This is a genomic window from Acinetobacter sp. NIPH1876 (assembly GCF_022808535.1).
GTDB lineage: Bacteria > Pseudomonadota > Gammaproteobacteria > Pseudomonadales > Moraxellaceae > Acinetobacter > Acinetobacter higginsii.
The window spans coordinates 115,344-173,014 of record NZ_JALGBR010000006.1; the positions used below are offsets into that span (position 1 = coordinate 115,344).

At 40.5% G+C, this 57,671-nt stretch carries 61 protein-coding genes and 1 other RNA gene (2 of these 62 cut by a window edge); 25 read left to right on the forward strand and 37 right to left on the reverse strand.

What is annotated here, in order from left to right; genetic code table 11:
- The 7 genes from MN869_RS07810 to MN869_RS07840 all read right to left on the reverse strand — a co-directional run.
- Nucleotides 1-507: the 5' portion of a CvpA family protein gene (locus MN869_RS07810; RefSeq protein WP_004807899.1), read on the reverse strand. Its footprint begins 87 nt before the window's first position; only the first 507 of its 594 coding nucleotides appear in the window; it begins with the start codon at nucleotides 505-507; the stop codon falls past the left edge of the window.
- Between the two features lies 1 nt (nucleotide 508).
- A complete protein-coding gene (locus MN869_RS07815; protein ID WP_033134102.1) occupies nucleotides 509-1,516 on the reverse strand; it encodes a quinone-dependent dihydroorotate dehydrogenase in 1,008 nt (335 codons plus the stop codon).
- Between the two features lie 88 nt (nucleotides 1,517-1,604).
- On the reverse strand, nucleotides 1,605-2,084 hold the full coding sequence (gspM, locus tag MN869_RS07820; RefSeq protein WP_005189530.1) for a type II secretion system protein GspM: 480 nt from the start codon (nucleotides 2,082-2,084) through the stop codon (nucleotides 1,605-1,607).
- Nucleotides 2,084-3,223, reverse strand: coding sequence for a type II secretion system protein GspL (gene gspL / locus MN869_RS07825; protein ID WP_033134079.1), 1,140 nt, complete (start codon nucleotides 3,221-3,223; stop codon nucleotides 2,084-2,086). The genes gspM and gspL overlap by 1 nt, the downstream gene beginning before the upstream one ends.
- A 40-nt stretch (nucleotides 3,224-3,263) precedes the next feature.
- On the reverse strand, nucleotides 3,264-3,719 hold the full coding sequence (locus MN869_RS07830) for a phosphoglycerate mutase family protein (RefSeq protein WP_005189535.1): 456 nt from the start codon (nucleotides 3,717-3,719) through the stop codon (nucleotides 3,264-3,266).
- A 101-nt stretch (nucleotides 3,720-3,820) separates the two neighbouring features.
- Nucleotides 3,821-4,894: an NAD(P)H-dependent glycerol-3-phosphate dehydrogenase gene (locus tag MN869_RS07835; RefSeq protein WP_004807911.1), complete on the reverse strand. Its 1,074-nt coding sequence runs from the start codon at nucleotides 4,892-4,894 to the stop codon at nucleotides 3,821-3,823.
- 47 nt (nucleotides 4,895-4,941) lie between these two features.
- Nucleotides 4,942-5,520 carry a nitroreductase gene (locus MN869_RS07840; RefSeq protein ID WP_005202906.1) on the reverse strand — a complete coding sequence of 193 codons (579 nt, stop codon included), beginning with the start codon at nucleotides 5,518-5,520 and terminating at the stop codon, nucleotides 4,942-4,944.
- 255 nt (nucleotides 5,521-5,775) lie between these two features.
- On the opposite strand from MN869_RS07840, the gene MN869_RS07845 reads away from it, so the two are divergent.
- Nucleotides 5,776-6,159, forward strand: a complete 384-nt coding sequence (locus MN869_RS07845; RefSeq protein ID WP_004807915.1) for a hypothetical protein — start codon at nucleotides 5,776-5,778, stop codon at nucleotides 6,157-6,159.
- Between the two features lie 48 nt (nucleotides 6,160-6,207).
- Here the strand turns inward: MN869_RS07845 and MN869_RS07850 are convergent, their stop codons facing one another.
- The gene (locus MN869_RS07850) at nucleotides 6,208-6,453 is read right to left on the reverse strand and encodes a hypothetical protein (RefSeq protein ID WP_004807917.1); all 246 of its coding nucleotides are present in this window, start codon (nucleotides 6,451-6,453) and stop codon (nucleotides 6,208-6,210) included.
- Nucleotides 6,454-6,607: 154 nt separating this feature from the next.
- Entirely contained in the window at nucleotides 6,608-7,795 is a 1,188-nt protein-coding gene (locus MN869_RS07855; protein ID WP_005202901.1) for a phosphoglycerate kinase, read from the reverse strand.
- A 139-nt stretch (nucleotides 7,796-7,934) separates the two neighbouring features.
- Here MN869_RS07855 and MN869_RS07860 point away from each other — a divergent pair, with 139 nt between their 5' ends.
- The gene (locus MN869_RS07860) at nucleotides 7,935-8,318 is read left to right on the forward strand and encodes a DUF2237 domain-containing protein (RefSeq protein ID WP_004653014.1); all 384 of its coding nucleotides are present in this window, start codon (nucleotides 7,935-7,937) and stop codon (nucleotides 8,316-8,318) included.
- On the forward strand, nucleotides 8,318-8,911 hold the full coding sequence (locus tag MN869_RS07865) for a Maf family protein (protein WP_033134080.1): 594 nt from the start codon (nucleotides 8,318-8,320) through the stop codon (nucleotides 8,909-8,911). Before MN869_RS07860 ends, MN869_RS07865 begins: the two co-directional genes overlap by 1 nt.
- A gap of 42 nt (nucleotides 8,912-8,953) precedes the next feature.
- On the opposite strand, the gene MN869_RS07870 is transcribed toward MN869_RS07865, so the two are convergent.
- Nucleotides 8,954-10,444, reverse strand: coding sequence for an MFS transporter (locus MN869_RS07870; protein WP_033134081.1), 1,491 nt, complete (start codon nucleotides 10,442-10,444; stop codon nucleotides 8,954-8,956).
- A gap of 126 nt (nucleotides 10,445-10,570) precedes the next feature.
- Here MN869_RS07870 and MN869_RS07875 point away from each other — a divergent pair, with 126 nt between their 5' ends.
- On the forward strand, nucleotides 10,571-11,161 hold the full coding sequence (locus MN869_RS07875; protein WP_033134082.1) for a TetR family transcriptional regulator: 591 nt from the start codon (nucleotides 10,571-10,573) through the stop codon (nucleotides 11,159-11,161).
- A 7-nt stretch (nucleotides 11,162-11,168) separates the two neighbouring features.
- A complete protein-coding gene (locus tag MN869_RS07880; RefSeq protein WP_033134083.1) occupies nucleotides 11,169-11,687 on the forward strand; it encodes a GNAT family N-acetyltransferase in 519 nt (172 codons plus the stop codon).
- Here MN869_RS07880 and MN869_RS07885 read toward each other — a convergent pair.
- The 3 genes from MN869_RS07885 to MN869_RS07895 form a co-directional block, all read right to left on the reverse strand.
- Nucleotides 11,684-12,937 (reverse strand): serine hydrolase domain-containing protein, encoded by a 1,254-nt coding sequence (locus MN869_RS07885; RefSeq protein WP_033134084.1) that lies wholly within the window; start codon nucleotides 12,935-12,937, stop codon nucleotides 11,684-11,686. The two genes, MN869_RS07880 and MN869_RS07885, sit on opposite strands and share 4 nt — an antisense overlap.
- Before the next feature lie 82 nt (nucleotides 12,938-13,019).
- On the reverse strand, nucleotides 13,020-13,874 hold the full coding sequence (locus tag MN869_RS07890; protein ID WP_033134085.1) for a MaoC/PaaZ C-terminal domain-containing protein: 855 nt from the start codon (nucleotides 13,872-13,874) through the stop codon (nucleotides 13,020-13,022).
- 65 nt (nucleotides 13,875-13,939) lie between these two features.
- Nucleotides 13,940-15,331 (reverse strand): 3-oxoacyl-ACP reductase, encoded by a 1,392-nt coding sequence (locus MN869_RS07895; protein WP_005189566.1) that lies wholly within the window; start codon nucleotides 15,329-15,331, stop codon nucleotides 13,940-13,942.
- A 223-nt stretch (nucleotides 15,332-15,554) separates the two neighbouring features.
- Here MN869_RS07895 and MN869_RS07900 point away from each other — a divergent pair, with 223 nt between their 5' ends.
- Complete coding sequence (locus MN869_RS07900) at nucleotides 15,555-17,093, forward strand: acetyl-CoA C-acetyltransferase (protein ID WP_033134086.1); 1,539 nt, start codon at nucleotides 15,555-15,557, stop codon at nucleotides 17,091-17,093.
- Nucleotides 17,094-17,195: 102 nt separating this feature from the next.
- Here MN869_RS07900 and MN869_RS07905 read toward each other — a convergent pair whose 3' ends face one another.
- From MN869_RS07905 to MN869_RS07920, 4 genes are all read right to left on the reverse strand, one after another.
- Complete coding sequence (locus tag MN869_RS07905; protein ID WP_005316333.1) at nucleotides 17,196-17,549, reverse strand: hypothetical protein; 354 nt, start codon at nucleotides 17,547-17,549, stop codon at nucleotides 17,196-17,198.
- A gap of 120 nt (nucleotides 17,550-17,669) precedes the next feature.
- Nucleotides 17,670-18,458 carry a glutathione S-transferase N-terminal domain-containing protein gene (locus MN869_RS07910; RefSeq protein WP_005316336.1) on the reverse strand — a complete coding sequence of 263 codons (789 nt, stop codon included), beginning with the start codon at nucleotides 18,456-18,458 and terminating at the stop codon, nucleotides 17,670-17,672.
- A 12-nt stretch (nucleotides 18,459-18,470) separates the two neighbouring features.
- Nucleotides 18,471-18,983 carry a ribonuclease E activity regulator RraA gene (gene rraA / locus MN869_RS07915; RefSeq protein WP_005189586.1) on the reverse strand — a complete coding sequence of 171 codons (513 nt, stop codon included), beginning with the start codon at nucleotides 18,981-18,983 and terminating at the stop codon, nucleotides 18,471-18,473.
- A 12-nt stretch (nucleotides 18,984-18,995) separates the two neighbouring features.
- Nucleotides 18,996-19,661 carry an NAD(P)H-binding protein gene (locus tag MN869_RS07920; protein WP_033134087.1) on the reverse strand — a complete coding sequence of 222 codons (666 nt, stop codon included), beginning with the start codon at nucleotides 19,659-19,661 and terminating at the stop codon, nucleotides 18,996-18,998.
- Nucleotides 19,662-19,874: 213 nt separating this feature from the next.
- Between MN869_RS07920 and rpsT the strand changes: the two genes are divergently transcribed.
- Nucleotides 19,875-20,141, forward strand: a complete 267-nt coding sequence (gene rpsT / locus MN869_RS07925) for a 30S ribosomal protein S20 (RefSeq protein WP_004807943.1) — start codon at nucleotides 19,875-19,877, stop codon at nucleotides 20,139-20,141.
- A gap of 48 nt (nucleotides 20,142-20,189) precedes the next feature.
- Here the strand turns inward: rpsT and MN869_RS07930 are convergent, their stop codons facing one another.
- Complete coding sequence (locus tag MN869_RS07930; RefSeq protein ID WP_033134088.1) at nucleotides 20,190-21,452, reverse strand: hypothetical protein; 1,263 nt, start codon at nucleotides 21,450-21,452, stop codon at nucleotides 20,190-20,192.
- A 188-nt stretch (nucleotides 21,453-21,640) separates the two neighbouring features.
- The gene (locus MN869_RS07935) at nucleotides 21,641-24,751 is read right to left on the reverse strand and encodes a M66 family metalloprotease (RefSeq protein ID WP_033134089.1); all 3,111 of its coding nucleotides are present in this window, start codon (nucleotides 24,749-24,751) and stop codon (nucleotides 21,641-21,643) included.
- Nucleotides 24,752-25,068: 317 nt separating this feature from the next.
- Between MN869_RS07935 and MN869_RS07940 the strand changes: the two genes are divergently transcribed.
- A complete protein-coding gene (locus MN869_RS07940) occupies nucleotides 25,069-25,485 on the forward strand; it encodes a hypothetical protein (RefSeq protein ID WP_241345345.1) in 417 nt (138 codons plus the stop codon).
- A gap of 146 nt (nucleotides 25,486-25,631) precedes the next feature.
- On the opposite strand, the gene MN869_RS07945 is transcribed toward MN869_RS07940, so the two are convergent.
- Nucleotides 25,632-26,363: a phosphoglycerate mutase family protein gene (locus MN869_RS07945; protein WP_005202872.1), complete on the reverse strand. Its 732-nt coding sequence runs from the start codon at nucleotides 26,361-26,363 to the stop codon at nucleotides 25,632-25,634.
- Nucleotides 26,364-26,414: 51 nt separating this feature from the next.
- Entirely contained in the window at nucleotides 26,415-27,272 is an 858-nt protein-coding gene (locus MN869_RS07950) for a 3'(2'),5'-bisphosphate nucleotidase CysQ (RefSeq protein ID WP_033134091.1), read from the reverse strand.
- Between the two features lie 11 nt (nucleotides 27,273-27,283).
- On the opposite strand from MN869_RS07950, the gene MN869_RS07955 reads away from it, so the two are divergent.
- The 4 genes from MN869_RS07955 (at nucleotide 27,284) to MN869_RS07970 (ending at nucleotide 30,138) form a co-directional block, all read left to right on the forward strand.
- Entirely contained in the window at nucleotides 27,284-27,988 is a 705-nt protein-coding gene (locus tag MN869_RS07955) for an HAD-IA family hydrolase (protein ID WP_033134092.1), read from the forward strand.
- A complete protein-coding gene (locus MN869_RS07960; RefSeq protein ID WP_004807958.1) occupies nucleotides 27,972-28,400 on the forward strand; it encodes a S4 domain-containing protein in 429 nt (142 codons plus the stop codon). The genes MN869_RS07955 and MN869_RS07960 overlap by 17 nt, the downstream gene beginning before the upstream one ends.
- Before the next feature lie 169 nt (nucleotides 28,401-28,569).
- A complete protein-coding gene (gene recA, locus MN869_RS07965; RefSeq protein WP_004807961.1) occupies nucleotides 28,570-29,616 on the forward strand; it encodes a recombinase RecA in 1,047 nt (348 codons plus the stop codon).
- A gap of 39 nt (nucleotides 29,617-29,655) precedes the next feature.
- Nucleotides 29,656-30,138, forward strand: a complete 483-nt coding sequence (locus MN869_RS07970) for a regulatory protein RecX (protein WP_005202859.1) — start codon at nucleotides 29,656-29,658, stop codon at nucleotides 30,136-30,138.
- Nucleotides 30,139-30,148: 10 nt separating this feature from the next.
- Here MN869_RS07970 and ffs read toward each other — a convergent pair.
- Nucleotides 30,149-30,245, reverse strand: an RNA gene (ffs, locus tag MN869_RS07975) — signal recognition particle sRNA small type.
- Nucleotides 30,246-30,569: 324 nt separating this feature from the next.
- Here ffs and MN869_RS07980 point away from each other — a divergent pair.
- Complete coding sequence (locus MN869_RS07980; RefSeq protein WP_004807964.1) at nucleotides 30,570-31,427, forward strand: YbgF trimerization domain-containing protein; 858 nt, start codon at nucleotides 30,570-30,572, stop codon at nucleotides 31,425-31,427.
- 62 nt (nucleotides 31,428-31,489) lie between these two features.
- Here MN869_RS07980 and MN869_RS07985 read toward each other — a convergent pair whose 3' ends face one another.
- The 3 genes from MN869_RS07985 to MN869_RS07995 all read right to left on the reverse strand — a co-directional run bounded on the left by MN869_RS07985 (nucleotide 31,490) and on the right by MN869_RS07995 (nucleotide 34,397).
- Nucleotides 31,490-33,361 (reverse strand): SurA N-terminal domain-containing protein, encoded by a 1,872-nt coding sequence (locus tag MN869_RS07985; protein ID WP_033134093.1) that lies wholly within the window; start codon nucleotides 33,359-33,361, stop codon nucleotides 31,490-31,492.
- A gap of 139 nt (nucleotides 33,362-33,500) precedes the next feature.
- On the reverse strand, nucleotides 33,501-33,773 hold the full coding sequence (locus tag MN869_RS07990; RefSeq protein WP_004639426.1) for an HU family DNA-binding protein: 273 nt from the start codon (nucleotides 33,771-33,773) through the stop codon (nucleotides 33,501-33,503).
- A gap of 168 nt (nucleotides 33,774-33,941) precedes the next feature.
- Nucleotides 33,942-34,397 (reverse strand): phasin family protein, encoded by a 456-nt coding sequence (locus MN869_RS07995; RefSeq protein WP_004807968.1) that lies wholly within the window; start codon nucleotides 34,395-34,397, stop codon nucleotides 33,942-33,944.
- A 208-nt stretch (nucleotides 34,398-34,605) separates the two neighbouring features.
- On the opposite strand from MN869_RS07995, the gene MN869_RS08000 reads away from it, so the two are divergent.
- The 8 genes from MN869_RS08000 (at nucleotide 34,606) to fdx (ending at nucleotide 40,726) form a co-directional block, all read left to right on the forward strand.
- Nucleotides 34,606-35,253: a hypothetical protein gene (locus MN869_RS08000; RefSeq protein ID WP_004807970.1), complete on the forward strand. Its 648-nt coding sequence runs from the start codon at nucleotides 34,606-34,608 to the stop codon at nucleotides 35,251-35,253.
- Between the two features lie 107 nt (nucleotides 35,254-35,360).
- On the forward strand, nucleotides 35,361-35,834 hold the full coding sequence (locus MN869_RS08005) for an Rrf2 family transcriptional regulator (protein WP_004807972.1): 474 nt from the start codon (nucleotides 35,361-35,363) through the stop codon (nucleotides 35,832-35,834).
- A gap of 1 nt (nucleotide 35,835) precedes the next feature.
- A complete protein-coding gene (locus tag MN869_RS08010) occupies nucleotides 35,836-37,053 on the forward strand; it encodes an IscS subfamily cysteine desulfurase (protein WP_004807975.1) in 1,218 nt (405 codons plus the stop codon).
- 79 nt (nucleotides 37,054-37,132) lie between these two features.
- Complete coding sequence (gene iscU / locus MN869_RS08015; protein ID WP_004652980.1) at nucleotides 37,133-37,519, forward strand: Fe-S cluster assembly scaffold IscU; 387 nt, start codon at nucleotides 37,133-37,135, stop codon at nucleotides 37,517-37,519.
- A 29-nt stretch (nucleotides 37,520-37,548) separates the two neighbouring features.
- Nucleotides 37,549-37,869 carry an iron-sulfur cluster assembly protein IscA gene (gene iscA, locus MN869_RS08020; RefSeq protein ID WP_004807977.1) on the forward strand — a complete coding sequence of 107 codons (321 nt, stop codon included), beginning with the start codon at nucleotides 37,549-37,551 and terminating at the stop codon, nucleotides 37,867-37,869.
- An 84-nt stretch (nucleotides 37,870-37,953) separates the two neighbouring features.
- Complete coding sequence (gene hscB, locus MN869_RS08025; RefSeq protein WP_005189614.1) at nucleotides 37,954-38,472, forward strand: Fe-S protein assembly co-chaperone HscB; 519 nt, start codon at nucleotides 37,954-37,956, stop codon at nucleotides 38,470-38,472.
- A 38-nt stretch (nucleotides 38,473-38,510) separates the two neighbouring features.
- Nucleotides 38,511-40,370, forward strand: a complete 1,860-nt coding sequence (hscA, locus tag MN869_RS08030; RefSeq protein WP_033134094.1) for a Fe-S protein assembly chaperone HscA — start codon at nucleotides 38,511-38,513, stop codon at nucleotides 40,368-40,370.
- Nucleotides 40,371-40,387: 17 nt separating this feature from the next.
- Complete coding sequence (gene fdx / locus MN869_RS08035) at nucleotides 40,388-40,726, forward strand: ISC system 2Fe-2S type ferredoxin (RefSeq protein ID WP_004652975.1); 339 nt, start codon at nucleotides 40,388-40,390, stop codon at nucleotides 40,724-40,726.
- Between the two features lie 62 nt (nucleotides 40,727-40,788).
- Here fdx and MN869_RS08040 read toward each other — a convergent pair whose 3' ends face one another.
- The 7 genes from MN869_RS08040 to aceI form a co-directional block, all read right to left on the reverse strand.
- A complete protein-coding gene (locus MN869_RS08040) occupies nucleotides 40,789-41,628 on the reverse strand; it encodes a hypothetical protein (RefSeq protein WP_033134095.1) in 840 nt (279 codons plus the stop codon).
- 125 nt (nucleotides 41,629-41,753) lie between these two features.
- The gene (locus tag MN869_RS08045) at nucleotides 41,754-43,190 is read right to left on the reverse strand and encodes an adenylate/guanylate cyclase domain-containing protein (protein ID WP_004807987.1); all 1,437 of its coding nucleotides are present in this window, start codon (nucleotides 43,188-43,190) and stop codon (nucleotides 41,754-41,756) included.
- 51 nt (nucleotides 43,191-43,241) lie between these two features.
- Nucleotides 43,242-43,676 carry an HIT family protein gene (locus MN869_RS08050; RefSeq protein ID WP_004807988.1) on the reverse strand — a complete coding sequence of 145 codons (435 nt, stop codon included), beginning with the start codon at nucleotides 43,674-43,676 and terminating at the stop codon, nucleotides 43,242-43,244.
- Between the two features lie 198 nt (nucleotides 43,677-43,874).
- On the reverse strand, nucleotides 43,875-47,333 hold the full coding sequence (mfd, locus tag MN869_RS08055; protein ID WP_033134096.1) for a transcription-repair coupling factor: 3,459 nt from the start codon (nucleotides 47,331-47,333) through the stop codon (nucleotides 43,875-43,877).
- A gap of 106 nt (nucleotides 47,334-47,439) precedes the next feature.
- A complete protein-coding gene (locus MN869_RS08060; RefSeq protein WP_023270024.1) occupies nucleotides 47,440-47,814 on the reverse strand; it encodes a hypothetical protein in 375 nt (124 codons plus the stop codon).
- A 95-nt stretch (nucleotides 47,815-47,909) separates the two neighbouring features.
- Nucleotides 47,910-48,305, reverse strand: a complete 396-nt coding sequence (locus MN869_RS08065) for a tautomerase family protein (protein ID WP_004652967.1) — start codon at nucleotides 48,303-48,305, stop codon at nucleotides 47,910-47,912.
- A 191-nt stretch (nucleotides 48,306-48,496) separates the two neighbouring features.
- Complete coding sequence (gene aceI, locus MN869_RS08070; protein ID WP_005316384.1) at nucleotides 48,497-48,928, reverse strand: chlorhexidine efflux PACE transporter AceI; 432 nt, start codon at nucleotides 48,926-48,928, stop codon at nucleotides 48,497-48,499.
- 87 nt (nucleotides 48,929-49,015) lie between these two features.
- Between aceI and MN869_RS08075 the strand changes: the two genes are divergently transcribed.
- From MN869_RS08075 to MN869_RS08090, 4 genes are all read left to right on the forward strand, one after another.
- Entirely contained in the window at nucleotides 49,016-49,909 is an 894-nt protein-coding gene (locus tag MN869_RS08075) for a LysR family transcriptional regulator (RefSeq protein ID WP_033134097.1), read from the forward strand.
- 110 nt (nucleotides 49,910-50,019) lie between these two features.
- Nucleotides 50,020-51,009, forward strand: a complete 990-nt coding sequence (tal, locus tag MN869_RS08080; protein WP_033134098.1) for a transaldolase — start codon at nucleotides 50,020-50,022, stop codon at nucleotides 51,007-51,009.
- 72 nt (nucleotides 51,010-51,081) lie between these two features.
- Nucleotides 51,082-51,732, forward strand: coding sequence for a leucine efflux protein LeuE (leuE, locus tag MN869_RS08085; protein WP_004807998.1), 651 nt, complete (start codon nucleotides 51,082-51,084; stop codon nucleotides 51,730-51,732).
- Between the two features lie 108 nt (nucleotides 51,733-51,840).
- Nucleotides 51,841-53,019 carry a benzoate/H(+) symporter BenE family transporter gene (locus MN869_RS08090; protein WP_005202837.1) on the forward strand — a complete coding sequence of 393 codons (1,179 nt, stop codon included), beginning with the start codon at nucleotides 51,841-51,843 and terminating at the stop codon, nucleotides 53,017-53,019.
- 44 nt (nucleotides 53,020-53,063) lie between these two features.
- Here MN869_RS08090 and MN869_RS08095 read toward each other — a convergent pair whose 3' ends face one another.
- The 5 genes from MN869_RS08095 to MN869_RS08115 all read right to left on the reverse strand — a co-directional run.
- Nucleotides 53,064-54,896: a monovalent cation:proton antiporter-2 (CPA2) family protein gene (locus MN869_RS08095; RefSeq protein WP_005202836.1), complete on the reverse strand. Its 1,833-nt coding sequence runs from the start codon at nucleotides 54,894-54,896 to the stop codon at nucleotides 53,064-53,066.
- A 115-nt stretch (nucleotides 54,897-55,011) separates the two neighbouring features.
- Nucleotides 55,012-55,731 carry an MgtC/SapB family protein gene (locus tag MN869_RS08100; RefSeq protein WP_004808004.1) on the reverse strand — a complete coding sequence of 240 codons (720 nt, stop codon included), beginning with the start codon at nucleotides 55,729-55,731 and terminating at the stop codon, nucleotides 55,012-55,014.
- A 56-nt stretch (nucleotides 55,732-55,787) separates the two neighbouring features.
- Nucleotides 55,788-56,480, reverse strand: coding sequence for a hypothetical protein (locus MN869_RS08105; protein ID WP_033134099.1), 693 nt, complete (start codon nucleotides 56,478-56,480; stop codon nucleotides 55,788-55,790).
- Between the two features lie 310 nt (nucleotides 56,481-56,790).
- Complete coding sequence (locus MN869_RS08110) at nucleotides 56,791-57,228, reverse strand: RDD family protein (protein WP_004808009.1); 438 nt, start codon at nucleotides 57,226-57,228, stop codon at nucleotides 56,791-56,793.
- 67 nt (nucleotides 57,229-57,295) lie between these two features.
- On the reverse strand, nucleotides 57,296-57,671 hold the 3' portion of the coding sequence (locus tag MN869_RS08115; protein ID WP_005316403.1) for a dienelactone hydrolase family protein. It continues 311 nt past the right edge of the window; 376 of the gene's 687 nt are visible here — the last part of the coding sequence; its start codon lies beyond the right edge, outside the window — the gene reads right to left on this strand; the stop codon is at nucleotides 57,296-57,298.

Here is a 57,671-nt window from a genome sequence, read left to right on the forward strand (position 1 = left end):
TAACAACGCGCCTTCCGATGTCATTTGATTTAAAGCTTGATTTGCTGCATCTTTGGACAATTCAGTTGCCAAAGGTGCATAAGGTAATAGAATTTGTACAAATTTAGACTGTTTCCAGTGCGGTGAACTCTCAACCCAAGGTCCTAAACCCTGCATTGCGATCAATACAATCAGTAATCCTTTGAGAGAACCAAATGCTCCACCTGCTAAACGATTTAATGGGCCCAATTTCAGACTTTTCAAGAGCCCATTCAGTAATGCGGACACAATCCATGTACACACCACAATGATCAACACAATAAAGGCAAATGCTGCGATTTTTTGCACAACAGGGTCTTGGCTTAGACTGCTCATTGCAGGTGCCAAAACCACAGCGTATTTTGCCCCAATGATCAATGCGAATATCCATCCGATCAAGTTCGCAAAGGCTTTGATAAATCCTTGACGCAAACCGTTCAGCCCTCCAATGAGCAAAATGACCAGAATGATGATATCAAGTGTGTTCATTTCACACAGTCATCGCATTAATACAATCTTTCACAAGTGTTGGGCCGGTATAAATCAACCCGCTATAAACCTGTACCAAGCTCGCTCCAGCTTGCTGTTTGGCAACCGCTTGTTCACCAGACAAAATACCACCGACACCAATCAATGGAATTTGACCCGCCAATACTTTGGCAAATTGAGCTAAACATTCGGTACTCTTTTCAAATACGGGTGCACCTGACAAACCACCTGCCTCGTTTCCATTTGGCAAGTTTTCAACACCTTCACGCCCTAGCGTGGTATTGGTTACGATTAGTCCATCAATTTTAAATTGCAATAATTGTGCTGCAATGAATTGAATATCTTCTGAAGTTAAATCTGGTGCCACTTTAAGAACGAGAGGAACATAATGATTATATTGATTTGCCAGTTCGAGTTGGCGATCTTTTAAAGTTTGTAACAACTCAGTGAGCGCATCACCACTTTGCAAACTACGTAAATTTTTTGTATTTGGCGATGAAATATTAACCGTAATATAAGAAGCGTAATTATAAACTTTTTCTAGGCAAATCAAATAGTCAGATACTGCATCTTCAACAGGTGTGTCCGCATTTTTACCGATATTGATCCCTAAAACACCTTTAAATTTTGACGCTTTTACATTTTCAATCAGTTTATCCACGCCATCATTATTAAAACCCATGCGGTTAATAATGGCTTTTGCTTGAGGGATACGAAATAAACGTGGTTGAGGATTACCTGCTTGTGGACGTGGAGTAATGGTTCCAATCTCGATAAAACCAAAACCTAATGCAGCTAAAGCATCAATATGCGCACCATTTTTATCTAAACCGGCCGCAAGACCAACAGGATTTGGAAATTCAATTCCCATACAGGTCACAGGTTTTGCCGCAACTTTCTGATGCATAAAGCCAATTTTATGGGCTTTATCGAGCATAGAGAGAGTCAGTTCATGTGCACGCTCTGGTGCTAAAGTAAACAACAAAGGGCGAGCCAATGAATATAACATACCAATCACAGTCTACTGATTTTCAAGTAGGCACATTATAGGCATAGGCGTATCAAAACGCCATGCCTGACATAGGGTTTTTAATTGCTTACTGTACTGTTGCAGTTAATTTAATCTGATTATTGTTAGAGACCATATCCATTTTTTGGATACTGATACCCATTTGAGACAACTGCATCAAAAAGTTAGCCAACACAGCATAATTCTGGTGTTCTGCAACAAGCTGAATCTGCTCACCATTTTGCTGTGAAGAAACAGCCAAACCTTGTTGTTGGGCCGTTCGTTGTATTTTATCTGCTGCAGTCAATCCCACATCATTTGCAGGCTTCATTGTCGCCGCATTACTCTGCATCCACACGGTTAGATCTTTTAATTCATTTAACCGTTTTTGTTGTTGGTCTGCCAATGCATGCGTTTTCCACAAAGCAAAACCAATCACGGTCACAATGACAAAAATGGTGGTAAAAATCACCATTACCCGTTCACGAACAGATAAGCCTTGTAGATATTCATTTAATGCTTCAATTTTCTGATCAAAGCTATTTTGTAATCGTGTTAATGCTTTCATTATTTTACTTTTACCACCCCAATTGCGCCAACCGTATCCGCCTGAACATTGCCTAATTCAGCTTGGAAACCTTGTTGGTTTAATTGTTGAGTTAATCCTTGTAAATCATCCGCAGATTTTGCTTTGAGTGACATAGCCAATACTGAAGCATCATAACTGACTTGCTGAGCAACAATCTGTTTTTGCATCAAGATTGGTCCAACACGGCTTAACAGCGAAAGTGCTTGCGTATCGCCAAGTTGGCTCATACGTAATTGGCTTTCAAACTGGCTTTTAATATTTTGTTCTGTGACACGACTATTTTCACCAAACCAAGATTTATACTGCTCAATCGCTTGGCTTGCGGTTTGATCCGCAACTTTTTTCAGTTTTGACCAACGTAAAGCATCATAACCCAATTGCACCACAATCACAGCCAAGAGGACTGCGGCTGCAGCTTTCCAATAACCAGACCAATGCACTTCTGCATTTTTTGATTTAGGTAGAACATTAAATGGATGCTGTTTAGGCCTTAACAATTGTTCAAATTGATAACTGAATTCGGTCCGCTGATCTTTACTCGATGCAGTCGCGAGGCTATCAAGTTGACTGGTATTCAGGTTGGCAAATTTATACTGTGTTTCTGCAGCCTGAAACTCTAGGAACAAACCTAAATCATCAACAGAGTTACCTGTCCATGCATTTTCTCTCACCAATAAGTGATCGTACAGGTTGAGCAACACCACTTGATTCGGTTCTGGTTCTGGTAAAATCAAAAAGTCTGGTAAAAATGCTGCTATCTGGATCGGCAAAAGACTCAGTGCATGTTGCCACGTTTCAATCGTAGATTGTGCAACACCCAAGATATTGAGTTGATCATTATGAAAATGATGTACAACCTTCATATGGTCAATCGGTAAGGTGACAAACTCTTCCAAGAGATATTTGATGCCCTCTTGCCCCAATTGTTTGTAATGCGCCTTGGTCATTGATTGTTGTAATAATTGCGCATTTCGGCTTGGAAAATAAACCACAGCCTCTTTTCCATGATGCTCTTGCAAGTCCTGAATCAACTGTTCAAGACTTTGTGCCTGCAACCAATTTTCCCCTGCCGACCAATACCATGTTCCATTGGTTTCGGGCATCCATATATACAGCATCGGTGTTCAGTACCCTTATCCTATTGCGGATATATAAAAATTATAATGTTGGTGTAAAACGATTCTTTTGTGTCGACAAACCATTCGCGATCACAGCTTGATCATAAATACGTGCTTCGGCCAATGCAAATGGATTAAAGCCTTCGTGTGTCAATTGTTCTTCAATATGTGCCACAACATTCATATGACACACCACTGCAATCGACTCATACGGTAATTTGGATAACCATTCAATCGCATCCTTGGCATCATCATCTGGCTTAATCTTATCGCAAATTAACACAGGAATGCCGTGAAAATGTGCCTTGATATGCGCCAAAGTTTCTTGAGCACGTAACAGTGGACTCACCACAAAAATCTCAGGTTGAATCACATCTTTTAAGAAATGTCCTGTTTGCTCAGCTTGTTGATGTCCACGTGGTGTAAGTGGACGCTGTATATCATTTCCATTGATGGCTGGAGATGCTTCACCGTGACGAACTAAAGTTAACTGCATAAAACGACCTTATTTTTTATAGCTGCATCATAACGCGAATAGATGACAGTTTTAATTAGGTCTGTTGATATTTCAAGCATGCATGAAATATCAACAGACCCCTAGACTTCATGATGAGGTAAAACAAATTCCACATCACTGCGATGACCATTTTTCATCAAAGACAACGCAATGGTCATTGGTGGCGCACCTTCAAAAATCACATCATACAGCGCATTGGTAATTGGCATATATACATCCAGCTCTTCCGCTTTAGTTCGCACTTGGACGATTGTATTAATCCCTTCCGCAGTTTGACCGAGCTCCTTAGTCGCTTGATCCAGTGTTTTCCCAGAACCTAATGCAAAACCAATTTGATAGTTACGACTTAATGGACTGTTACAGGTGGCAAATAAATCTCCAACACCAGACAATCCCAAAAAGGTTAATGGATTTGCACCCTGTTTCACTGCAAAACGGCTCATCTCTGCCAACGCACGAGTGAGGATCATACTTTTGGTATTTTCACCAATTTTATAAGCCCCACCCATACCCATGGCAACTGCATAAATATTTTTTAACGCACCACCCAATTCAACACCATGCACATCGTCGCTACCAAACACGCGGAATAAAGCACTATGTAAAGCATGTTGCACCGCATAACGAACTAGTTCTGACTCACTGGCGATAACCGTTCCTGAAGGCATACCCGCCATGATTTCTTTGGCAAGATTTGGACCAGATAAAACACCGTACGGCACTTCTGGCAGTTCTGTGCGAATAATATCGCTCATAAAACTAAAGGTTTTTGCTTCAATGCCTTTGGTCAATGAAACCACAGCCTGAGAAGTAATAAACGGCGCAATCTGTTTGAGTACATCACGGAATGAATGGCTTGGAATGGCAACCAAAATAATGTCACGATCACGTACAGCAAGCTCTAGGTCAGCCACTGCACGCAAAGCAGGTTCCAATGGATAATCAGGTAAATAGCGTTTATTGATATGTGTTTGATTAATTTCTTCCGCAACAGCGGCATCACGAATCCAAATCATGGTATCGCAACCATTTCTGGTCGCTAAATTTGCCATCGCTGTACCAAAACTACCACCGCCCAAGACCGTAATTCTTAATGCTGTTTTCTGATCTACGGCAACTGGCTCAACTAAATCACTAAAATTTAACTCTGTCATTTTTTATCCTGAAACGAATTTCTTTCTTTAATCATGCAAAACAAAGCTTAGGTTACTTGCCATACTTTTACAAAATCTTGACTATCTATTTCTGCTCTTGGCGCAATCGCTTTCGCTGCTGTTCCAATATAAATAATTCCAGAAATAAGATCCTGTTGTTTTAATCCCAATTGCTGTTTCAACCAATTCGATTCAACCACAGCCCCAGAACGCCACATGGTTGCAAAGCCTTGTGCTTGTAATGACAACAAGAAGTTTTGAATCGCAGCACCTGTACTTAAAATCTGTTCAAAGTGTGGAACTTTAGGATGATCTTGAATCGTGGTTAAGGCTAAAACCAACAGAGGCGCACGAAACGGATGCTGTTTCACTCGATCAAGTTGTGCAGGATCTGTCTCACCTAAATCTGCTAAAGCACTCGCTAATTGCTCACCAAAAGCCGCACGTAGTTCAGGAGTCACAATCACAAAACGAGTTGGTTTTAAACGATGATGATCAGGTGCAGTCAATGCAGCTTGCACTGCTTTTTCGAGTTGTTCTGTATTTGGTGCAGGCTCAATCAGTTGCCCAATAGATTGACGTTGATGAATATTTTGATGAATTGTCTCTATATTTGAGTCCGTCATTGAAATGAATCTAACTAACACAAGGATGGCGCTAGATTAGCATAATCTGAATGATTTCCACTATGCTTAATTCTTGCTTGTCACAGATGTCTATAATTGAATTTCGTTGGTAAATAACAAATATCATCATCGCTAAACTCATCATTCATTTGAGAAAATTTACAGAGTGTCTGCACAAACTGTACATAACCTGCAAAAGCACTCAGAAATTCTATGTTCCAATAATACAATTATGTAACGACTTGAGAACAAGTAATGAAAAAAACCTTAATCATGAGTTTAGTTGGTGGCTTGGCACTCGGATTGACAGCATGTGCATCTACACCAACCAACACGTTGGCAATTCAAAAAGAAAATAATCAGTACGAAGTCACAGGTATTGGTAAAACCAACCTGATTGCAAAAAACAATGCAGTAACTGCCGCTCAAAAAACCTGTACCCGTAACACAGCCCCAGTTGTTGTTGACGAAAAAACCGCGTACCAAGGCGTACTAAAAGGTGTGGTCGATGAACAAACAGGTAAAATGGTTGAAGCTGCAGCTGGTGTACTCGGCACACTTACGGGCAAGAATGCCTCTTTAGCTCGAGATGATGATTATCAAACCACGCTTACCTTCTACTGCAAAGCTAATTCATAAATACAAAAAAGCCGATGTAAAAACATCGGCTTTTATTTTCTAAATCACTTAGTGCGCTTCGCTCGCAGCGACTTCAGATGCTGCACCTTGTTCAGCAACATCAGTATTCTTTTCATCTAAATTCGGTTTATCAATCGCATCAATTGCAGCTTGTTGCTCTGGGGATGTCTGTGTTGATACAGCAGCAGCTGTTTGGTCTTGCTGTTCAGCATTTTTCGCTTCTTCTTTCTTTGCACATGCAGTCAGCATGATTGGAGCAATAATTAGAGCGGCAAGGGTTAATTTAAATTTCATCACGGCTTTCCACAGTTACTTGGTTAAGTTATGACAAGCATATTTCAGATATGTGACATTTTGATGACGACAACGTTGTGCAAAAGTAAAAAGAGCCGATTTAAATCGACTCTTTTAAAACTATCTCTTGATTAATCAATAAATTAAAAATTGATTAAGCACGCTCAAGTAAAACTGCAACAGCAGGTAAAGTTTTGCCTTCTACGAACTCTAAGAATGCACCGCCACCTGTTGAGATATAACCAATTTGATCAGCAACTTGATATTTATCAATCGCAGCAAGCGTATCACCACCACCTGCAATCGAGAAACCAGCAGATTCAGCAATCGCCAATGAAAGTGTTTTAGTTCCTTCACCGAATTGATCGACTTCGAAAACACCCACTGGGCCATTCCAAAGAATTGTTTTAGAAGATTTTAAGATGTCTGCAAATGCTTTAGCCGTTTCAGGACCCACATCCAAAATCATATCGGTATCAGTGACATCAGCCACGTTTTTCACAACAGCTTGTGCACTTGCCAATGAACCAAGGAAATCTTCAAAGTTGATTTGGCTTGCATCTGCAACCACAACATCTGTAGGTAATGGAACACTCACTTTTGCTGCAATTTGTTTTGCAGTTTCAACCAAATCCGCTTCGTAAAGTGATTTACCAACATTAAAACCAGCTGCAGCCAAGAAGGTATTGGCAATACCACCACCCACGATCAATTGATCACAGATGGTAGACAATGAAGTCAACACATCAAGTTTAGTTGATACTTTAGAGCCTGCAACAATCGCAACCATTGGTTTTTCTGGTGTTTGCATTGCACGGCCAAGCGCATCTAACTCAGCTGCCAATAAAGGACCCGCAGCTGCGATTGGCGCAAAACGTGCTGCACCTTCAGTTGATGCTTCTGCACGGTGCGCCGTACCGAATGCATCCATGACGAATACGTCGCATAATGCAGCGTATTTCTTCGCAAGTTCTTGGTTATTTTTCTTTTCGCCGTGGTTGAAACGAACGTTTTCAAGTAACACAACTTGACCCGCAGCCACTTCAACGCCATCTAAATAATCTGTGAATAATTTAACATCTTGACCCAACGCTTTGCTTAAGTAAGCAGCAACTGGTGCAAGTGATTGTTCTGGTTTTGGCTCACCTTCTACAGGACGACCAAGATGAGAAAATACCATCACTGCCGCGCCTTTTTCTAAAGCCGCTTTAATAGTTGGCAATGCAGCACGTAAACGTGCATCACTGGTAATTTCCCCATTTTTTACAGGAACGTTTAAGTCTTCACGAATAAGAACTCGTTTACCTGCTAAATCAAGATCAGTCATGCGCTGAAAATTCATGGATGGCTCTCTAGTTGATTTTAAAAACGGCGTAATTTTAAATGATTCTCTGAAATAAAGGTGAGTTTTTTTGCAGAAAAGCTGCCGAAAGCTTCAGTTTTGATTATGATAATCACCGTCACTAAATCTTTCTATTATTATGTCAATTCATCCAGATCCAAAAATTAATCGTTTAAACGTGCTTGGCGAACCTTTAGCCAGCTGTTGTTATGACCCGATCACTGGGTATTTTCGTAATGGCTTTTGCCACACGGCGGTCACCGATTTAGGTCAGCATACAATGTGTGCACAAATGACTTCTGAATTTCTAAATTTCTCGCAAAAAGTCGGCAATGATCTCATTACACCGTTACCCGAAGTCGGCTTCCCTGGTCTTAAACCAGGTGACTTCTGGTGTATCTGTGTGACGCGTTGGGTCGAAGCTTATCAAGCAGGACAAGCACCACCGATTAAGTTGAATGCTTGCCATAATGCCGTACTGCATTATGTTCCCTTGAATATCCTTGTGGAATACGCGGTGTAATGAACCAACATGAATTGATTTTGGCGTCCAGCAGTCAAACCCGTAAAGATCTGATGGATCGTTTAAGGTTGAATTATCGCTGTATTTCCCCTGATGTTGATGAATCTGCATCAGGGGAAATACATGCCGATGATTTGGCTAAACGTCTTGCTTTTGAGAAAGCGGGGGTGATTGCTCAGCAACATCCTGATGCCATTGTGATTGGTTCAGATCAGGTGGCTTGGCGCGAACATGCTCCTTATGACTTTATAGGTAAACCCTTAAGCGTTGAAAATGCCATTCAACAATTGCAGGCAAACTCAGGTCAGACGGTCTTTTTCAGTACCGCGATCAGCGTCCAACATTTGCAATCTGGCTTTGAAACCACACTGGTCGAACATTACCAAGTTAAGTTTCGTCAGCTGACATTACCAGAAATTGAGCGTTATATTGAAATTGACCAGCCCTTGCATTGTGCGGGTAGTTTTAAATGTGAAAGCTTGGGGATTAGCTTATTTGAAAAAATGGTGGGCGATGATCAAACCACCTTGATGGGCTTACCCATGATTCAACTGTGTAAGATCTTGCGTCAGTTTGAAATAAGTATTCCTTAAAAAATGCCCTGACCTAAACTCAATTTAGATCAGGGTCAATCATTATTCCTCGACCACAGTGACTCTTTTTGGCAATGCGAACCAAATAAAAATCGACAAGATCAAGAACAACAAGGCAGCCACGTTCAACACGGAACGATGCGACTGGCTAAAGGCCTGCTTAGCAGCTGCAATGACATGTTCAGCAATCATTGGCTGTAATTGCTTAGCGGCTTGAACGGCCTCACCAATCGAACTACTCACCTGTTCAATGATGTTATGTGGTACATCGGCTGGAACCACAATCGAGTTGGCATAGAACCATGACAACATCAGACCGAAAAAGGCAATGCCTAGACCAGCTCCCAGCTCATATGCCATCCCTTCAATTGCCCCTGCTGCGGTCGCCTTACTTGGCGGTACTGAAGACATAATTGCAGAGGTTGACGCCAGTAAAGCAATTTCCACACTTAAACCTAATAACACCATCCATGCCCATGCGTGGATTTGTGCTTGCATCAAATTGGTATTGGCCAAGCCCCATAAACTTAAAGCACTCATCAACATACCCAGCGATGCAACTGAACGCAGACCGAAACGGTTGACCAGCATACTGGCAATTGGACCGCCTAAACTGATCGCAATCATAAACGGTAAAATAAATGCCCCAGCAGCCAACGGTGAGAGTTGGTAAACAAATTGCAATTCCTGAGAAATCAGCAACTCGAATCCAACCAAAGCCATCATTGATACAATTGCCATCACCACACCTGTCGCAATCACAGGATGTTTGAATAATTGAATATCAATCATTGGAGACGTTGATGTGAGTTGTGTACGAATAAAGCCTACCAACAAACTAAAACCAACTGCGAATATCAGAACTGACCAGATACTAAAGCCGTGCATGACAGTTTTAATCGCATAGATCATGCTCAGGATAGCAACCACCAATACAATGGCCTGTAATAAGTTAAGATTTTGCTTTGGTTGCCCTGCCTGCTTTGGAATCACAAAGACCGTTAAAGCAAGTACAGCAATCATAATCGGAACATTGATCAGGAACACTGAGCCCCAATGAAAATGCTCAAGCAAAAAACCACCAAGCAATGGGCCAAAGGCTGCACCACCACCACCGACAGTTGCCCAAACACCTAAAGCAAAGTTACGCTGTTTTTCATCAAGGAAAGTATTACGAACCGCAGATAAAGTGGCAGGCAAAATCATGGCTGCACCAACAGCCAATAAAGCACGAGAACTAATTAATGCATATGCAGTAGAAGAAAAGGCTGCGGCCAATGATGCTAGACCAAATAAGATACCACCAATAATCATCAGCTTTTTAAAGCCAATACGGTCTCCCAAGGCACCCATTGGCAGAATCAGACCTGCCATGACCAAGGAATAAATATCAATAATCCACAGCAATTCATTTGCGGATAATGAAAGTGACTCACTCAATGTCGGTGTTGCCACATGTAAAACGGTTGCATCAATTGATACAGGAAGATAAATCAGTACAACGATTGCAAGAATTAACCACTTGCGTGACATAAATGCCTCTAAATTGGACAATTGTTCAAGTTGGCGTTATTATAACCAAAATTGAACACTTGTCCAACTTTTAAAGTTGAGTTAATTTGTCTCTGATTTGTATGTACTCATAGGTGCTAAAAAAGAATGGCTTATTTAAACCGCGAACAACGTCGTGAAATGATTTTACAAGCTGCGATGCAGGTCGCATTAAACGAAGGTTTTTCTGCAATGACAGTTCGTCGTATCGCCACTGAAGCCCAAACATCTACAGGACAAGTACACCACCACTTTGCTTCCAGCTCACATTTAAAAGCAGAAGCCTTTATCAAATTGATGCAACAACTAGACGAAATTGAAAATCAAGTCAACACAGCCAACGCTTTACAGCGCCTTTCCCTGTTACTCGGTTGCGAAAATATTGAGCAAATCCAACCTTATTTAAGATTATGGAATGAAGCTGAAGTCCTTATTGATCAAGATGAAGAAATAAAACGGGCCTATAATATTGCCATGCAAGACTGGCATCGTTCAATTGTACGGATGATCAATGAAGGTCAAGCATTAGGTGAATTTCATTTTGAGACCAATAGCGATGACATCGCATGGCGACTAATTGCATTTGTCTGTGGCCTAGAAGGGATTTACAAACTGGGGTTGATTGGCTTAAATGAAAACGATTTTAAACGCCACACCGAAGCCATTATTCAAGCAGAATTATTTAAGAAATCAAAATGAGTAAACAATGAAACGAGCACTCTTACAAACGGCAAGACTCGATTTATTTGTATTTAAAATGGATGATCTTGTTGATATCTACCCTTGTGTGACAGCAACATTAACCCGTTATATGGCTTGGGAACCTGCTCAAAACTTCGCAGCTCAAGAAAAAATTGGGCAACAATGGCTGATCGCCGAAACAAACCATACCGATCGCCATTTTGTATTACGTCGTAAACAAGATCAGCTGTTTATTGGTCTCATCGGTGTGCATCGAATGCATACAGCAACACCTGAACTGGGATTATGGATTCGGGAAGATTGCCACAATCAAGGCTTTGCCAAAGAAGCAATTTTAGAAGTATTCCGTTGGGCCTCTACTCACATATCCGCCCAATATTTCCTATACCCTGTTGCAGTGGATAATCAACCAAGTCGTAAACTGGCTGAAATGTTAGGTGGAACTATTGCTGCATACAAGACTGAAAGCAAATATGATGCAGTGATTTACCACATTCCACCCTATCAAATTAAGGTAAATTAAAACCAGCCTTTTCGACCTGTTAATATTTCATCTGCACAGCGGAGCGCTTCTTGGCTCAAGCCCCATAGACGATAGTCCCCTGTTGCCGAGGTAATATTAAAATTATGGGTATAAGCAAAACTGAGTTCACGATCAAAATCACACCATGCTCCTGAGCCATTAAAGCCAACATGTCCAAAGCCATGCGGTGCTCGTTTACCCATCGTTAAAATACGGTGATAACCCAAACGCCAATGCATTGGAATCGGCATCACGCGATCACGTGCTTTGCTTTGTACCGTACTGAGTTGCTTAAACACTTCTGGGCGAATCAGTTGTTGCCCCTGCCATTGCCCTTGATTGGCTAGCATTGCATAGACTTTTGCCAAACTATCGGCAGTAAATACACCATTAGCCGCAGGAATAACAGCTTGCAAACCTTCATCACTATAGAAGCTAAAGTGACGCATGCCTTTTGGAATCATGGCATCTTGGAAATCTTGTGGATTTTGCCCAGAGAACTCCAATAAGCGTTCTGATAAGGATGCTTTACGTGGTTGACTGTTTTTATTTTGTTGCGGTTTAGCTTGAGATGCCGTTTTCGGTTTTTCCAATAAACGTGCAACACGATTTAATTCTGATGTTGGCGTCCCAAAATACGCACCATCCAGTTCAAGCGGTTGTACCAGATAACGTTGCATCAGCCAACTTAAGGGTTGCTTGGCTGCTTTCTCAAGCACACCACCCAAAATCCAGCCATAGGTCAAAGGCTGATAGGCAAAACTTTGTCCAGCAGCAAAACGTGGTATCGCCGCGGCAATCACATCCAGCATATGCGACCAATCCAGCATTTCCGTTGCTGTTTCAATGGTATTTCGAATGTCAAATAAACCGCTTTGATGTGATAAAACATGACGTAAAGTAATATTGGCTTTACCATTTTGAGCGAACTCAGGCCAATAATGTGCAATCGGTTGCTCATAATCCAGCACACCTTCACTCACTAAAATATGTGCAAGTGTCGCTAGAATGCCTTTCCCCGTTGAATAACACATGGCTAAAGTATTGGATTGCCAATCTTCTTCTTGAGATTTCTTACCCGTATAAATATCAACAACTTTTTGACCTTGGAAATAAACCACCAATGCAGCGCCACCTTGCTGGGTTCGTGTATCTTGTAGACGGCTAAATTGGCTCGCCAAATCAATAAAGCGTTCATCAACACTGCCGTGATAATGATGTGTATCGGCAAATAAAAGTTCTTTAATCAAAGCTCAAATCCTTATGATATTTATACTTGTTAGCAGATCCCTGTTGCGAACAACAGGGAGCATTTACACGACATGATCGTAATTAAAGTGCTTTCACTGTACCCGCAACATGTGGCTTTTTAGATTTCACATTACGAATCAAGAAATCTGTTTGTTTTGGCTCGGCTGCAGTTAAAAACTCCACCGTAGAAGGTAAGAACATTGGTAGTTTGAACCAAACATCTGCCTCATAAGCCGCAGGTAATTCGATACTTGCCAAAGCTTTAGCTTTACTCCACATCCCATGTGCAATCGCTTGTTTAAAGCCAAACGCTTTTGCAGTCACAGCATGGATATGAATCAAGTTAAAGTCACCCGAAATCACGGCATAACGACGGCCGGTATTTTCAGAAATATTCCATTCTGCTTGTGGTTGGTAAGCAGGTTCTTTCACTTCTTTGGCTTTTTCAACTGCTTTTTTCTCAGTTTTTTGGCGTGATAAATAAGTGGTTAAACTTTCCATCACCACTTCACCACCGACTTTCGCAGTCGTGATGAAATCAAACTGTAAACCTTTGTCATGCGGTTTTAGCTCACCAAACTTGCACGATAAAGTAATTTGCTCATTCACACCAATTTTGCGAGTTTGTTTGATCTGATTACGAATATGCACCAAACCCAAGATCGGGAATGGAAATGCTTCACTGGTCATCATGTGCATTTGCAGACTTTGCGACAAAACTGCCAAATAGATTGCTGGCACGAAACCATCATTTTTAAAACCACAAATCTCGTTATAGCTTTCTAAATGTTTGCTATCAATCTTAAGTGTATCCACCACATACTCAACTTGTGGCAGAACCTTTTCACCTTTTGGTTTTTTGAAAATGAGACCTTGAATGACTTTTGGATAAGCTAAATAAGGTTTTGGCAACTGACTAAAATGACGTGTATTCATAATAAACCTTTCAATATTTTTATAAAAAAGGGATGCACAAGCACCCCTCTTCAAAACCCTAATGCTTAGGCACCTAACAAGCTTTGACCGCAGACGCGAACAACGTTACCTGTTACACCTGTTGAACCAGTAGACGCATACCAAGCAATTGCTTCAGCCACATCTACAGGTAAGCCACCTTGGTTCATCGAGTTCATACGACGACCTGCTTCACGAATTGCGAACGGAATCGCGGCAGTCATTTGTGTTTCGATAAAACCTGGTGCAACCGCATTGATGGTAATACCATTCTTTAATGTCGGCGCAGTAAATTTAACCAAACCAATTACACCTGCTTTCGACACAGCATAGTTAGTTTGACCAAGGTTACCTGCGATACCACTAATTGATGATACACAAACGATACGACCATTTGCATTTAAACCATCATGAGATAGTAAGTAATCGTTAACACGCTCAATTGCAGACAAGTTAATATTGATTACAAGATCCCAAAGCTCAGGCTTCATATTTGCCAAAGTTTTGTCACGGGTAATTCCAGCGTTATGAACAATAACGTCTACGCCGCCTTGTTTTGCAGCAGCAGTTTTAATTTTCTCACCCGCATCAGCAGCAGTGATGTCGATTGCCAATACTGAACCACCTATTGAACCCGCAACACGCTCAAGATCAGCTTGTTGTTGTGGAACGTCTAAACAAATGACATGTGCACCATCACGCGCCAATACATGCGCAATCGCTTCACCAATACCACGGCTCGCACCAGTGACTAATGCTGTTTTACCCGCAAGTGGTTTCGCCCAATCTAAATCAACCACATCTGCTTTAGACACACGGATCACTTGACCAGATACATAAGCAGAACGTGGTGAAATCAAGAAACGTAAAGTTGATTCAAGGTTTGCTTCTGCGCCTTGGTCGACATAGACCACTTGTGCAGTAATACCCTTTTTGAATTCTTTACCAACAGATTTGATAAAACCTTCAAGCGCACGTTGTGCAATCGCTTGTTTTACTGTTTTTGCAGTCTCAGGTGTAGTACCAATCACGATCACACGACCTGAACTTGAGATTTGACGTGCGATTGGATTGAAGAAGTCGTATAACGCTTTTAATTGTTCTGAATCTTGAATGCCAGACGCATCAAATACAACCGCTTTAAATTTAGATTCTTTGTCATCTGCATTAAGAGGACGAAGATTTAAACCTACTTTTGCAGCAGTTTGTTGTAATTCGACATTATTGCCCACATAGCTATCTGCATGAATGTTGCTAAGAACTTGAGCAATCGCAGCAGAAACCGTGCTTGATGGTGCTGCGCCAAGCAATACTGCACCATTTACAACTGGTTGAGCACTTTCAAAACGATCTAGCGCAACTGGCGATGGTAAACCTAGATTTTTTACGACAAACTTACCTAGAGGTGATTGTGTAAATGCTTGGTACTGATCGGTCATGGTTATTATCTCTCATACAAATGAATTTGTTACAAACACATGAATCATGTTGGGATATGGCATGAAATCAATGTCTGATTGACTCATAACAAATCATACTTGAGTTCATGTCTAGATGTCTTGACCTGAATGTGGTCTCAAGCGTCATTCTAGTCAATACAGCAGTATTTGAAATATGGTATGTTTGTAGCAAGAATATCGCAATTATGCTTGGAAAAGCCTTATGAGCAAAACAACTCAAGAAAATCCAGCAGTCGAGACTTCCGCTCAAGAGACTGTGTCAAATACATCAAAAGCAGCTTCAACTTCGCGTAAAACTGCAAGCACAACTCCGAAAGCGACAACGACGACACCTAAAACAACGCGTGCTCGCTCTACAACACGTAGTGCGGGGACTACAAAAAGCACTGCTGCATCATCTACTACGACGAAAGCAGCTACAGCTAAAACAACCAAACCTTCTGTTCAACAGGATAAAACCATGAGCCAAAACACTGTGCGCCGTGTTGCCATTATCGGCGGTAACCGTATTCCTTTCGCTCGCTCTAACGGCGCTTATTTCACAGCTTCTAACATCGACATGTTTACAGCTGCGTTAAACGGTTTGGTTGAGCGCTTCAACCTACAAGGTCAACGCCTAGGTGAAGTGGTTGCTGGTGCAGTATTAAAGCACAGCCGTGATTTCAACATGACTCGTGAGTGTGTTTTAAATACTCAACTTGCACCAGAAACGCCTGCATATGACATTCAACAAGCATGTGGTACAGGTTTACAAGCAGCATTTCTTGTAGCAAACAAAATTGCTTTAGGTCAAATCGAAGTGGGTATCGCAGGTGGTGTGGATACCACTTCTGATGCACCAATCGCTTTCGGTGATGGCTTACGTAAAGCATTATTAGAGCTTAACATTGCTAAAACTGGTAAAGACCGTTTAAAAGCTCTAGCAAAAATTAATGTTAAAGATCTTATGGATGCACCTAAAAATGGTGAGCCACGTACGGGTTTATCTATGGGTGACCACCAAGCAATCACTGCACTTGAGTGGGGTATTCCACGTGAAGAACAAGACATTCTTGCTGCTTCTTCTCACCAAAAAATGGCAAAAGCATATGAAGAAGGTTTCTTCGATGACTTAATTACACCATTCTTGGGTTTAAATCGTGACAACAACTTACGTGCTGACTCGACTGCTGAGAAATTAGCAAAATTAAAACCAGTCTTTGGTAAAGGCGAAGCTGCAACCATGACAGCGGGTAACTCGACTCCACTGACTGATGGTGCTTCATGTGTACTTTTAGCGTCTGAAGAATGGGCGAAAGCAAATGGTCACGAAGTACTTGCTTACTTAACTTTCTCTGAAACTGCCGCAGTTGATTTCGTTGGTAAGAAAGAAGGTTTATTGATGGCGCCTGCTTATGCAGTTCCGCGTATGCTTGAGCGTGCTGGCCTTAAACTTCAAGATTTCGACTACTATGAAATCCACGAAGCATTTGCATCACAAGTTCTTTCTACCTTGAAAGCTTGGGAAGATGAAAAATTCTGTAAAGAGCGTTTAGGTTTAGATGCACCTTTAGGTTCAATTGATCGTAGCAAGCTCAACATCAAAGGTTCTTCTTTAGCTGCGGGTCACCCATTCGCTGCTACAGGTGGTCGTATCATCGCGACTGCTGCGAAAATCTTAAATGAAAAAGGTTCAGGTCGTATTCTTGTTTCGATCTGTGCTGCTGGTGGTCAAGGTGTAACGGCGATTATTGAAAAATAATCTCCGACCTGATCAAAAAAAGGGATTAAGTCTTTAGATTTATTCCCTTTTTTACATTTAAAACCACAAAAAAACCACCCATCTGAATTTAAACTTTCATTACTATCTCGCCCGCTTAAACTTCACATAATAGTCGTTTAACACTTTAATCGCTTGCTTCAACTCTTTTAAATTTTCTTCTGTATTTCCTAATCGCTCAACAAAGCGTTGTGAATGAATTTCCAAATCGATCTTTTCATTAATTTGCGGTGCAATCCGAAATAGCTTTTCTAAATCATCAAATCGATCTAATTTTCGATTAGAAAAATATTCCAAACGAATGCTCAAGCTATTTAACACCACACCATTTAGAATCGTGCCCTGCTCTGCATCAAATGCTAAAGCATGTTCTTTTAAAAATAACTGCTCAGGTGTCTCTTTAGAACTTTTGAATAGGCTGCTCAGCTGGCTTAACATCGATCAATCACTTCACTCTACTTTTCACTGGTATTAAACCGCTAAAACGACCAATCAAGCAACATTCACATCACAACCACCTATAAAAAAAGCATCTTCTACAAGATGCTTTCTCAACATTTATTTTCCATACTGCGTTTTTAAATATTCAACAATCTTGGCAGATTCAAACATTTTTACGCCAGTATTCGGATCAACCAAATACGGAACCTGAATATCTCTCCCCATCACTTCTACAACCTTTTCGCGTTTGCCATTAGGCAATGGAATATATTTTCCAGGTTTTAAACGCAAAGCTGCTGGTCCCATGTCCTGCCAACGTTCTTTTGAGACATTATGCAAAATATAAGGCAGTTCTAATTCAGTCAAAACTTCACGTACCAAACGAGTATAAGGACTGGCCTCGAAGCTCCACAGCTCCAATAATTCAGCTGGTGCTGGACGATCAACAATCTGCTGGTTAATCCATACACCACGCGCTGCATTAGCAACTGTTGCTAAAGTAGAGACATAAGGCAGTTTTGGGTAATGACTAAATTTCTTCGGTGTCTTCCCACTGTTCCCATAATGTTTAAACAAGTGATGAATAATTTGTTGTGACTCATATAATTGGTCACCTGTATTTTCATCAATCAAGAATGGAAATTGGCGTTTCCCACCTTTTGCTTTGACGATTTGGCGGTACTTTTGACCACCTTTAGGACATGGATAAATTTCTACATCCAAATTCAACAAGGTGATGACTTCGCGGACACGACGACAAAATGGAGAACCTTCGAATTCATAGAGCTTAAGTGCTTTTGCAGGTTGATTTGGAAATGGTGTACCAGAGACACCTCTCCCACCTTCAATCACACTTGCCACCACAGATTGTAAAACCTTGAATTGATGGTTCACCATTTTCAACATAACGCTATCCTTTTAGCAATCGACTAGTTTTTCTTTTGCAATCACAATACCGTTATTATCTGCATAGAGATAATCACCAGAATTGATCGTCACACTGCCAAAATACAATGTGATATCAACTTCACCTATGCCTTTACGATTACTTTTTTGCGGGATTGCAGCCAATGCATGTACGCCTAAATCCAATTCTGCAATCGCATCGACATCACGTACGCAACCATAGATCACCACGCCATTCCAGTGATGCTTTACCGCAGACTCCGCAATCAAATCTCCCATCAATGCACAACGCATTGAAGCACCACCATCAACAACCAAGACTTTGCCAGTACCATCAGTTGCCAAAAGTTCTTTCACACGGGAGTTATCTTCAAAACACTTTACAGTAACCACTTGCCCACCAAAGGTCTTACGCGCACCATAACTTTTAAAGAATTTACCATCGAGTGAGGGTATTACCACTTGTAGGTCTTTTTCAGGATTATCATCTAACAAATCACACGTTACGAAAGGGATCGTTGTCACTGAAATTCTCCATTATTTGCTTTGTTGTATGCTTAAATTGTCATAGAGTTTGAATGCAGCTGTCTGCGTTTGTGCCGCAAGCAACATAGTATGCGCCAATTGCTCAGCCATTACAGGTTTAAGTTTAAACGGTCTGGTCCATGTCTTTTCAACGAGCTTAAAAATCGTTTGAGCCATATCTTCCAAGACCCGCACTTCACTTCGTTTACCAATTAATAGTGACGGCTGGAAGATCGATAGCTTATAAATTGACAAGCTTTTGAGGTAGTTTTCCAACTCACCTTTTACTTTATTATAGAAAACTGGTGAATTAGCATTCGCTCCCAACGCACTGACCATTAATAAATGAATATTTTTATCCTGAACTAAATCAGCAAAATGGGCATTAATTTCATAGTCAATCGCGTAAAATGCTTCTTTCGATCCTGCTTGTTTTATGGTGCTTCCCAAGCAGCTGAATGCATGCGTATAAGCACTAACATCCTCATCATTGAGTAATAAGAAATCTTCTAAAACAAGCTGATTAACTTTACTGTAAGTTTTTAATGTATCTGATTTTTTTCTGACAACAACGGTAATCGCATTGAAGTCATCCGAATGTTGTAACTCATCAATGAGTGCTTGACCAACCAAACCTGTAGCACCAATGACGATTGCCTTTTTATCACCTATTTTCATTTTTATTTATTCCAATCAATATCTAAGGCTAATGTAACGTTTTCTTGCACAGTTTTCACCTGTTAAATGTACTTAAAAGTATCACAAGACTTGACTTCGCGGCTCAGTTTCCTCAAAATATGGCACTTGTTTACGGGCTGGTGAATGTTGCTAATGTTTTATTGGTTTTAACTTCAGCCCGCCCAGACCAACTTATTTTCAAGGAGTGCACGAGTGGCAAACTCTGCTCAAGCTAAAAAACGTGCTCGTCAAAACGTTAAAGCACGTAAACACAACGCAAGCTTACGTTCTATGGTTCGTACTTACATCAAACGTACTGTAAATGCGATCGCTGCTGGTGATTATGCTGTTGCTACAGAAGCTTATAAAACAGCTGTACCTGTAATCGACCGTATGGCTGATAAAGGCATCATCCACAAAAATAAAGCTGCTCGTCATAAGAGCCGCTTGAACGCTCAAGTTAAAGCATTAGCTAACTAATTTGATGCACATAAAAAAGCCCGAATTTTTCGGGCTTTTTTATTGCCATTAATTTTTCACATAAGGCTGTAAGCCCGTTCCCGCCTCTGTCACGATCTTGAGCAGCTTTTGGCATAATATATAACTCTCCTCCAACAAACCCAAATCGCTCGCTCGAGCATTGCTCTGCATCAACAAAGCCTTATGCTGTTGATAGCGTTCTTGCAAATACAACTGATCTTGGCTTAATGCAATCATCATCAACTCAAAGCGAAAATCCAAATCGATTTTAATATCTACTGGCATATCACCGTAAGCCCATGCCTGTAATACTTCTAACCGACCTTGCCCTAGATTTGAAAAAATAAAATTGATATAAGCATCTAAGTTAGTAAAGAAATCCTGAATATCTGTTTGTGTATCCCAGCGCCCCATCAACGCAAAACTCGGTTCTACATTATTTTTTTGCCCCGTATTTTTATGCACATCTATTGAACGTAGACGAAAAATCAGGCGTTCAGGCAACTGCTCTTGCAATTGATCAGGAATAAAACGATCCGTAAAATCCATCGCAAAAGACAGCATTGGACTGACTGTTAATTTCCTAAGCACCATTTTCAACTGATAGAAAATACCAAGCTGCTTTTGGGTCAGTAAAAAGCATCGATATCCTGCATCCAACGCCAATTCAGGCCGTCCAATATTGCCCCAATTTGAAATAAAATCATGTGCAACATTAAATACATCCAACTTTAAATGCTGGGCATAACTTTGCTGCTCAAACCATTGACTAATCAATTGTTCCGCTTCAGGCATGCTTTGTGGTATTTGAAAATGATTTAATTGCTTTTTAGGCTCAGAAATTGGTTCAGTCACTTTGATTTTTAAAGGTTCTAACAAATATGGCTGCAACATATTTGAAACCGCATTTTCAGGGGATTGTAACTCACCCACTCCCCACACATTATAATTTGACTCATAGAAGCCAATTCCTGTTTCATGCGCGGCCTCATAAAAGACCCGATAGACCGCATCATTTTGTGCTTCATTTGCTAGAACATCTACTTGCACACTGGCACATAACCCTTGAGCGAACTTAGTCTTAATCCCTTGCACCCATTGTTGCGTCTGTTCAGAAAAATAAGATTGGTATTGCGGATCACAAATCTTGTTGCTAAATAAGTTCAACCATGCTTGCAAAGTTCTACCATGACTAGAGATATGGCGATATTGTTGATGCAGTTCAAAAGCAACTTGATGTGAATCATCTTCCGAAGGGACTTTACCTGTAAAAACCTCAGGCTCCCATAAGTAAATCGTGTTTAATAACATCTTTTTATCCAATTATGCGTCAAGTTTCTCTTTTTATAAGCCTATCATGACGAAAATTTCTACATTTTAAAAGTGCACTTTTATTATTTTTTTCAACTTTCTAAGAAAATACTCTGCATAAAAAAATATGAAGTCCCGAAGGACTTCATATCATCAACTTATGACGTTGAGATAAAATACCCAAATCATTAAGGACTAGATTGTAAAAGCTTAGTCGCCAATACCAGATTCTTTGCAGACAAACCAGCAAGAACGAGGCTGTTATTTACGACTGGAATCGTCCATTTTTGATTGGCACCACTGGTACAACGATAGCGAATTAGACGTGCACGATTATTGGTTAAGTAGCCACCCTCCAAATCGAAGCACTGATTCGATTGCTTAATCGCCAGCGCAGTTGTATCAAGCTCCCACACTTGACTACTTGCACTGCTACAAGGTGTGAGATTGATAACATTACCAGCTGTAGTCGTTAAACACTGATCTATATATTGCTTATTATGGATTTTACCCAATGCATCATAAATCCATTTCTCAGAGTCATCACCGACACAGCCTGTTGATCCACTAATAAATGCATTTAAATCACCATTCGCCAACTTCTCAGCTTTTAAACAATTGGTTCTGTTTAATAAACTGGTGCTTGATGCAAAATTCAAATCACCTTTGAGTTCTAACTTTTCAACAAAAGCATGGAATGCAGTTAATGCATCGGAATTTAAATTGGTCAAATCCGAACGATATACATTGATCCAGCGATTGAGTCGATAAAGCTTAATTTGCTGCTGGGTATAACGTACCATCTCATTCTGAGCATCAGGTGATAGTTGATCTTTAAAGGTTCTATATGAATCAAATAGTAACTTTGCATCCGTCGAAAGATTTACAACTGGCTTGTTTTTATTCTCGACTAAGGCCTGCTCTAATTGAGGCAACTCAATCGCTCTAAGAGCTGAGTATTCTGCTTCTTTACCAATTTCAACTGCAGGTGCTAGAGCCACTGTACTCACAGGAATAGATGTACTTGAAAGTAGCACAGCTGCTTGATTGGCCTTTTTACAATACAAATTCACTTGCTGCGGTGCTTCACTTTGCGCAAGGTTGACATGGAATTTATTGGCGTTGCTATTCGAGTTCATTCGTTGTGGTGCTAAAGCAATATTTTGACTCGTACTGGCAAACTGCACATTCAGCCAACAACTTGCTGTTACTGAATTTGGATTGGCTTGTGGTAGATCAAATACATTACCCCAATTCCCTTTTGCAGCAGGATAAACCAAGCCAACCTGCGCCTCTGGATCATATCCCCCCAAAATCGTATAGACTGGCACACCAAACATTTTTGGTTTCAAGTAATTACCATCAGCACGGTTATACCAAACATTACTTGAGTTTGGTGTTTTAGGCTGAGCAACCTCCATCATCCGAGTTGTGGCATTCCATTTTTTATAACCCGTTGGAGAAGTTGCATCCCAAACATAACGATCAAATGCAGGCTGAATTTTTAAATAGGTACTATAGCCGGTGTAATGAGTATATTTAGAAATGCTACTTGCCGTCGCACCACCAGACATCGCATCCCAACCATAGGCATATTTATTCAGAAAATTCGGTACACCATTTGCACCATCACCTAAATTAGTGGTAGTCCAATTGAGATTACCGCGCATTTTATTTCTAAACGCAATATAGCCCCAGCCACTATCAGCATGATGCGCTGCCCAGAACATATTATCCCCGACAGAACCAGGATAATGCCCCAATCCATAATGATGACCAATTTCATGACTAAACTCATTACCTACAGAGTCAATCAAGGTCAGCATACCATTCCCGCCACTGAGGCCATGAGTTGCCTCACCGTTGCTGTATTTGCCGCGTGCATAATGGGCCACCACACTTTGCGTAATTTGTGGCTGTTCTTGGCTCGCCATTGAAGCACTGGTGACACCCCAATTGGCTAAATTAATCCCCACACCAAAAGTCGATTTAGCCGTGTTTTCACGCATATCACCACTATAAACATCACCCGTGGTTGCACTTGCCGAGTCGTAGATCACACCACTTGCGACCATGACTTTATTCAGCTTTAAATCCTCATATTTGGTCACGATCATACGTGCAGCAGGAATGGTCTGAAAATAATCTGTCCCCGCTTTGGCAGGTTCAAGCAACATATAGTGGCCTGTTGACTTCGGAGGGTCCGTTAATAAGCCCAAACGGATATTTTGCACTACCAATTCACCTGGTGCAGCCAAATCAATATTGTCGGAAGTTAAATCACCGCTACGATTATTCAGTGGATCAACCACGCGGAGATGTAAACCGGCACGAATTTCATTCCATTTTAAGGCAACCGTCCATGCTCTTTTAGAGTAACTCACAGGCGGACGCCCATCAGTATTGGATTGATCAGAAGCTGCAATTCTTGACGGCTCTTTCAATTTAACCGTTCTGAGTAGTTGATTGCCTTGATAAATTTCGACTTGTAGCTTCTGTAAATCACCCATTTCTGCCAATGGTGTCACCAACAACAAGGCATCTTTTTCTGTGGTTAGACGCGGCATTGAGTCTTTTTCATTATTCTTAGGATTGACCACATGACTTTGTGCAAATTGCAACATCGCAGCAAAACTGCCATTTAGATCATTACGCAGTAGACGTGGCAGTCCAAGCTTATCGTAATCATAAAAACCAAGCACCGATTCATCTATTATATTTTTACGAGGTTCTGGATACTTTTCTACCACAGGTGGAATGGACGGTGTTTCTGTATTTCCGCCTCCACCTTGGCTCGGTGTTTCTGGTGTCGTGTTATCCGAACCATTATTACCATTGTTCGGTGTTTCAGGTTTTGTATTTTCTGAACCATTATTGCCAGTATTAGGCAGTTCTGGTGTAACACCACCTGAACCAGTATTACCGCCATTTGGCGTTTCAGGTGTTGTCGTTCCTGAACTGTTATTACCATTATTCGGTGTTTCAGGTGTTGTCGTTCCCGAACCATTATTGCCAGTATTCGGAACTTCTGGTGTGACACCACCTGTACCAGTATTACCGCCATTTGGTAGTTCTGGCACAGTAGTTCCTGAGCCATTATTTGGTGTCTCAGGCGTCCCATCACCCGGTAACTCATTGGTTCCATCACCTGGCGTAGGATTGGTATTCCCTCCAGTACCATGATCATTTTTTGGCGGCTCGGTATTATTTGTTGCATTTGAATGATCTGCACCACCACCGCAAGCGACGAGCATGGCCGATAACAAACAAACCGTTAAATGTTTAAGTTGTAATTGCATCACACTTCCCCAAGAAAAACTTGATAAATTATCGTTAATGACAAATTAAGTTAATTAGTTAAAGTTAATATAAATCATGTATTTATATATACTATCAACTTAAATAGCAGGAAGGGAAATTAATTTATCGTAAAAACAAGAAATACTGGATTTATTACACTTTTAATCTAATTCAATTTTATTTACATTTCCAAATTGAACATAACCCCACCAACAGCACTACACTTCCCTCACTCAAACTACCTATTTCAGGCATATAGAATTCATTTAAATTTAAGTTTTGAGCAACAATCAATCTACAAAAACTGGAGAGCCAAATGAATAAGAATGGGAAGGTTATCATCGCAGTCGCACTTTTTTCATGCAGTAGTCTCAGTTTTGCTGCAAGCTGCACAAATACGATCGAGAACAATACGGTCAGTGCTCTCACTGTTCCCGCAGGTGCAAATTGCACACTCAACAATTCGTCAATTGAAGGCGATGTAAATATCGGGAAAGGTGGCAGTTTGATTTTAAATAGCTCGTCTATCCAAGGCAGCATTCAAGCTAACCAAGCAAAAGCAATCAAATTAATTAACTCAAGTGTCAGTGGTGATATACATATTGCACAAGCTGCGACAATATTAAGTTTAGATAAGTCAATAATTTCAGGGAATATTCACTGTTCAGCTTCAACCAAGTTGCAAGCAAACCTCAGCAATATCGAAGGACAAAAAATTGGAAAATGTGGTTAATCAGACTTTAATTCAATCATGTTGATATTTGAATCCAAATGATCGGTTTGGATTCACATCAACAGCAGTCTAATGCTCTTGATTAGTGAGTTATTATCCGATTTGATTTTAATATTTCAAAGCAACATTTTTATTATCAATTAGAACTAGCGATTCAAAAACTGCTTTATTTCTAACGCTTGCCGCTCACCACGCCAAATCCATTTTAATTGACTTTCCGCAAAGTCCTCACCCTCAAACCATACAAACAAACCCTCCATCATGTCTGGCCAATCCGTTTGTTCAATTTGATTTTTACCAGAAATCACCGCAACAATGGCAGCAAGAATCGTGTCATGACTTACAGCCAAGCTTAAACCATTCTGTTGTGTAGGATGGGTATGATAAAGCAATTCCAATACATCAAATACGCCTGTAATGGGATGTTTCATCCCAGGTAAAGCATTATTGACAAAACTATTAATAAAACCTAAAGCACCTTGTTTACGAAAATAAGGTGCAGCCTGCTGTATATCCAACACGAAGCTACCCGGTTCAACCAACAAACGCTGCTCAACAATTTCAATTTGATGGGTATTAACGACTTTACGTGTTTCATCAGCGCCTTCAATCATCAAAGCAGCAGTATCCACACAGCGCTGAATCGGGCTGGAAATACAATGTTGAATCGCCCGATCCGTATTTTGAATTAAATATTGCCCCCAAGCATAAGCCAAATCCCGACCTTGTTCAGTCAACTGTAGATCATAGCCTGCCAAACCTTGCCCATTCACCAATTCACGTAAAGAGTGGCGTGTAAACAAAGTCACAGGCGTTGAAGCATCTGGCAGTAAATCAATTGCTTCAAACATACTTTTAGGCAATAAATGCAGAGTCATATTCACATACAGGCTTTAATTTAACTCACTATAGCATGAGCCAGATAACACTCAATCTAAAATGCCAGAACGACTGAGCGCATCGTATGCAATATTTTTGCAATGCTGATCACGATAAGCGATAAAGCCACCATTCAACACAGTCTCGCGTTGATTATATAGAAATGGTTTTTGATCCAAGGTCATCAAGCCACCACCAATACTTTCTAACAAGGCTTGGCCTGAGCTGGTGTCCCATTCTGATGTTGGATGGAACCGAGGATAAATGTCAATTTCACCTTCAAGCATCATACAAAACTTATAAGCACTGCCTGCTTCACGACGCTCTACCTTACGATTTTGTAAGATTGGCTCGATAAAGTTTTTATATTTTGGATTTTTACTGTTATGGCTCAAACCGATTTGTAAAGGAGCCACCATATCATGCTCTTCAAGCTGATATTGGAACCACTCTTGTCGACTAAAACTATATTTATACGGTAATTGCGAGGTATGTCCGATGTACATCACCTGCTCGCATGGCACAGCAATAATCGCAAATATGGTCTGGTGACCGTCAATCAAACTCAGATTAATCGTGAACTCGTCACGCTCATGAATAAACTCTTTAGTCCCATCCAGAGGATCTAGCATCCAACAGCGCTGCCATGCCGCTCGAGCAGAGTAATCACTCTCTTCTGATAGCACAGGTAATTCAGGCGTCACTGTCGCTAAGTGCTTTAATAAAAAGTGATTTACCTTTAAATCAGCCTGCGTTACAGGCGAATCATCGCTTTTTTCCTGAATATTAAACTCGCAACCAGCACAATAACTTTGGTATTCTTCCAACAATATTTGACTTGCCTGCGCCATGATCGGAACAAGTTGTGAAATTAACTGATCTTGTGGAGCAAGCGTTTTAATAAACATAGACCAACCTTATGTCATATTCAGATTTACAGCAGCAACCAATCGCCATGTTTGACATGGATGGCACCTTACTCGATTTAGCCTTTGATGATTTTATTTGGAATCATTGTTTGCCTGAACGACACGCTCAAGTACATCAATGTACGCTGGAGCAAAGCCAACAAACACTGTTTCAATTCTACCAACAACACAAGCATACACTATCTTGGTATTCTTCGGCGTACTGGACGGCTAAAGTTGGAGTTGATGTATTACAACTGCAATACGAGCATCGCGAAAAAATTCGTGCTCGCGTCGGCTGCCATCAACTCCTGCAGCAACTCAATGCCCAAGGTTATCGCTGTTGGTTACTGACCAATGCAGATCGTGCAGGCTTACAACTCAAACTTGAAAATGTAGAACTAAGCCCCTACTTTGAACTTATGATCAGTAGCGAAGAACTCGGGCATGCCAAAGAAGAAGTTGCTTTTTGGCAAAAGCTACAACAATTGCACCCATTTGATCCCGCACAAGCAGTATTTATTGACGATACAGTTGCCGTGCTCAAAGGTGCAGAAGACTTTGGTATCTGCCAGTTATTCAGTATTCTACAGCCGTCTAGTAGCAAAGCTGCGAAAGCCGCAACTGAGCTGCCATACCCTGCACTTGATCATTTAACCGAACTTTTTGATTATCTTGAAACCAACCAACAGGTAACAGATGCCAAAACAGCATGAAGCAGAAAGCATGGATGCCATGCGCATTGATAAATGGCTTTGGGCGGCTCGTTTTTTTAAAACACGCTCAATTGCCAAAGCTGCGATTGAAGGTGGCAAAGTCCATCACAACAATGATCGCGTTAAAGTTTCTAGAGATGTGCGTGTTGGAATGGAACTCACCATTCAACAGGGTCTCGATAAAAAAACTGTGGTTGTGAAAGCACTTTCCGCCATCCGCGGTGGTGCACCAATGGCGCAACTGCTTTATGAAGAAACAGCAGAAAGTATTACCCGCAGAGAGTTGCATGCCTCACAACGAAAATTGCATAATCTAGCCCGACCTGATCATCGACCAAGTAAAAAAGATCGTCGTGATATCAATCGTTTTAAACAAGAAAATGTAGAATCCTGGTCTTATCATGATGAATAGATGGGATGAATATTTTCTATTTTTGGATGCGTCATCTCGTGTCGCATAGACACAGATCAGATGTAGAATAAACAACTAGAATCTGCCACTATACTCAAGTCCCAACAAGTTGAGATTCAATACATCCACTTGGGTTAGTCGTTAAGAAATAAAGTTTTGAGGTTTTGAGATGGATGATAATAAAAGTAAAGCGCTACAAGCTGCCTTAGGTCAGATTGAAAAGCAATTTGGTAAAAATACCGTGATGCGCTTAGGTGATAACACTGTATTAGCAGTTGAAGCTGTTTCTACGGGTTCTTTAACACTCGATATCGCATTAGGGATTGGCGGATTACCTAAGGGTCGTATTGTTGAAATTTACGGTCCTGAATCTTCAGGTAAAACCACCATGACATTGCAAGCAATTGCACAATGTCAAAAGAATGGCGGTACATGTGCATTTATCGATGCAGAACATGCCTTAGACCCTGAATATGCACGTAAACTCGGTGTAGATATTGATAACCTATTGGTTTCACAGCCCGACCACGGTGAACAGGCATTAGAAATTGCTGACATGTTGGTTCGTTCAGGTGCAATTGATCTCATCGTTGTCGACTCCGTTGCTGCATTAACGCCTAAAGCTGAAATTGAAGGCGAAATGGGTGATTCACACATGGGCTTACAAGCGCGTTTGATGAGTCAGGCACTGCGTAAAATCACAGGTAATGCAAAACGTTCGAACTGTATGGTGATCTTCATTAACCAAATCCGTATGAAGATTGGTGTCATGTTTGGTAGCCCAGAAACAACGACTGGTGGTAATGCGCTTAAATTCTACGCTTCAGTTCGTTTAGATATTCGTCGTATCGGTGCAGTAAAAGAAGGCGATGAAATTACAGGTAACGAAACACGCGTTAAAGTTGTTAAAAACAAGATGGCACCTCCGTTCAAAGAAGCGGTCTTCCAGATCATGTATGGTCGAGGTACCAACCAGTTGGGCGAACTCGTTGACTTAGCCGTTCAACAAGATATCGTTCAAAAAGCAGGTGCTTGGTATTCATACCAAGGTAACAAAATTGGGCAGGGTAAAAATAATGTGATTCGTCATTTTGAAGAGAATCCATTGATGGCTCAAGAAATTGAAAAAATCATTCGTGAACAGCTTCTCACCAAGAATAAAAACGAAGCAGCTCAAAATGAGATCGAAGAAGAACCAGATTTACTAGAAATCTAAACTGAAACGCCCTTCGGGGCGTTTTTTAATGAGGAAGGCATGTTTAATTCAGATCAAACCGAGAAACCTAAAACGCTCACTGGGCAACGATTACGCTCCTATGCTTTTGCCCTGCTCACGCGTCGTGATTATTCAAAAGCTGAATTAATCAGCAAACTAAATCTCTATGCAATCAATCCAGATGAAGTGGCCAACCTTGTCGAAGAATTAGCACAACAGAACTATCAAAGTGATCAACGTGTCGCTGAGCTGACGCTCGCCAGCCAAATTAGAAAAGGTAAAGGCTTACAACGAATCAAACAGGCATTAAAAGCAAAACAACTGGATGCAGAGCTGATTACTGAGGAACTTCAAGAAGTAGACTGGGTTGATCAAGCCTATCAGCTTAAGGTCAAAAAATTTGGAGAAGAAGTCGCAACTGACCCTAAAATCAAAGCGAAACAAGTTCGATTTTTGCAATATCGTGGTTTTGATATGGGGGTAATTATGAAAGCGATTGCTCGAACGAGCGAAGAGGAATAAATGGTGGCAGCCCTACCAGCATGACTTCGGCACATCATAGTTCTACTACCGTTGCTACCTTCCGGTCCTGGCGGGGTTCGTAGAGTACAATTGCGAAGCTACCAGCAGGGCTACCATTGCCTGACAAAGTATAGAGATTTTTATCCGAGTTGCAAGCCTTGTCTCTGTTTTTCAGCGAGTTTTCAACTCAACTGCCTAATTCCTCATCAATCTCTATATATTTGTTATCTATTTATTTTAATTGTGTTTAAACATTAAACAACAACCAACCAATTTCCTTCAAAAGTGCTTGAAGATTGTAAATGCTTATTGCATTTAAATGAGTTGCTGTTTTAATGGCTTAATCAAAAATCTATATCTGGTGTGTTGCAAGTAAAAGGTGAAGACTTGTTCGACCACAGCTTTATATTTCAACTTATGGATGAATTTTTATGCTAAAAAAGCATTCCGTACTTTTTATTGCCCTGCTCAGCAGTGCACATTTATATGCCAATGTTCCTATTGAATCGCGCTCTTTAAGCCAACAACAGGCCAATAATGTTGTTGCAGGTTCTCCAAGCTTGAACTGGGAAATCATGCAAAAGAACCAAAAACTTGAAGAAGAAATTCGTAAGTTACGTGGTCAACTTGAAGAACATGACAATGCGATAGAGCAATTAAAGAAAGAGCTCACCAATCGCTATACTGATCTTGATCAACGCTTAGAACTGCTTTCGCAAAAAATTGATCCACCAGAAGATAACCCTGAAGCTCAAGATGGAGCTACGGCAGGCGCGGCCACAGATACGGCTGCACCTGTTATTGCACCGACAGCACCCGCAGCACAGCAACAGACACCACCTGTGAAACCACAAGCACCAGCCGCCGAGCAACCACCACAGCCCAATACAGCAACAACCAGCAATACCACCAATCAAATCGAGTTAGAAAAAGCAGCCTATACTGTTGCACTTGATGCCTATAAACAAGGTGGTGCAAAAAAAGCCATTCAACCAATGCAAAACTTCATTAAAAACCATCCGAATGGTATTTATGTTGGTAATGCATATTTTTGGTTAGCTGAATTTTACTTAGCCGTTGAGCCTGTAGACTATAAGGCTGCCAAACAGAACTATAATATTGTAGCAACACGCTATCCAAATTCTGCTAAAGCGTCTCGTGCGGTTTATCAGTTATATAGTATTGCCAAAGAAGTAGACAAAAACACTGCTTTAGCAAATCAATATAAAAGCAAGCTGCTCAGCCAATACCCACAATCTGAAGAAGCTAAATTTATTCAGAAAAAATAGTTTATCGCCTCCAATAAAAAAGCCAGTTTGTTTAAACTGGCTTTTTTATGCTTAGAACAAACTTATTTGATCTTTGCTTGTGATTTCAAGTATTCAGTATAGTCTTCCAAGACCTGCTGACCACGGAACTGTTGATAAAGCTTATTCAACTCTTGTAACTGTTCTGCTGGTAAAGTGCTTGCTACGCTACTATTCACATTTGAAACAGCAACGATCACTAATTCATTTGGCAACTTGGCAGTCGTTGCAGACCATAAACCATCTTTGCTTGGTGCAGGAATGCTGAATGCTGCACGTTCAATAGGACGTTTTAAACCTTGTGAACGAGCGAATGTGCCTGCATTTTCAAAAGTGACTTGAGATTTAGCAACCACCTGAGCCGCTGGCTGAGTTTTAAAGTCAGCAAGGATTGCTGCAATTTTCGCTTGAGCAGCTTTGTATGCTTTTGCTTCAATGACTTTCGCTTTGACATCAGCAGTTGCCTCGTTTAAAGGTTTTACACCTGCTGCATGGTAATTACGTACTTTGATCCAAATCGTATCACCATTCGCCATTTGAATATTTGAAGATGCATTACGATCACCGTTTTTCACATCATCATTGAACAATTTTGCTTTAACACTCAAATCACTTAAATATGGATTATCGGTTGTTAAGGTCACAGCATTAGCAGATTCAATACGTGCACCTTTTACTTCTTGCGCAACAACATCAAGTGAATCACCACCAACAACCATTTCGTTTAAATTATTCACTGTATCACTGAATAAATTCGCAGCTTTCGATTTTTCAACCTCAGCCGTTAAACGTGCTTTTTCAGCCTCAAAGGAAGGAATATTGGCAACTGGTGCATTGGCTTCAATGATGTGATAACCATATTGTGTTTTAACAGGTTTAGAAATCTGGCCATTTTTCAATGCAGTAACCGCATTATCAAAGTCAGCTGAGAATACCCCAGGTGCATAAGCTTCAACTAAACCGCCATTCGCTTTAGAGCTTGGGTCTTCAGAGTACTGAGCCGCTGCTTGAGCAAATGACTCACCTGCTTGAATTTTAGCGTAAACTTCATTGGCAAGTTTCTGAGCAGCCGCGTCATCACGCGCATCTGTGGTAATTAAGATATGCTTAACTTCACGCTTTACATCTTTTTGTTGCTTGTCCACAAATGCAGTATAAGCTTGCTGTAAATCAGCTTCAGTTACCGCAAGGTTTGCTTTCGGCAATAATGCTGGTGTAAGCACAACATAATCAACATCAACACTGGCAACTTGCTTAAACTCGTTTTTATGCTTGTTGTAATAGTCAGCAATTTCTTGATTCGATACTGTCACACCTTTTTTATAATCATCTAACTTAATACTTGCCAAATGCAAAGTACGTTGTTCCGTTTGCAAATTAGCTAACTGCTGTACATCAGACTTGCTCACCAATGCATAATCCATCAATGATGTTGAAATCATTTTAAGAGCATGGTCTTGACGCAAGCTAGCAATCAACGCCTGATTCGTCATTCCCACAGAACGTAAATAGTTTTCATATAATTTTTGTGAAAACTGTCCATTTTCTTGGAAGCTTGGCTGCTGAGCTAACATTTGCTCAAGCTGTACATCACTTAAAGTCATACCTAACTTTTCAGCTTGCTGTTGCAACAAACTGCGTGCAACAAGTGCATCCAATGCTTTTTCTTGAATGACAGGTAAATTTAAAAGAGACTCATCACCTTTGACCAATGACAAATACTGGTCTTTATAGTTCTTGGTTGCACTTTCTAATTCTTTATTAGAAATATCTTGACCGTTTACCGATTTCGCAACGTCTGCTTTATTGCTACCACTAAAATATCCTTCAATCCCTACAAGTGCTAAAGGGGTCAAAAACAAAACGAGCAGGACTTTACCCAACCAACCCTTAATGAGAGTACGAAACGATTCCATAAGAATTCCAATATTTTATTTCGGGGCAATTTTAACTGAAAAACAAAGACGAATGAATGCAGAATAAAGATCAAATTAACTTTTTCATTCAATAAATAAAAAACGCACCCTGAATGGTGCGTTTATTGATTTAAAAAGATTACGCAACCGAATCTTTTAAACCCTTACCAGCTTTGAAGCTAGGTACTTTACTTGCTTTGATTTGAAGTTCTTCACCAGTCTTAGGGTTACGACCAGTACGAGCAGCACGTTCTTTCACGCTGAAAGTACCGAAACCAACTAAAGTAACCGTGTCACCTTTTTTAAGTGCTTCAGTGATTGATGCAATTGTCGCATCGAGTGCCTTACCAGCATCCGATTTAGACACTCCCCCTTTTTCAGCAATCGCATCAATTAATTCTGATTTATTCATGATAAAAAATATCCTCTTAATATCGTTTGTTAAGATCCAAGGCTATAGTTTAAAAGGCCATGACGCCTTTATAGCAATGCTTTGGGGGAGAACGCAATACTAGAAAGACCTTTTAATTAAAATAAATACTGAAAAACGACATAAACGGACCAGTTACCTGCATTTTTTTTACTTTTTATTCAATTTAGCCTTCAATTGGTTATTTTCTTCAATCAATGCATCCACTTTGATATGCAACTGCACAAGAAGCTGTTCGATATGCTGAAGATCCTTCGGCGTCACCAAGCCAATACGATTCAAAGAGTGATTTACGCCCGTATCTAAAATCTTTTCAACTTTGTCTTTGGTATCTGTTACAGACTCTTTGGCTTTCTCTGTGACCTTGCCAACCGTATTGTCTGCGAAATCGACTGTTTTCGACTCAAGCTCTTCACCGACCTTGACCAGTGAGTCAAACAATTTATTTCCTTCTTCTTCAGCACGTGAAAAAGCACCCAAACCAGCAAGCCAAATTTGTTGTGTATATTTTTTGAAATCCAGTGCAGATTTTTTAGAACTCTTTGATTTTGGCTTAGTTTTTACTTCAGCTTCTTCGTTAGGATTTTCTATGTTTGAGTTATCCATTGACCATTACTCCTAAGCTCTTTACAAACAGTATGTCGTATTTAACCATAAAAATGTTTTTATAATATCAAAGTTAAGACTTGATCGTTTTAAAAAACTGTTCTACAAAGCAATAAAGTCATGTAAATTATTTTTAACAATTGAGTAAGGATACTCAAAGTTTACTGATTTTATTGTTTTAACGTTATTGGCAAGGAAAAAGAGATCTATGAGTGATACGCAACAAAGACATAAACACCCCCATTTGTTGCTAAACATTGTCATCATTGTTTTAGAAACTTTTTTCTCCTTCGTCCTTACGCATGATGCGGGATTGCGCTTGCAAGCAAAAAAGCTCATCGATAAAAAGATGACGATTCGCATCAATAGCTACATTCCGTTCTTTGACTTTTATATCCAATTTACCGAAAAAGGTCTGTTGTTCGATATGAAAGCACTGGATCGTAACATCGATTTAGAGATTAATAGCACACTCATCGATCTGATTAAGATTTTTGTGTTTAACAATCAGCGTAGCATTACCAATATGCGTATCCTTGGTGATGCCGTTCTCGCTGAAGAATTTTTAGATTTACTTCCACACCTTACGCTCTCGAGCATTCTGGCAAACTGGAAACAATGGTTAAATCTATTCAATGATGAAGCTGAAGCCGTTGCATCTCAGCAACGCATTGCCCCACTCTTAGATAAAATTGATCAGCAGCGCTCTGAAATCAACACTTTGTTGGTTGAAGTAAAACAATATCAAAACCGTATTCACCGCCTGCAAAAACGTCAGCGCTTGATTAATATCAGCTTTGCGGTATTGAGCTTTATTTTCATTGCCTTTTTTGTTTATAATACGTGGATACAATAATTCCAATATATTTTACTTTTCACACTGATAATGACAATTTAAAACTTGACTATTTTAGTCGGAATTCATAAAATTTACCTATCTAGTCTAACCATGTGTACCGAATCATGCGTCTTACAACTCGCGGTCGTTACGCAGTGACTGCTCTACTTGATTTAGCTTTGCAGCCAACTGAACAAACGATCACGCTTGCGGAAATAGCAGCACGCCAATCCATTTCAGTCGCTTATTTAGAACAGTTATTCGCAAAACTTAAACGTCATGGGTTAGTTTCAAGCGTTCGTGGTGCAAATGGTGGCTATCACCTTGCGCGCACTGCAAGTGAAATCACCGTGCTAGAAATTATCGAAGCTGTAAATGAAACTGTTGATGCAACCCGTTGTGACCACAAAGGCAACTGCCAGAATGGTGCAATGTGTTTAACGCACGACTTATGGCAAGAACTCTCCCACCATATTGCCGATTATCTCGCAAAAATCACGCTTGCTGATTTAATTGCGCGTGACAACGTTCAAACTGTTGCTCTACGCCAAAATTCACCAAGTTTAGATTCAGCCCTTCTATCGGTTACAGGTATTTGACATGAAACGTCCAATTTATCTTGATTACGCAGCAACCACTCCTGTACTGCCTGAAGTTGCAGAACGTATGGTGGAGTGTTTAACGTTCGAAGGGACTTTTGGTAACCCTGCGTCACGTTCACATGCTTATGGTTGGCAAGCCGAAGAAAAAGCTGAGTATGCGCGTGAGCAAGTTGCAAATTTAATCAAAGCAGACCCTCGTGAAATCGTTTGGACTTCAGGTGCGACTGAATCTGACAACCTTGCATTAAAAGGGATTGCTCAATTCTACGGCTCAAAAGGCAAACACATCATTACAAGTAAAATCGAACACAAAGCTGTGTTAGATCCTTGCCGTGAGCTTGAAGAACAAGGTTTCGAAATTACATATTTAGAACCAGAACCACGTACAGGTTTAATTACACCTGAAATGGTTAAAGCAGCTTTACGCCCTGATACCATTCTTGTATCACTCATGATGGTGAACAATGAAATCGGTACCGTAACAGACGTTGCTGCAATTGGTGAATTAACTCGTGCCAATAAAACATTCTTCCATGTCGATGCCGCTCAAGCAGCTGGTAAAGTTGAAATTGATCTTTCAACCATGAAAGTCGACTTGATGAGTTTCTCTGGTCACAAAATTTATGGCCCTAAAGGTATTGGTGCACTTTTTGTTCGCCGTAGCCCACGTGTTCGCTTAAAAGCACAAATGCACGGTGGTGGTCATGAGCGTGGTATGCGTTCTGGTACTTTAGCGACACACCAAATTGTTGGTATGGGTGAGGCTTTTGAAATTGCTGGCAAAACGATGCAAGCAGAGCAAGAGCGTATCCGTAAATTACGCGACAAGCTTTGGAATGGTTTACAAGACCTTGAACAAGTGTTCTTGAATGGCCACCCAACACAAAACGTTGCAAACTATCTAAATGTCAGCTTCAACTTTGTTGAAGGTGAATCACTGATGATGGCACTGAAAGATGTTGCTGTTTCAAGCGGTTCAGCATGTACATCTGCAACTTTAGAGCCTTCATACGTTTTACGTGCTTTAGGTTTATCTGATGAGTTAGCACACAGTTCAATCCGTTTCAGTTTTGGTAAATACACAACTGAAGCAGATATTGATCACGTGTTAACAATTACCAAAGCTGCAGTTGAGAAGTTGCGTGAACTTTCTCCGCTTTGGGATATGTACAAAGAAGGTATCGACCTTTCAACAGTTGAATGGGCTGAACACTAATTCATTGAACCCTCAATTGAAAAACGTGTTTTTACCCTCATATTAATATTAGGCTGACCCCGAGGTTTGGAGAAGCAACATGGCTTATAGCGAAAAAGTAATTGATCATTACGAAAACCCTCGTAATGTTGGCGTTTTAGACAAAAATGCAGAAAACGTAGGTACAGGTATGGTCGGTGCACCAGCGTGTGGCGACGTAATGCGTTTACAAATTCAAGTCGATGACAATGGCGTAATTGAAGAAGCTCGCTTCAAAACTTACGGCTGTGGTTCTGCAATTGCATCAAGTTCTCTTGTAACCGAGTGGTTAAAAGGTAAAACGCTTGATGAAGCTCAATCAATCAAGAATATTGATATTGCGACTGAGCTTGCACTTCCACCAGTAAAAGTACACTGCTCTGTATTGGCTGAAGATGCAATTAAAGCTGCGATTGAAGACTATCGTGGCAAGAAAGCGAAAGCTTAATTGATGAACGAAATAACATTGGAGTTTTCATGATCCATTTAACTGAAAATGCTGCGAGTCACATCAGCAATTACCTGCAAAATCGTGGTAAGGGCGAAGGCATTCGTATTGGCGTGAAAACTTCGGGTTGTTCTGGGTTGGCTTATGTACTTGAGTTTGTCGATGATGTCGACACGCATGACCAAGTATTTGAACAACTTGGTGTTAAAGTATTTGTTGACCCGAAAAGCTTGGTTTATCTCAATGGTTTAGAGATGGACTATGTCAAAAATGGTCTAAATGAAGGCTTTGAATTTAACAACCCAAATCAAAAAGGTGAATGTGGTTGCGGTGAATCATTTACTGTTTAACTGGCAACACCCCTCTTTCTTTTCGTCAAAACAGTGTGTTCCGCACTGTTTTAACGTATTTATCAATAGCGGAATTCATCTCCCATGAATCATTTTGAGTTGTTCCAATTACCCGAAGCACTCGATATAGATTTAGCAGCTTTAAAAAAACAGTTTTTAAGTTTGCAACAGCAATATCACCCAGATAAAGCCACTGACAAAGATCTGGCATTGATCAAGTCGAGCGAAATCAATCAGGCATTTAAAGTACTTTCACAAGTTGATAGTCGTGCTGCGTATCTGCTTGCCTTAAAAAAACAAGATCATCATCTGGATCAATCCATTAGTGATTTTGAATTTTTGCAATCTGCACTCGAAATGCGTGAACAATTAGATGAAGCAACATCTACAGAGCAATTAAATACACTAAAAGTTGAAATTCAACAGTGGATCGATGGTTTAGTTCGCGAATTTAAAATTGATTTTGCTGACGAAGACTGGGCAGAAGCACGTGATACTGTTCGTAAATTACGTTTTTTCCAACGTGTTATGAATGATATTGATAAAGCTGAAGATCGCATGTTGGACGAAGAAGAGAGCTTCGACCTCGATGATGATTTTTAATCCGCTGTTACCGATTATTTTCAAGGGATACCGCACGCATGGCGCTTTTGCAAATTGCTGAACCAGGTCAAGCTACTGCCCCGCATCAACATCGTATTGCGATCGGCATTGACTTAGGGACAACCCACTCTTTAGTGGCGACAGTGCTATCGGGAAAACCGAAAGTTCTACAAGATGACAAAGACCGAGTATTACTGCCGTCTATTGTTCACTATGCAAAGGATGCAACCACGTTTGGCTATGAAGCTAAACCTTTTATGCTGACTGATCCTAAAAATACAGTTGTTTCAGTAAAACGCTTTATGGGTCGCTCGCAAGCAGATATCAAATTCCAGCATCCCTACACACTCGTAGGTGCAGAAAATGAAATGCCGGCATTTGAAACCGCTGCTGGTCGTAAAACACCAGTCGAAATTTCTGCTGAAATTTTAAAACAGTTAAAAGATCGTGCTGAAGCAAGCCTGAGTAATCCGGTAAATGGTGCGGTGATTACCGTTCCTGCTTATTTTGATGAAGCACAACGTCAAGCCACACGTGATGCTGCTCAACTCGCAGGCTTAAATGTTTTACGTTTATTAAATGAACCTACAGCAGCCGCTGTTGCGTATGGATTAGATCAAGACACCAATCTCAGTACTGACCGTAACTACGTCATTTACGATCTAGGTGGTGGTACTTTTGACGTATCGATTTTACGTTTTTCGCAAGGCGTATTTGAAGTTCTTGCAACAGGTGGACACACGGCCCTTGGTGGTGATGATCTTGATCGCTTAATCGTAAAATGGGCGAAAAAACAGCTCAATATCGATACTTTAAGTGATGAAGAATACGCTGTTTTCATCATGGCCGCACGTCAAGCCAAAGAACATTTAACAGACCATGATTCTGCTGAATTAAAACTATTGGATGATCGTCTGACTTTAGATCGTTCAACTTTCGAATCTATTATTCAAGTTGCACTCGATAAAACCATGAGTGTCTGCAAACGGGTATTACGCGATGCCAAACTTGAACTCGATGACATTGAACATGTGGTTCTTGTGGGCGGCTCTACCCGCTCTTATGCAGTACAAAAAGCGGTACGTGAATTATTCAAGCGTGAACCTCTTTGCACTATCAACCCAGATGAAGTGGTTGCGATTGGCGCATCAATTACTGCCAATCAGCTCATTGGTAATAGCCAAGATGGCTCATTATTACTTGATGTGACCCCACTCTCTCTTGGCCTAGAAACCATGGGTGGACTGGTTGAACGTTTGATTTCACGAAACACTGCGATTCCTGTTGCACGCCGTCAAGAATTTACCACTTATCAAGATGGCCAAACCGCGATGTTGATTCATGTGGTGCAAGGTGAACGTGATCTGGTTGAGCATTGCCGTTCATTGGGACGCTTTGTATTACATGGCATCCCACCAATGACTGCTGGTCAAGCGCGTATTGAAGTAACGTTCCAAGTCGATGCCGATGGCTTACTCACAGTATCTGCGAAAGAAACAACGTCTGGTGTTCAAGCACAAATCGATATCAAACCATCTTATGGTCTATCTTCGGCAGACACTGAGCGCTTACTGGTTGAAGGTTTCCAATATGCAGAGGAAGATAAACATCTTCGTCACTTGCAAGAAACCAAAGTTGAAGCACAACGTGAGTTGGAGGCTTTAGAGCAAGCGTTAAAAGCAGATACTGATTTGCTCTCTCAGCAACAGGCTCGTGACTTAATTCTTGCTGCTGAAGCGTTAAGAGCCCGTCTTAAAACAGATGAGCTGGCAGCGATTGAACATGCCGTTCAACAACTTAAAATTCATAGCGATGCCTTTGCCGCGCTTCGTATGAACCGACATATTGACCATGCCTTAAAAGGTACGAAACTTGAAGATTGGTCAAACTCAAACTAAAGGTATAGGTGATCAATATGCCACGTATTAAAGTTCTTCCTCATGCACAAATTTGCCCTGAAGGTGCAGAATTTGAAGTCGAACATAACGCCAATTTATGCCAAAGCTTATTAAAAAATGGCATTAAAATTGAACATGCTTGTGACATGTCTGCAGCCTGCACCACGTGTCACGTGGTTGTACGTAAAGGTTTTGACAGCCTTGAAGAGATGAATGATGTAGAAGCCGACTTACTTGACCGTGCATGGGGCCTAGAACCAGATTCTCGCCTGTCTTGCCAAGTAGAGATCGTTGATGAAGATTTAGAAATCGAGATTCCTAAATACACCATCAACCATGCTTCGGAAAATCATTAAAGATATCTAAATCGATTAATTTCCAAAGTTCAAATAAAAACTCTTCGTTCACGAGGAGTTTTTTATTTATTAAGAAAAATAAATAAACACAGCAAAATCACGGCTAAAAAGGGCAAGAAAAACCAACTAAGTTTAGTTTTTGATGAACTTGTAACAGCAGATTCTCGCGGTATTTGTTCTTCAAAAATTTGAGGTAATTTAGGTTGAAGTAGAATTTCTTCTAAATATACTTTATTCGTAATCTTATTAAGTACCTCCTTCTCCACATCATATAAACCACCACCATTTTCTCGCGCAGCCAGTTCCAGCCACTTATCTTTAAAGAAGTTATTTGGCCAAAAATAAGATGGTAAAGGCATAATATAATTAGGGTTTTGCTCTGACACAATGATTGGAAAAACCTTCATTGCAAGAAGCCCACCTGGTAAATGTCGATACTCAAACCACATGGAAGACATCTTTAAGGGTAAAGTCGCTAAACTTTGTGGAAAAGGATAATTAAATACTCGTGTAAATTCATTGGTCAAATGCGCTGCATAATTCTGTTGATCCAAGACATTTGGAGTAGTTCCCTTTAGGGAAAACAATTGCTCTGCCGCTTCCACAAGTTGAACAGGCTGCATTTTCCCCGATGGATCAAATACAACCTCTCCAGCACACGATATCCACTCAGGTTCAAATAAATTCCTATTCGCTTGTACCAATGATGCCCAGACAATTTTACCCGTCGTATATAACATAGGCATTGCTTTGATTTGAGCATAAAGCGGATCATCATACATCCACATAGAAGGTGCTACCTGTAAATATGGTCTTAATGGTTTTGGTAATTTTAAGATTAAATCCTTAATATCCAAATTATCCAGCATCGCCGTATTTAGGTTTTCTATCACTTGCTGCATTTTTTATTTATTCTCTTTATTAGAATTAAGATATCAACAAAACTTCGGTGCAATTGTTTCCCAAAACCATACAACGATTGTTTCACTAGAAATAACAGCTTGAATTAAAAAAATTATACTGAAGATTATCTGACTTCATCATCCAAAGTCAGTTTTGGGATGCCCTGTGCATTGGTAATTTTTTGCTGGGTCTTGATCCGCTGAACCATATTTTCCAAGATCTCGACCAGCTCTGGATATTCATAGTTCTGTACTTCTTCCAGATTCAGAACCAAATGGAAGCCTTTATAATCGAAATCGAACCATTTTTGCGTATCTGATTTTTTGCCTGTGAATTTCTCCATCACCTGCCATGTTTTAACAGGACCTTGAATGCCTTTTAGATAAATTGGCACCTTAGGCACACACAAAAACTCATTTTTAATCAGTTGATGGGTATCATCTGCAATCAGAATTTCATCAACTTCAGCCGCAGACTGCAAACGTGCTGCCAAGTTTACGTCACGACCAACAATGGTATAGGCCATACGATGAGAAGCACCATAGTTCCCGACGTGACAATAACCTGTACTAATGCCCATACGGATATGCAAAGCGGGATAACCCATTTTCTTCCAGCGTTCACGTAATAATTTCATTTGTTGTCGCATCGCAATCGCCATTTCTACGCAAGATTTTGCATCTTGCTCAACGCCTTGCGAATTTGGATCACCAAAGAAAATAAGAATCGCATCACCCATAAACTTGTCGACTGTCGCCTCATACTGTTTTGCAATTTCAGTCATATGACTCAAATAATCATTCAGTAGGAAAGCTAAATCGTCTGGGATTAAGGTTTCAGAAAGTTCAGTAAAACCTTGAATATCCGAGAAGAAAATGGTTAGTTTTTTACGCTTATATTCAATTTTTGCCTCTGCCTCACCACGCATGATTGACTGCCATAACTGCAATGGCGCATAACGGCTAAGCTGATTGGCAAATGCAATATAGCGCGTCATTTGATTATGATAATGCTGGCGTTGTTGCCCCAGAATATTCAAGCGACGGTGCTGATAATAGTTACCAATCACGATAAACATCATCAAACCAAGCAAACTAACGACTGTTAATTCAGGATTGGTTGGTTCGAAATATTCTTCCGCGCCAAAAATCACAAAAGTACTGAAATAGAAAACAATGACGCCAATCAAACCGATTAAACAAGAGACTGGCAGAGAAATTTTATTGTTCAATCCGACATACAGCAATCCAAATAGGATCGTAAAGGTGGGAACTAAACTGAGATGCAATGCGGCAAGAACCAGCGCAATGATCACAGCCTCATTGCCGAAAAGAACATTTTTTTCTATTTTTTTATCAAATTTATATTGCAGCCATTTTTCTAAACGGGGACAAAACAGAAAATAAATGAGTAATAAAGGAAGAAGGTAGAGTTGATAGCTAGCACTAGTTGAGGTAAATGTATAAATTACCAGAATTAGTGACAGAATCGAATATCCCATCAAACGATGAAAATAAGCAAACTGTCTAGGTTCTTTATCAATCAACCTATCTAGTGGCACTCTATCCTCCTTTTTTTATTATAGAATACTGTATTTATTCTATTTTCTGGATCAGTCCATACGCCAATCAAATGGCATATCACCCTGTCCACGCAATGCCAGCATTAACGTTTGACGCATGTGCGCAAGTACTTCATTGCTATAAGGCACCGCTGGTGTTCCCCACACTGGCTTAGGCCATGCAACATCATTTTGATAACGTACTACATGATGAAAATGAAGCTGAGGAACAACGTTTCCTAAAGCTGCTACATTCATCTTGTCTGCACGGAATACACGTGACAATTGGCTTGATAACCAGCTCGATTCACGTAAAAACTGTTCTTGGTCTGCTTGGCTTAATTCATATAATTCTGTGACACCTGGAACACGCGGAATCAGGATCAACCAAGGAAATTGCATATCATTCATTAAACGACATGTTGAAAGCGGGAAGTCGCCTACAAAAAATGTATCTTGAGCAAGTTGTGGATGCAAACTAAACATATCTTTATAAATGATGCAGAATAATGATGATCAATACTATCACATCAGTTTTGATGTGAATATTATTAGTAACCCGTTTGATTACAAATAACAATGATTTTCCTCATTTATTGCATGAACATCTGATCAAAAACAGGAATGCATTTGCTAAAAAACAGAACTTGCTCAATTAACCATCAAATCAAGTGCTTAAAAGCCTCAATTTAACTCACTCAATAACTTATTCAACAAGTCCACAATAAACTGAATCCGTTTATCGTACTCTGCTAATTGCACCATAACTTTCAAGCGTTGACCACCTTCCATTCGGTAATAGGTCGGATTTTTCTGCATTAGTTGAATGATACTGATCGCCTGTACAGGGGTATCAGGTGCAAACTCGATGTATCCCCCATTAGTATTGATGTCAATTTTGGTAATACCTAACTGCTCTGCACGCAAGCGCAGCTGATGCACACTAAACAATTGCTTCACAGGTTGTGGTGGAATACCAAAACGATCAATCAACTCCATACGAATATTGTCGAGTTTCTCTTGGCTATCGGTATTACTGATACGCTTATAGAACAACAAACGTTGATGGACATCACCTAGATAGTCATCTGGGATCAAGGCTGGCATATGCAAGTTAATTTCGGCTGTTAATGACAACGGCGCATCAAAATTAGGTGTTTTACCTTTTTGAATGGCTTTGGTCGCTTTTTCGAGCATTTCCATATACAGGCTATAACCAATCGCCTGCATTGAGCCGCTTTGCTGCTCACCAAGTAATTCACCCGCGCCTCGAATCTCCAAGTCTTCAGTTGCCAGCATAAAACCAGCACCCAAAGTTGAAGCACGTTGAATGGCATCTAAACGTTTTTCAGCATCACCTTTCAGGTGCTTGATCGATGGAACCAATAAATAGGCATAGGCTTGGTGATGCGAACGTCCGACACGACCACGCAATTGATGTAATTGCGCAAGTCCTAATTTATCGGCACGCTCAATGATGATGGTATTGGCATTTGGGACATCAATACCTGTTTCGATGATGGTTGAGCACACCAACACGTTATATTCTTTGTGATAGAACTGCTGCATCACCTGCTCAAGTTCACGTTCACGCATTTGCCCATGTGCCACAGCCACCCGTGCTTCAGGGACTAAATTACGAATTGTTTCAGCGGCACGTTCAATGGTATCCACCTCATTATGCAATAGGTAAACCTGACCACCACGTAACAACTCACGCAGAATCGCTTCTTTGACTGAATCATCAGTATGTTCTTGTACAAAGGTTTTAACGGCTAAACGACGTGCTGGTGGTGTTGCAATGATCGACAGATCACGCATACCAGAGAATGCCATATTTAAAGTACGTGGAATTGGCGTCGCCGTTAGAGTCAACATATCCACATCAGCACGTAAGGCTTTAATCCGTTCTTTATCACGGACACCAAAACGGTGTTCCTCATCGACAATCATAAGTCCAAGATTCTTGAACTGGATATTTTCTTGCAGAATTTTATGCGTGCCGACCACGATGTCGACTTTACCTTCGGCAAGATCTTCAATGATTTTTAGGTGGGTTTTATTGCTGCCAAAACGCGACAATACTTCAATACGTACCGCTGTATCGGCAAAACGATCTTTAAAGGATTCATAGTGTTGCTGTGCTAACAAAGTCGTCGGTACCAGAACTGCAACTTGCTTATTATTTTGTACCGCAACAAATGCTGCACGCATTGCCACTTCGGTTTTACCAAAGCCCACATCACCACAAACCAAACGATCCATCGGTTTGGCCAGCTGCATATCATGGATGGTTGCTTCAATTGCGTTAGCTTGGTCTAAAGTTTCTTCATAGGCAAAGCCACTGGAGAATTGCATATATCCCGTATGATCCAGCTCAAAAGCAAAACCAGGTTTGGATTGACGACGGGCCTGAATATGTAATAGCTCTGCGGCAACATCATGGATTTGTTCCAAAGCTTTGCGCTTCGCTTTGCTCCAAGTATCCGTACCCAATTTATGCAGTGGGGCTAAATCAGGATCACCCCCACTATAGCGGCTAATCAGATGTAAATTGGTTACCGGCACATAGACTTTCGCACCATCTGCATAATCAAGCTGCAAGAATTCATGATCCTGCTCATCGATTTCTAGCGTAATTAAACCTGCATAACGCCCTACACCATGATCGATATGCACCACAGGTGCACCAATACTCAGCTCGGTTAAACTACGAATCAAGAACTCTTCAGATACTTCTTGCTGACGCTTACGACGGCGCTGCACCACACGGTGTTCATAAAGTTGATTTTCCGAAATCACCGACAGCTGATTACTCAGCAACAGCCCTCGATCTAGTGGCGCACTGGTAATCGCAACCTGCAACTTATCTTTTTGGAACTGAGCAAAACTGTCTACGTTTTGAATTTCACCCAATACACCACGCAACGCATCTTTTAAGGTCTCACGGCGACCAGCACTCTCAGCGACCAATAAAACAGGATGCTTGGCTTGGTCGATATAATGTTTTACTGCCTCAAACGGTTGTTCTTTTTTCGGATCAACTGCTAGTTTAGGTGGTTGTTCAGCCGCGACATTGAGTACACCCGCCTTGGTCTCGAAAGCTTCTGCTGAAGCCAAAATTCGAGGGAATTGATTTAATGCCTGTAAAACATGGTTAGGCATTAAAAATAATTCTTCTGGCGGTAGGATTGGTTGATCAATGTTATGACGTCGATCTTCATAACGACGCATCACTTCTTTCCAGAAGTTCATTAAATCATCTTCAATTTCACTATTTGTAATGACAACGCAATTATCTGGTAAGTATGTCGTCAACATACTCTGCGCTTCCATCAGCTTCTTATCAAAAAATAATGGCAAATAAAACTCTAAACCGGGCGTTGCAATTCCCTCTAATACATCCTGATAAATCGGATTTTTCTTTGGATTTGCAGTTGGGAAGCTTTCTGCATAGCGATCTCTAAAGGTAGAGCGCCCTTCTTTGAGTGGAAACTCTTTTGCAGGCAACACCGTAAAGTTCTTTAAGGATTCCGTCGTTCTTTGAGTTTCTGGATCAAAGAACTTTAGACTTTCAATTTCATCATCAAATAAATCAATTCGAATCGGTTCATCTTGTCCAGATGCAAAAATATCCATGATGCTACCGCGAACTGCAAATTCACCATGATCATAAACCGTGTCAACTAAACGATAGCCTGCTTGAACCAATTGTTTCTTTTGTGCTTCGAGGTCTAACTTCTGCCCGACTTTGATATCAAAGTGCTCACCCACGACCCACGAATAAGGGGCAACACGTTGCGCCAAGGTGCTGGCAGAAACCAGTAAAATACCCTTTTGTGGCATATTCGATAAAATTGCTAAACGTTCAGAAACAATATCTTGGTGCGGAGACAAGCGGTCATAAGGCAAAATTTCCCAATCAGGGAAAATAACAGGCGTTATGCCATAAAACTCAAGCTCACTTTCAAGCTGGGCAAGATGTTGATTATTCCTTGCAATAATCACATAAAGATTCGAATTTTGAGTGGCAATTTCTTTAAATAATAATGCAGCTGATGATCCAAGTAAGGAACCGACCCAGCGTTTTTCACCCGCTTTGAATTGTTGTAAGTTTAATTGAGAGATTTCTTGTTGAAACATAGAGAAAATCATGCAATCTAAAAAGATAAGTTCCCTATTTTAGCATGATGTTTTTTGAGGAGTGTGAGTTTTTCTACGACTGATTTGAGCTTCCGCTTCTTATAAATTACCGTCTAATTATTTCCTCAGGCGTGATATAAATTTCAGCATCGTCACCTTGTACTGTTGCATGAAGTTTGTTTGCAATCTCAATCATTTTCCTAATCGCTTCAGGACTTGGATTTTTAATCGATAAACTACAAGAATCATGACTATATATTAGTGGAATTTCTTGCTTATCAATAAGAATTAGAAAGTCTTGTGCTGAATTCTGGAGATCACTTTTTACTGATGGATCTAGCATCATATAAGCGTGCCATTCTGCAGGAGTAATACATTCCCCCTCATTAAAATAAAATTCTTTTTTTGTGATATGTAAATCATAGCCCGCATAGCTGACTTGGCAAACAATGAATAGAATGAGTAAAATTAATTTAAACATCTTTTTATTTATCTCATCTTTTAAAATTACTTAGGCTATTTTCCTATTTAAATAAAAGAAAGCCCTGATAGAGCTTTCCTCGTTAAAACCTTATTCTAAACATCAATTTTAAAACCTAAATTAACATCACAAGCTGCCTGACCACCACGAACACCAAAATTTTCTGAAGGCAGTTCACGAAGCATAATTTTTACATGATCTTTAGGAATGCCTATCGGCTCAAGATTATGCACAATCAATTTATACAGCTGACGCTTGGCATCTAAAGAGCGCCCAAGAAATGCATCAATACTAATCAAGGTATAACATTCGGGTTTTGCCTTTTCAGGCGGGCATTGAAAGCGATGTGCTTCATGCACAATTAAACGTACATTCCGATCACTGGCCATGATTTTAAAAGCATCTCTCAGTGCCGTATGCACTGCCTCCATGATCTCCAGTTCAACTGCGACTGGATATTGTTGCCTAACTTCAATAAGCACACTTGGCATGTTTTTATTCTCCTACGAACTAGCGTCATTAAATTTTGGTATTGTTTCTTATATTATTTAAAACTTGCTCTGACGATATTAAATAAACTTGAGCAATCTGACTTTATCAATACTGTAATCAAATCATGCTGAACTGCAGACAATAAAAAGCACTCTTCAGCCAATCCCGAAGAATGCTTTTCATCAAACAATTATGATGATGCAAGTTTTGCATTTGGGAAGAAACGATCTTCTACCACGTCATAACACCACTGGAAGATGAATGTATACACCAAGATACACATAGTCAAACCAAAATCGAGAATCAAGGCTTCAATAAAGCTCATCTTCATCAAGTACGCAATAATTGGAATAGTTGCAAGCATCAAGCCGCCTTCAAACCCAATCGCATGCATAATACGCACTGGAATGGTTCTTTCCCATTGATATTTATGTTCTACTTTCTCAAAGTAATGGTTAAAAATCATATTCCAGAATACGGAAATGACCGCCATGATCGTACCTAAAATACCAGTTACTTCTAGTGGCATACTAAAAATAAAACTTAAAGCAATCGCGATGATGACCAATAAAATCACTTCATAGCTAATTGCATGAATGAGTCTTCTTTTGGAAATCAACATTTCATAACACTCTCTTGTTTGGATAAGTGCCATTTTATTTTTATAATACTGATCAATCCAATTAGGTTCTTTCAGTTTTTTTGACAGATGAATATTAATCAAGAACAACTCATCATGTTTCAAACCGTCATTGAAACAGGTTCATTTTCGGCTGCGGCACGTAAATTAGGCAAAGTCCCTTCTGCTGTAAGTATGTCGATTGCCAATTTAGAAATTGATCTCAATCTCAATTTATTTGAACGGGTTGGACGTGAACCTATTCCGACAGCAGAAGCCACTGTGCTCTATGAGAAAACACAACAATTATTGATTGAAATGAATCAATGGAAGCAGCATGCGCATGCACTGAGTACAGGCTTGGAGTCAACCTTAAATATTGTAGTAGTTTCAGAACTGCTTTATACCAACTGGACCGACTATATCACCCTGCTAGAACAGCAATTCCCTAGTCTGGCGATTAATATCTTTTCAGCACCACAAGAAGATGCTTTACAGATGTTACTTGATCAATCTGCACAACTTGCATTGATGTTTGAGCGAGAACAACTGGATAGTCGTGAACAATTTGTAGAACTTAAACGGGAAGCGCTTGTGCCTGTGATTGCAAAAAATCATCCATTGGCGCTCCTCGACAAAGTTTCTTTTGAGCAAGCAGTACAAATACGTCAAATTGTAGTTGCAAGCCGAGATCATAGCATCAAGCCCGAATTGCTTTATTCAAAGGACTATTGGCGTACCGACAATCATCATTCAGCGTGTATGATGATTATTCGTAATTTAGGTTGGGGTGTGTTGCCCTTGCAAATGTTCAATGAAAATCCAGAACTCAAAAAGAAACTGAAGATTTTGGATATGTATGATTTCACCCCTAAATTTGAATACTATGTTGATCTGGTCTGGAGCCGTGAAAGTGAATTAGGGGTCGCTGCCAAATACTTAATCGATCATATCCGACAGCAACGTAAACACAATGAGGGATAAGCGGTCGCCAGATAAACAATTCTGCAAACAAATGCAGGGCTTTGCTTTCATGTAGATTGTGTTATAACAGAAGTTACCAATAATATTGTTTAAGTAAGAACGCGATATCAATGACTCAGACCGCATTACACCAATTAAAAAATTTAACCACCGTTGTTGCTGATAGTAGTGATCTAGAAGCGATTGAAAAATTTCGCCCACTCGATGCAACGACCAACCCATCACTCATTACCGCTGCGGCTGAACAACCAGAAAGCCGCGAGCTGATAGAAGATGCTTATACTCAAGCTAAGCAGGAAGGCTATCAACGTGATGAACTGATTGAACGTACCATTGATATTTTGACTGTGAAGTTTGGTGTCGAAATTTTAAAATTGATCGATGGTCGTGTTTCTACCGAAGTTGATGCTTCTCTTTCTTACAACACTGAAGCGACAATTGCCAAAGCACGTGAGTTATCTCAGCTCTATCGAGGATACGGCATTGAACAATCCCGTATCCTAATTAAGATCGCGTCAACATGGGAAGGTATTCAAGCTGCAAAAGTACTTGAAGCTGAAAGTATTCCATGTAATCTCACTTTGTTGTTTGGTTTACATCAAGCTCAGGCTTGTGCTGATGCGAAAGTCACGCTGATCTCACCTTTTGTAGGTCGTATTTTAGATTGGTATAAAAAAGCTGAAGGTGTTGAGCAATATCCGATTGCCAAAGATCCTGGCGTGCAGTCTGTGAAGAAAATTTATAATTACTACAAACAGCATGCCATTCCGACACAAGTAATGGGTGCAAGTTTCCGCAGTACTGCACAAGTGCTTGGTTTAGCAGGTTGTGACTTACTTACGATTGCCCCAAATCTTTTGGCTCAGTTAGAACAAGACCAACAGCTTGTTGAACCTCAACTGAGTGCTGAATTTGCGCAACAAGCAGAAAAAATTGAACGTGCAGCACAAAGCAAAGAGAGTTTTAAAGCTGAACTTGAGCAAGATTTGATGGCTTTCCAATTACTACAAGGGGGTATTGATGGCTTTATCAAGGCCCGTGATCAACTGAGTTTATTGTTACGTCAGTCTTTTGGTATTGATGCTGAAATCAAACCCTAATTAGTCGATTTTTCACCAATAAAAACCGATTTTTGTTATATTAGCGAAAATCGGTTTTTTAATGAGTTCATTGTGTTCGGTATAACAGATTTAACCACTTATATTATTGGTACAATCTTAATTGTGTTATTACCTGGCCCTAACTCTCTTTATGTCATGTCCGTAGCTTCTCGTTATGGCATTCGTACTGGTTACGCGGCAGCTTGTGGTGTATTTACAGGAGATTCCATTCTAATCCTGTGTACAGTATTAGGTGCAGCATCCTTACTCAAAGCCTTCCCGATCCTGTTTATTATTCTTAAATTAACAGGGGCTTGTTATCTCGCATACTTAGGTTTTAAATTATTACAAGGTGCTTATCAAACTTGGAATAAACCGCCTCATCATGCCGAGCTTGCTGATTTACCTAAACTTGATCAAGTTCATCCTTATCGAACAGCACTCAGTATCAGCTTACTGAATCCCAAAGCAATTCTATTTTTCCTGTCTTTCTTTGTACAGTTTGTAGAACCTGACTATGCCTATCCTGCATTAAGCTTTTTAGTTTTGGCATTGATTGTCCAAATTGTAAGTTTTAGCTATTTAACCGCCTTGATTTTCTCTGGAATTAAACTGGCCAGTTTTTTCAAACATAATTATAAATTGGCAGCCGCGGGTATTTGTTTGGTCGGCATCTTATTCTTTGGTTTCGGTTTAAGATTGGCAACTTCGACGCTCACCTAAGCATAAATTTGATTGAATGATCAATTTATTCAATCATTTTAGAACTACGATTTAAGACGCATTAACGATATACTTTTCAACAAATTTTAAACAAGTATAGATGCATAGATGCAACGTCTCCTCCAAGATTTTTCTATTCCAGCAGTTTTTGCTGGCTTTATTACGTTCTTAATCGGGATTAGTGTTTCCGCAATCCTCGTCATCCAAGGTGCACAGTCTTTAGGTGCTAATACCGCGCAAATCAGCTCTTGGTTTTGGGCATTGGGACTTGCGATTGGTCTCTCGGGCTTGATTCTATCTTGGAAATATAAATATCCAGTTGCTACCGCATGGTCAACTCCGGGAATTGCACTAATCATTGCATCAACTGGACATTATGATTTGTATGAAGCGATTGGTGCTTTCTTGGTCTGTGGTATTGCCATTGCAATTGTTGGTTTTTCAGGAATCTTCCAAAAACTATTGGCCCATATTCCACAAAGTCTGACCTGTGCCATGCTGGCAGGCATTTTATTAAAATTTGGTATTCAGATTTTTAGCAGCTTAGAAAGTCATCTTGGCTTTATTCTCAGTATGCTTGTGATCTATTTGGTTTCAAAACGCTTATTCCCACGTTATAGCATTGTACTGACGGTGATTTTAGGCGCAGCAATTTGCCCACTATTTATCGACTTTAAACTCCAGTCGATTACATGGTCACTGACCCAACCGGTATGGATGCAGCCCTCTTTTTCTTGGTCTGCGATCTTAGGCCTAGCTTTACCACTGTTTGTGATTAATATGACTTCACAGAACTTGCCAGGGATTGCCATGATTAAAAGCTATGGCTACCACCCGCATGTGAATCAATTGGTCGGTTGGACAGGTGTTGCACATACTGTTTTTGCGCCTTTCGGCTGTTTCTCAATAAACTTAGCGGCAATTAGTGCAGCGGTAAGTTTAGATGATCAAGTCCATCCCGACCCAAGCAAGCGTTATATTGCAGGCATTAGCTGTGGTCTGTTCTATATCTTAATGGGGCTCTTTGCAGCAACGCTCGTCAGCCTACTGATGTCATTCCCGCAAATCTTTATTGTGGCACTTGCAGGGATTGCCCTATTTGCGACGATCAGCCATAACATTGCAGTCGCTTTTTCAAATGTAGAAGAACGTGAAGCTGCACTACTCACCTTTTTATGTAGTGCCTCTGGTGTCCAATTCTGGGGCATTGGCTCAGCGTTTTGGGGGTTGTTATTGGGTATCTTCGTATTGCTGCTCTTTAGATTTAAAGCAAAAAATAAGCCTTAGTTGAACTAAGGCTTATTCAAAGCATGCACGGAAAGCATTGCGGATTACTTTTCCTCTAAATCCTTTTGTGCTTCTTCATCATTTAAAATACGTGCTGCTTTTTTAGGACGAATTAATGGCGCTGTTGGACGCGGATGCGAATGTGTATATTGTAAGCCTACACCAGCATAGACATCATCCGCAGCGATTTCTGTTTCAAAACGCTCATCATCACGATCACGAATTTCATCCGTAATGCGTTGTACTTCGTCTTCATCAACGCCTAATTCTTGCAAGATCACGCCGCCAAATTTGATCGCAGACTCGAAGGTTTCTCGAATCATATAATCCACTTTATGCTTCACTAAATAGAGTGAATGTTCACGGTCATAAGAACGAACTAGCAACTTGGCCAATGGAAATTCATGCGTAACCAATTCCACGATACGATTAGTCGTTTCTTTACTATCAACACAAACCACAATGGCTTGAGCGGTAGATGCACCCGAAGCATGCAGAATATCTAAACGACAGCCATCGCCATAATAGATTTTAAAACCAAACTTTTCCGCGTTTTGAATCATGTCGATGTCATTGTCAATAATGGTGACATCCACCCCTCTTGCCAATAGTAATTGACTGGTCACTTGACCAAAACGACCAAAGCCAATCATCAGTACACTGCCACTCAAGCCTTCAGCAATATTGACATTGTCTAAATTGATCTGATCTTTGGTTTCGGTAAAACGTTTAAACACAATGCCTAAAATCGGAGTCAATACCATTGATAACACCACAATCGCCGTCAGATTCGACTTGACTGAATTATCAATGACCTGGGCACTGACTGCCGCTGCAAACAGGACAAAAGCAAACTCACCACCTTGTGCCATTAGCAATGCACGGTCCAGTGCCTCGGTATGAGAGCTTTTGGTAACTCGTGCCACGATATAAATCATCAGAGCCTTGGCAAACATCATGGCTAAAACACCACTGATGATGAGCTTCCAGTTCTGCGCAACGACGGATAAATCCAGTGACATCCCGACACCGAGGAAGAACAAACCCAGTAACAGGCCACGGAAGGGCTCGATATCCGCTTCAATTTGATGTCTAAAGGTCGATTCAGACAACAATACCCCTGCCAAGAAAGCACCCATCGCCATCGATAAACCGCTGACTTGCATCAACAATGCTGCACCTAAAACAACCAGAAGTGCTGCCGCTGTCATCACCTCTCGGGCTTTTGCTGCGGCAAGCAATCTAAATAATGGATTCAGCAACCAATATCCTGCAGCAATGAGACCTGCAATCGCAATCAAACCAATTCCGATACTTTCCAAGCGTGTCGAAGTACTTTCCACTACATGATTTGGCGCCATAAAAGCAACAATTGCCAGTAACGGCACAATCAATAAATCTTCGAATAATAAAATTGCGACAATCTTTTGGCCTTGCGGCTGAGCAATATCACCGCGATCTCCCAACAGCTGCATCACAATGGCCGTGGAAGTCAGGACAAAACCAGCAGCACCGATAAAGGCAACTTGCCAAGTAAAACCAAACAGTAAACCGACGCCAGTCAATGCCAAAGCACAAGCAACAATTTGCAAGGTACCTAGCCCAAAGATTTCACGCCTTAAACTCCATAAATGTGAGGGCTGCATCTCCAGACCAATCACAAATAAGTACATCACAATCCCAAGTTCTGCAATGTGTAAGATCGAAGCCGAATCATGAAAAAATGCAAAACCAAATGGGCCAATAATCAGACCTGCAATTAAATAACCAAGGACGGAACCCAAGCCAATACGTTTAAAAATTGGAACGGCAATTACAGCAGCGGCAAGCAAGACCACTGGCGCAATTAAACTGATTGAATGTGCTTCTGAACTCATACTGTTCTCATTGTTATCAAGCTGGCGTCATTTTATGTGAAACAATAGACATTTTATATATCATTAATGAGACAATGTATCCCAATGTCATGATATAGAAACAATTTCTAATGGCTTAATTAATCGTATTTTTATCCCAAAATGCCTGTCGAATTTGCGGCATGGCATTCAGATGATTAGTAATATGCTGCGCTTCTTCTGCATCAATTGACGTAGCAATTAAAGTGACTTCAATTTCTACCTCTTTGTCACCAAATGGTGTTACTTCAATATCTTTGGCAGGATAATTATGGTGTTGCAAGGTTAAATTCAATTCATCCATCACCACCTTACTCTGACTACGGTCACAAATAATATAGATGACATGTAAAACCTCGGTATCGTCATCAATTGGACGACGATCAATGGCATGAACAATCGGTCTTAACAGCGTATTGGCTGCCAAGATAAAAGCCGTTGCCAGTATTGCTTCAATAATAAGATCTGAACCCGCAGAAGCGCCCACTGCGGCTGAGCACCAGAGAGTTGCCGCCGTGTTTAAACCATGAATATTGCCTTCTTGGCGCATAATCACACCCGCACCCAAGAAACCAATGCCTGAAACCACATAGGCAATCACGCGAACTGCACCTTCTGCACCCGTTAAATTGGTGGCAATATCGACAAAAATTGCAGCACCGACAGCCACCAAAACATTGGTTCTGAGACCTGCCGTACGTTGTCGGTACTGACGTTCAAAGCCAATTAATGCACCGAGAATAAAAGCAACGGACAGGCTGACCAACGTGTCCGCAATATTCGATAAATCAATATTTTGTAAAAATTTTAATTGCATCTTACACCTATGTTCTTATCAATGATTCAATGATGGATCAACTGAATTTAAACTGATTATGATGACGGCGTATAACTTAAACCGAGTCCAAACCAATGTTGTTTTAAACGATGTAGACGATCGCCGAAGGAAGCTTCTAAAGTAAGGACATTGGGAATCAAACTATATTGCAACGCTGTCTGGAAAAATGGCGCTTGGCGATCTTGATTATATGTTTCAACTGTTACACCGACATGCTCAGTTACCGTATAGGTTGAAGCAATTCCCCAGCGAACGAGGCGCTCATCGGTCTGTTGATAACCGAGATTGGTATCCAATGCTAAACGTTGATCTAAGAGTTGAAAACTGACAGGAACATTCAAAAACCAGTTTAAATCCCCATGATGAGCAACATCATCACGGGATAGCTGTAAACTACTAGCAACGCCCCAGTCATTCTCCATTGGCTTTAAAATGCTTTTCGCTTGAACCGAAAAGCCATGAATCTGATCTTGATCTTTACTTGAGTGATAGCCCAAAGATACTTCTAAATTTTGATTGAGATTACAGGCAGGTACAACTTGATAAGACCAAGTGCTGTCTTTGTTATAGCTATAAGTACTTTCTAGCTGACACTGCTGCGCTGCTGTAATAGAAACATCATCGGTGTTGATGAGTGGACCCGCCTTACTCTTTTGAGTCAGCAATAATCCACATAAAATAAATACGTTAAGAACAGCAAGCCATTGAATGGAAGCGTGAAAAAACATAGGCTTCTCCCCATTTTAGGTGAGAAATTAAACAGGATGCAGTCAATACAATAAATTTTGTGGATACAGCAAAATTTTATAGGAGGGTTTAGATAATTTTTAGCAAAGCTATCTCATTGCAAGATAGCTGACCTAAATAGCTCGCTTGCTCAGTATTCGCTTTGGCTTAATCCTTTATTAAACCCGAACCTCGAACAACTTCCCATTTAGGATCTCCGTGAATAAACTCAACGGCATTATAGGACATGCGAATTGATTCACAAGCCCTATCTTATGAATTTTTTATTACATGATAAAATTTCGCTCTAAATTAAAGCTCTCTTACCACTACAGTTTTTGCCATTTTGTCGTGCCAGCCTTGCTTTTTCGCATCAAATGCCACCCAGATTAAACCAATAAAAAAGACTAATGTTGCTGGGATATAGCCAATGTAGCGAATGATAGCCTGCCCAACAGTCACATTTTCACCCGTTTTTTCATCCAGCACTTTTAATCGAAGTAAACGCTTACCGGGTGTTCCTGCAAATTTAATCCAGCAGAAAATATAAAAGACTGCGGCGAGAATTTGCCAAATCCAATCTGCCGTAGACATAAATTGGAATGATGAAAAACCATCAGAAGCGACTGTGGTATTGCCACCACCAAAAATCATGGTTAATGGAATCATGGCAACCATCACAATGATTGAATCAATAATCGCGGCACCGAAACGTATCCAGAAGCCCGCGTATGCGTATTGCTGAGACATATATTCCCCTCACTTTTTTATTTCTATAAATGAATTTCAGTAAATAATAACCTGTTGTTCCAATGATTTATATTGTGTTTTGTTTTAATTCTCGCTCAAAGAAATCCACAGTCCGCTGCCATACCACTTGTGCTTCTGGCAAACCTCGACTCACGCTACGAAAGCCATGTGGCATATTATAAGTATAAGCTTCAACCCGATCACCCAATTGCTTGATCAATTTATTACGCTTGGTTGCTGGGCAAAATGGATCTACGGTAGACCAATGACCCTGTAGAATGCGAACCTCATCCAGAGACTCTTTGTTTGGAACGCCAGCACCTTGAATCCCCAGAGAATGATGATAAACCACAGGCGCTAACATATCTTCGCGCTTCGCCATCTGGATCACATAGCCGCCCGTTAAACACTGACCTAACATGCCTAAGCGTCCATTTGATCGA

Coding starts and splice junctions, on each gene's coding strand:
- MN869_RS07815 (WP_033134102.1), bottom strand. CDS start 1,516: ATGTTATATTCATTGGCTCGCCCTTTGTTGTTTACTTTAGCACCAGAG.
- gspM (WP_005189530.1), bottom strand. CDS start 2,084: ATGAAAGCATTAACACGATTACAAAATAGCTTTGATCAGAAAATTGAA.
- gspL (WP_033134079.1), bottom strand. CDS start 3,223: ATGCTGTATATATGGATGCCCGAAACCAATGGAACATGGTATTGGTCG.
- MN869_RS07830 (WP_005189535.1), bottom strand. CDS start 3,719: ATGCAGTTAACTTTAGTTCGTCACGGTGAAGCATCTCCAGCCATCAAT.
- MN869_RS07835 (WP_004807911.1), bottom strand. CDS start 4,894: ATGACAGAGTTAAATTTTAGTGATTTAGTTGAGCCAGTTGCCGTAGAT.
- MN869_RS07840 (WP_005202906.1), bottom strand. CDS start 5,520: ATGACGGACTCAAATATAGAGACAATTCATCAAAATATTCATCAACGT.
- MN869_RS07845 (WP_004807915.1), top strand. CDS start 5,776: ATGAAAAAAACCTTAATCATGAGTTTAGTTGGTGGCTTGGCACTCGGA.
- MN869_RS07850 (WP_004807917.1), bottom strand. CDS start 6,453: ATGAAATTTAAATTAACCCTTGCCGCTCTAATTATTGCTCCAATCATG.
- MN869_RS07855 (WP_005202901.1), bottom strand. CDS start 7,795: ATGAATTTTCAGCGCATGACTGATCTTGATTTAGCAGGTAAACGAGTT.
- MN869_RS07860 (WP_004653014.1), top strand. CDS start 7,935: ATGTCAATTCATCCAGATCCAAAAATTAATCGTTTAAACGTGCTTGGC.
- MN869_RS07865 (WP_033134080.1), top strand. CDS start 8,318: ATGAACCAACATGAATTGATTTTGGCGTCCAGCAGTCAAACCCGTAAA.
- MN869_RS07870 (WP_033134081.1), bottom strand. CDS start 10,444: ATGTCACGCAAGTGGTTAATTCTTGCAATCGTTGTACTGATTTATCTT.
- MN869_RS07875 (WP_033134082.1), top strand. CDS start 10,571: ATGGCTTATTTAAACCGCGAACAACGTCGTGAAATGATTTTACAAGCT.
- MN869_RS07880 (WP_033134083.1), top strand. CDS start 11,169: ATGAAACGAGCACTCTTACAAACGGCAAGACTCGATTTATTTGTATTT.
- MN869_RS07890 (WP_033134085.1), bottom strand. CDS start 13,874: ATGAATACACGTCATTTTAGTCAGTTGCCAAAACCTTATTTAGCTTAT.
- MN869_RS07895 (WP_005189566.1), bottom strand. CDS start 15,331: ATGACCGATCAGTACCAAGCATTTACACAATCACCTCTAGGTAAGTTT.
- MN869_RS07900 (WP_033134086.1), top strand. CDS start 15,555: ATGAGCAAAACAACTCAAGAAAATCCAGCAGTCGAGACTTCCGCTCAA.
- MN869_RS07905 (WP_005316333.1), bottom strand. CDS start 17,549: ATGTTAAGCCAGCTGAGCAGCCTATTCAAAAGTTCTAAAGAGACACCT.
- MN869_RS07910 (WP_005316336.1), bottom strand. CDS start 18,458: ATGTTGAAAATGGTGAACCATCAATTCAAGGTTTTACAATCTGTGGTG.
- MN869_RS07920 (WP_033134087.1), bottom strand. CDS start 19,661: ATGAAAATAGGTGATAAAAAGGCAATCGTCATTGGTGCTACAGGTTTG.
- MN869_RS07930 (WP_033134088.1), bottom strand. CDS start 21,452: ATGTTATTAAACACGATTTACTTATGGGAGCCTGAGGTTTTTACAGGT.
- MN869_RS07935 (WP_033134089.1), bottom strand. CDS start 24,751: ATGCAATTACAACTTAAACATTTAACGGTTTGTTTGTTATCGGCCATG.
- MN869_RS07940 (WP_241345345.1), top strand. CDS start 25,069: ATGAATAAGAATGGGAAGGTTATCATCGCAGTCGCACTTTTTTCATGC.
- MN869_RS07945 (WP_005202872.1), bottom strand. CDS start 26,363: ATGACTCTGCATTTATTGCCTAAAAGTATGTTTGAAGCAATTGATTTA.
- MN869_RS07950 (WP_033134091.1), bottom strand. CDS start 27,272: ATGTTTATTAAAACGCTTGCTCCACAAGATCAGTTAATTTCACAACTT.
- MN869_RS07955 (WP_033134092.1), top strand. CDS start 27,284: ATGTCATATTCAGATTTACAGCAGCAACCAATCGCCATGTTTGACATG.
- MN869_RS07960 (WP_004807958.1), top strand. CDS start 27,972: ATGCCAAAACAGCATGAAGCAGAAAGCATGGATGCCATGCGCATTGAT.
- recA (WP_004807961.1), top strand. CDS start 28,570: ATGGATGATAATAAAAGTAAAGCGCTACAAGCTGCCTTAGGTCAGATT.
- MN869_RS07970 (WP_005202859.1), top strand. CDS start 29,656: ATGTTTAATTCAGATCAAACCGAGAAACCTAAAACGCTCACTGGGCAA.
- MN869_RS07980 (WP_004807964.1), top strand. CDS start 30,570: ATGCTAAAAAAGCATTCCGTACTTTTTATTGCCCTGCTCAGCAGTGCA.
- MN869_RS07985 (WP_033134093.1), bottom strand. CDS start 33,361: ATGGAATCGTTTCGTACTCTCATTAAGGGTTGGTTGGGTAAAGTCCTG.
- MN869_RS07990 (WP_004639426.1), bottom strand. CDS start 33,773: ATGAATAAATCAGAATTAATTGATGCGATTGCTGAAAAAGGGGGAGTG.
- MN869_RS07995 (WP_004807968.1), bottom strand. CDS start 34,397: ATGGATAACTCAAACATAGAAAATCCTAACGAAGAAGCTGAAGTAAAA.
- MN869_RS08000 (WP_004807970.1), top strand. CDS start 34,606: ATGAGTGATACGCAACAAAGACATAAACACCCCCATTTGTTGCTAAAC.
- MN869_RS08005 (WP_004807972.1), top strand. CDS start 35,361: ATGCGTCTTACAACTCGCGGTCGTTACGCAGTGACTGCTCTACTTGAT.
- MN869_RS08010 (WP_004807975.1), top strand. CDS start 35,836: ATGAAACGTCCAATTTATCTTGATTACGCAGCAACCACTCCTGTACTG.
- iscU (WP_004652980.1), top strand. CDS start 37,133: ATGGCTTATAGCGAAAAAGTAATTGATCATTACGAAAACCCTCGTAAT.
- iscA (WP_004807977.1), top strand. CDS start 37,549: ATGATCCATTTAACTGAAAATGCTGCGAGTCACATCAGCAATTACCTG.
- hscB (WP_005189614.1), top strand. CDS start 37,954: ATGAATCATTTTGAGTTGTTCCAATTACCCGAAGCACTCGATATAGAT.
- hscA (WP_033134094.1), top strand. CDS start 38,511: ATGGCGCTTTTGCAAATTGCTGAACCAGGTCAAGCTACTGCCCCGCAT.
- fdx (WP_004652975.1), top strand. CDS start 40,388: ATGCCACGTATTAAAGTTCTTCCTCATGCACAAATTTGCCCTGAAGGT.
- MN869_RS08040 (WP_033134095.1), bottom strand. CDS start 41,628: ATGCAGCAAGTGATAGAAAACCTAAATACGGCGATGCTGGATAATTTG.
- MN869_RS08050 (WP_004807988.1), bottom strand. CDS start 43,676: ATGTTTAGTTTGCATCCACAACTTGCTCAAGATACATTTTTTGTAGGC.
- mfd (WP_033134096.1), bottom strand. CDS start 47,333: ATGTTTCAACAAGAAATCTCTCAATTAAACTTACAACAATTCAAAGCG.
- MN869_RS08060 (WP_023270024.1), bottom strand. CDS start 47,814: ATGTTTAAATTAATTTTACTCATTCTATTCATTGTTTGCCAAGTCAGC.
- MN869_RS08065 (WP_004652967.1), bottom strand. CDS start 48,305: ATGCCAAGTGTGCTTATTGAAGTTAGGCAACAATATCCAGTCGCAGTT.
- aceI (WP_005316384.1), bottom strand. CDS start 48,928: ATGTTGATTTCCAAAAGAAGACTCATTCATGCAATTAGCTATGAAGTG.
- MN869_RS08075 (WP_033134097.1), top strand. CDS start 49,016: ATGAATATTAATCAAGAACAACTCATCATGTTTCAAACCGTCATTGAA.
- tal (WP_033134098.1), top strand. CDS start 50,020: ATGACTCAGACCGCATTACACCAATTAAAAAATTTAACCACCGTTGTT.
- MN869_RS08090 (WP_005202837.1), top strand. CDS start 51,841: ATGCAACGTCTCCTCCAAGATTTTTCTATTCCAGCAGTTTTTGCTGGC.
- MN869_RS08095 (WP_005202836.1), bottom strand. CDS start 54,896: ATGAGTTCAGAAGCACATTCAATCAGTTTAATTGCGCCAGTGGTCTTG.
- MN869_RS08100 (WP_004808004.1), bottom strand. CDS start 55,731: ATGCAATTAAAATTTTTACAAAATATTGATTTATCGAATATTGCGGAC.
- MN869_RS08105 (WP_033134099.1), bottom strand. CDS start 56,480: ATGTTTTTTCACGCTTCCATTCAATGGCTTGCTGTTCTTAACGTATTT.
- MN869_RS08110 (WP_004808009.1), bottom strand. CDS start 57,228: ATGTCTCAGCAATACGCATACGCGGGCTTCTGGATACGTTTCGGTGCC.